Annotated in this window: 57 protein-coding genes, 1 tRNA gene and 1 other RNA gene (1 of these 59 running past the window's edge); 24 read left to right on the forward strand and 35 right to left on the reverse strand. The window is 49.4% G+C overall.

Annotation, left to right across the window (positions count from 1 at the left end; translation table 11 throughout):
* Positions 1–26: 26 nt before the first annotated feature.
* The 7 genes from SU32_RS12820 to SU32_RS12850 form a co-directional block, all read right to left on the reverse strand.
* Positions 27–974 (reverse strand): 2-hydroxyacid dehydrogenase, encoded by a 948-nt coding sequence (locus SU32_RS12820; protein ID WP_053999780.1) that lies wholly within the window; start codon positions 972–974, stop codon positions 27–29.
* Positions 974–2,629 (reverse strand): ABC transporter ATP-binding protein, encoded by a 1,656-nt coding sequence (locus SU32_RS12825; protein WP_053999781.1) that lies wholly within the window; start codon positions 2,627–2,629, stop codon positions 974–976. The genes SU32_RS12820 and SU32_RS12825 overlap by 1 nt, the downstream gene beginning before the upstream one ends.
* Positions 2,626–3,765: an ABC transporter permease gene (locus SU32_RS12830; RefSeq protein ID WP_053999782.1), complete on the reverse strand. Its 1,140-nt coding sequence runs from the start codon at positions 3,763–3,765 to the stop codon at positions 2,626–2,628. Before SU32_RS12830 ends, SU32_RS12825 begins: the two co-directional genes overlap by 4 nt.
* Complete coding sequence (locus tag SU32_RS12835; RefSeq protein WP_053999783.1) at positions 3,765–4,877, reverse strand: microcin C ABC transporter permease YejB; 1,113 nt, start codon at positions 4,875–4,877, stop codon at positions 3,765–3,767. The genes SU32_RS12830 and SU32_RS12835 overlap by 1 nt, the downstream gene beginning before the upstream one ends.
* 46 nt (positions 4,878–4,923) lie before the next feature.
* Positions 4,924–6,801: an extracellular solute-binding protein gene (locus SU32_RS12840; protein WP_053999784.1), complete on the reverse strand. Its 1,878-nt coding sequence runs from the start codon at positions 6,799–6,801 to the stop codon at positions 4,924–4,926.
* Complete coding sequence (locus tag SU32_RS12845) at positions 6,798–8,648, reverse strand: extracellular solute-binding protein (RefSeq protein ID WP_053999785.1); 1,851 nt, start codon at positions 8,646–8,648, stop codon at positions 6,798–6,800. The genes SU32_RS12840 and SU32_RS12845 overlap by 4 nt, the downstream gene beginning before the upstream one ends.
* A gap of 115 nt (positions 8,649–8,763) precedes the next feature.
* A complete protein-coding gene (locus SU32_RS12850) occupies positions 8,764–9,507 on the reverse strand; it encodes a c-type cytochrome (protein ID WP_211097769.1) in 744 nt (247 codons plus the stop codon).
* Positions 9,508–9,647: 140 nt separating this feature from the next.
* Between SU32_RS12850 and SU32_RS12855 the strand changes: the two genes are divergently transcribed.
* From SU32_RS12855 to SU32_RS12865, 3 genes are all read left to right on the forward strand, one after another.
* Complete coding sequence (locus SU32_RS12855) at positions 9,648–10,382, forward strand: 3-deoxy-manno-octulosonate cytidylyltransferase (RefSeq protein WP_053999787.1); 735 nt, start codon at positions 9,648–9,650, stop codon at positions 10,380–10,382.
* An 8-nt stretch (positions 10,383–10,390) separates the two neighbouring features.
* Positions 10,391–11,254, forward strand: a complete 864-nt coding sequence (locus SU32_RS12860) for a prephenate dehydratase (protein ID WP_053999788.1) — start codon at positions 10,391–10,393, stop codon at positions 11,252–11,254.
* Positions 11,255–11,377: 123 nt separating this feature from the next.
* Positions 11,378–12,067, forward strand: a complete 690-nt coding sequence (locus SU32_RS12865) for a L,D-transpeptidase (RefSeq protein ID WP_053999789.1) — start codon at positions 11,378–11,380, stop codon at positions 12,065–12,067.
* Between the two features lie 24 nt (positions 12,068–12,091).
* Here SU32_RS12865 and nudC read toward each other — a convergent pair whose 3' ends face one another.
* Both nudC and SU32_RS12875 read right to left on the reverse strand, forming a co-directional pair.
* Positions 12,092–13,048, reverse strand: a complete 957-nt coding sequence (gene nudC / locus SU32_RS12870) for an NAD(+) diphosphatase (protein WP_053999790.1) — start codon at positions 13,046–13,048, stop codon at positions 12,092–12,094.
* A gap of 25 nt (positions 13,049–13,073) precedes the next feature.
* Positions 13,074–13,490 (reverse strand): HIT domain-containing protein, encoded by a 417-nt coding sequence (locus SU32_RS12875; protein ID WP_053999791.1) that lies wholly within the window; start codon positions 13,488–13,490, stop codon positions 13,074–13,076.
* A gap of 192 nt (positions 13,491–13,682) precedes the next feature.
* Here SU32_RS12875 and ffs point away from each other — a divergent pair.
* From ffs to SU32_RS12890, 4 genes are all read left to right on the forward strand, one after another.
* Positions 13,683–13,779: signal recognition particle sRNA small type (ffs, locus tag SU32_RS17155), an RNA gene on the forward strand.
* Between the two features lie 71 nt (positions 13,780–13,850).
* Entirely contained in the window at positions 13,851–15,683 is a 1,833-nt protein-coding gene (locus SU32_RS12880) for a DNA polymerase III subunit gamma/tau (RefSeq protein WP_053999792.1), read from the forward strand.
* Positions 15,684–15,699: 16 nt separating this feature from the next.
* Positions 15,700–16,023 (forward strand): YbaB/EbfC family nucleoid-associated protein, encoded by a 324-nt coding sequence (locus tag SU32_RS12885; RefSeq protein WP_053999793.1) that lies wholly within the window; start codon positions 15,700–15,702, stop codon positions 16,021–16,023.
* Between the two features lie 2 nt (positions 16,024–16,025).
* Positions 16,026–16,763 carry an extensin-like domain-containing protein gene (locus SU32_RS12890; protein ID WP_053999794.1) on the forward strand — a complete coding sequence of 246 codons (738 nt, stop codon included), beginning with the start codon at positions 16,026–16,028 and terminating at the stop codon, positions 16,761–16,763.
* 1 nt (position 16,764) lies between these two features.
* On the opposite strand, the gene SU32_RS12895 is transcribed toward SU32_RS12890, so the two are convergent.
* A complete protein-coding gene (locus SU32_RS12895) occupies positions 16,765–17,688 on the reverse strand; it encodes a DMT family transporter (protein WP_053999795.1) in 924 nt (307 codons plus the stop codon).
* 117 nt (positions 17,689–17,805) lie between these two features.
* Here SU32_RS12895 and recR point away from each other — a divergent pair, with 117 nt between their 5' ends.
* Positions 17,806–18,414, forward strand: coding sequence for a recombination mediator RecR (gene recR, locus SU32_RS12900; RefSeq protein ID WP_053999796.1), 609 nt, complete (start codon positions 17,806–17,808; stop codon positions 18,412–18,414).
* Positions 18,415–18,494: 80 nt separating this feature from the next.
* Positions 18,495–19,718 carry a lytic murein transglycosylase gene (locus SU32_RS12905; protein ID WP_053999797.1) on the forward strand — a complete coding sequence of 408 codons (1,224 nt, stop codon included), beginning with the start codon at positions 18,495–18,497 and terminating at the stop codon, positions 19,716–19,718.
* 15 nt (positions 19,719–19,733) lie between these two features.
* Here the strand turns inward: SU32_RS12905 and SU32_RS12910 are convergent, their stop codons facing one another.
* Genes SU32_RS12910 through SU32_RS12920 form a run of 3 tightly spaced genes read right to left on the reverse strand, consistent with a single transcriptional unit; the run spans position 19,734 to position 22,925 of the window.
* Entirely contained in the window at positions 19,734–20,924 is a 1,191-nt protein-coding gene (locus tag SU32_RS12910; RefSeq protein WP_053999798.1) for an MFS transporter, read from the reverse strand.
* 22 nt (positions 20,925–20,946) lie between these two features.
* Positions 20,947–21,660 (reverse strand): VIT1/CCC1 transporter family protein, encoded by a 714-nt coding sequence (locus tag SU32_RS12915; protein WP_053999799.1) that lies wholly within the window; start codon positions 21,658–21,660, stop codon positions 20,947–20,949.
* Between the two features lie 38 nt (positions 21,661–21,698).
* A complete protein-coding gene (locus SU32_RS12920; protein WP_053999800.1) occupies positions 21,699–22,925 on the reverse strand; it encodes a DNA recombination protein RmuC in 1,227 nt (408 codons plus the stop codon).
* 102 nt (positions 22,926–23,027) lie between these two features.
* Here SU32_RS12920 and def point away from each other — a divergent pair, with 102 nt between their 5' ends.
* Genes def through truA form a run of 3 tightly spaced genes read left to right on the forward strand, consistent with a single transcriptional unit; the run spans position 23,028 to position 25,244 of the window.
* On the forward strand, positions 23,028–23,549 hold the full coding sequence (gene def / locus SU32_RS12925) for a peptide deformylase (protein ID WP_053999801.1): 522 nt from the start codon (positions 23,028–23,030) through the stop codon (positions 23,547–23,549).
* 18 nt (positions 23,550–23,567) lie between these two features.
* Positions 23,568–24,497, forward strand: coding sequence for a methionyl-tRNA formyltransferase (gene fmt / locus SU32_RS12930; protein ID WP_053999802.1), 930 nt, complete (start codon positions 23,568–23,570; stop codon positions 24,495–24,497).
* Entirely contained in the window at positions 24,498–25,244 is a 747-nt protein-coding gene (gene truA, locus SU32_RS12935) for a tRNA pseudouridine(38-40) synthase TruA (protein ID WP_053999803.1), read from the forward strand.
* Here truA and SU32_RS12940 read toward each other — a convergent pair.
* The 5 genes from SU32_RS12940 to dapD are packed head-to-tail and all read right to left on the reverse strand — an operon-like array spanning position 25,235 to position 28,877.
* Complete coding sequence (locus SU32_RS12940) at positions 25,235–25,849, reverse strand: hypothetical protein (protein WP_053999804.1); 615 nt, start codon at positions 25,847–25,849, stop codon at positions 25,235–25,237. The two genes, truA and SU32_RS12940, sit on opposite strands and share 10 nt — an antisense overlap.
* Positions 25,849–27,060, reverse strand: coding sequence for a succinyl-diaminopimelate desuccinylase (gene dapE / locus SU32_RS12945; RefSeq protein WP_053999805.1), 1,212 nt, complete (start codon positions 27,058–27,060; stop codon positions 25,849–25,851). Before dapE ends, SU32_RS12940 begins: the two co-directional genes overlap by 1 nt.
* Positions 27,061–27,105: 45 nt before the next feature.
* Positions 27,106–27,507 carry a DUF805 domain-containing protein gene (locus tag SU32_RS12950; protein ID WP_053999806.1) on the reverse strand — a complete coding sequence of 134 codons (402 nt, stop codon included), beginning with the start codon at positions 27,505–27,507 and terminating at the stop codon, positions 27,106–27,108.
* 15 nt (positions 27,508–27,522) lie between these two features.
* Entirely contained in the window at positions 27,523–28,017 is a 495-nt protein-coding gene (locus SU32_RS12955; RefSeq protein ID WP_053999807.1) for a DUF805 domain-containing protein, read from the reverse strand.
* Between the two features lie 5 nt (positions 28,018–28,022).
* On the reverse strand, positions 28,023–28,877 hold the full coding sequence (dapD, locus tag SU32_RS12960; RefSeq protein WP_053999849.1) for a 2,3,4,5-tetrahydropyridine-2,6-dicarboxylate N-succinyltransferase: 855 nt from the start codon (positions 28,875–28,877) through the stop codon (positions 28,023–28,025).
* A 155-nt stretch (positions 28,878–29,032) separates the two neighbouring features.
* Between dapD and SU32_RS12965 the strand changes: the two genes are divergently transcribed.
* The gene (locus tag SU32_RS12965) at positions 29,033–29,899 is read left to right on the forward strand and encodes an LOG family protein (RefSeq protein ID WP_144421134.1); all 867 of its coding nucleotides are present in this window, start codon (positions 29,033–29,035) and stop codon (positions 29,897–29,899) included.
* Between the two features lie 31 nt (positions 29,900–29,930).
* Positions 29,931–30,167: a hypothetical protein gene (locus SU32_RS12970; RefSeq protein WP_053999808.1), complete on the forward strand. Its 237-nt coding sequence runs from the start codon at positions 29,931–29,933 to the stop codon at positions 30,165–30,167.
* 56 nt (positions 30,168–30,223) lie between these two features.
* On the opposite strand, the gene SU32_RS12975 is transcribed toward SU32_RS12970, so the two are convergent.
* Complete coding sequence (locus tag SU32_RS12975) at positions 30,224–30,928, reverse strand: pyrimidine 5'-nucleotidase (protein WP_053999809.1); 705 nt, start codon at positions 30,926–30,928, stop codon at positions 30,224–30,226.
* Positions 30,929–31,004: 76 nt separating this feature from the next.
* Between SU32_RS12975 and SU32_RS12980 the strand changes: the two genes are divergently transcribed.
* Complete coding sequence (locus SU32_RS12980; protein WP_053999810.1) at positions 31,005–31,910, forward strand: DMT family transporter; 906 nt, start codon at positions 31,005–31,007, stop codon at positions 31,908–31,910.
* Between the two features lie 27 nt (positions 31,911–31,937).
* The gene (locus SU32_RS12985) at positions 31,938–32,291 is read left to right on the forward strand and encodes a YigZ family protein (RefSeq protein ID WP_053999811.1); all 354 of its coding nucleotides are present in this window, start codon (positions 31,938–31,940) and stop codon (positions 32,289–32,291) included.
* Positions 32,292–32,297: 6 nt separating this feature from the next.
* Here the strand turns inward: SU32_RS12985 and argB are convergent, their stop codons facing one another.
* From argB to rpmH, 6 genes are all read right to left on the reverse strand, one after another.
* Entirely contained in the window at positions 32,298–33,188 is an 891-nt protein-coding gene (gene argB, locus SU32_RS12990; protein ID WP_053999812.1) for an acetylglutamate kinase, read from the reverse strand.
* 61 nt (positions 33,189–33,249) lie between these two features.
* Positions 33,250–33,918, reverse strand: coding sequence for a ribosome biogenesis GTP-binding protein YihA/YsxC (yihA, locus tag SU32_RS12995; protein WP_082376740.1), 669 nt, complete (start codon positions 33,916–33,918; stop codon positions 33,250–33,252).
* A complete protein-coding gene (locus SU32_RS13000) occupies positions 33,915–34,565 on the reverse strand; it encodes a CatB-related O-acetyltransferase (protein ID WP_053999813.1) in 651 nt (216 codons plus the stop codon). Before SU32_RS13000 ends, yihA begins: the two co-directional genes overlap by 4 nt.
* A gap of 173 nt (positions 34,566–34,738) precedes the next feature.
* Positions 34,739–36,580, reverse strand: coding sequence for a membrane protein insertase YidC (gene yidC, locus SU32_RS13005; RefSeq protein WP_053999814.1), 1,842 nt, complete (start codon positions 36,578–36,580; stop codon positions 34,739–34,741).
* A 3-nt stretch (positions 36,581–36,583) separates the two neighbouring features.
* Positions 36,584–36,988, reverse strand: coding sequence for a ribonuclease P protein component (gene rnpA / locus SU32_RS13010; protein ID WP_053999815.1), 405 nt, complete (start codon positions 36,986–36,988; stop codon positions 36,584–36,586).
* 32 nt (positions 36,989–37,020) lie between these two features.
* The gene (gene rpmH, locus SU32_RS13015) at positions 37,021–37,161 is read right to left on the reverse strand and encodes a 50S ribosomal protein L34 (protein ID WP_018688788.1); all 141 of its coding nucleotides are present in this window, start codon (positions 37,159–37,161) and stop codon (positions 37,021–37,023) included.
* Between the two features lie 343 nt (positions 37,162–37,504).
* On the opposite strand from rpmH, the gene SU32_RS13020 reads away from it, so the two are divergent.
* From SU32_RS13020 to SU32_RS13035, 4 genes are all read left to right on the forward strand, one after another.
* The gene (locus tag SU32_RS13020) at positions 37,505–38,302 is read left to right on the forward strand and encodes a TVP38/TMEM64 family protein (protein WP_053999852.1); all 798 of its coding nucleotides are present in this window, start codon (positions 37,505–37,507) and stop codon (positions 38,300–38,302) included.
* 36 nt (positions 38,303–38,338) lie between these two features.
* Complete coding sequence (locus SU32_RS13025) at positions 38,339–39,766, forward strand: dihydrolipoyl dehydrogenase family protein (protein WP_053999816.1); 1,428 nt, start codon at positions 38,339–38,341, stop codon at positions 39,764–39,766.
* A gap of 38 nt (positions 39,767–39,804) precedes the next feature.
* Positions 39,805–41,286, forward strand: coding sequence for a sensor histidine kinase (locus SU32_RS13030; protein ID WP_211097770.1), 1,482 nt, complete (start codon positions 39,805–39,807; stop codon positions 41,284–41,286).
* A gap of 109 nt (positions 41,287–41,395) precedes the next feature.
* Positions 41,396–41,472 (forward strand) — tRNA-Arg (locus tag SU32_RS13035).
* Positions 41,473–41,665: 193 nt separating this feature from the next.
* Here SU32_RS13035 and SU32_RS13040 read toward each other — a convergent pair.
* The gene (locus SU32_RS13040; RefSeq protein ID WP_053999853.1) at positions 41,666–42,091 is read right to left on the reverse strand and encodes a VOC family protein; all 426 of its coding nucleotides are present in this window, start codon (positions 42,089–42,091) and stop codon (positions 41,666–41,668) included.
* Positions 42,092–42,159: 68 nt separating this feature from the next.
* On the opposite strand from SU32_RS13040, the gene SU32_RS13045 reads away from it, so the two are divergent.
* A complete protein-coding gene (locus tag SU32_RS13045; protein WP_053999817.1) occupies positions 42,160–42,753 on the forward strand; it encodes a TetR/AcrR family transcriptional regulator in 594 nt (197 codons plus the stop codon).
* Positions 42,754–42,840: 87 nt separating this feature from the next.
* On the opposite strand, the gene SU32_RS13050 is transcribed toward SU32_RS13045, so the two are convergent.
* The 5 genes from SU32_RS13050 to pyrC form a co-directional block, all read right to left on the reverse strand.
* Entirely contained in the window at positions 42,841–44,223 is a 1,383-nt protein-coding gene (locus tag SU32_RS13050; protein WP_053999818.1) for an aspartate aminotransferase family protein, read from the reverse strand.
* A 16-nt stretch (positions 44,224–44,239) separates the two neighbouring features.
* Complete coding sequence (locus SU32_RS13055) at positions 44,240–45,724, reverse strand: NAD-dependent succinate-semialdehyde dehydrogenase (protein ID WP_082376742.1); 1,485 nt, start codon at positions 45,722–45,724, stop codon at positions 44,240–44,242.
* 107 nt (positions 45,725–45,831) lie between these two features.
* Positions 45,832–46,314: an Lrp/AsnC family transcriptional regulator gene (locus tag SU32_RS13060; RefSeq protein ID WP_053999819.1), complete on the reverse strand. Its 483-nt coding sequence runs from the start codon at positions 46,312–46,314 to the stop codon at positions 45,832–45,834.
* A gap of 84 nt (positions 46,315–46,398) precedes the next feature.
* Positions 46,399–47,103 (reverse strand): orotate phosphoribosyltransferase, encoded by a 705-nt coding sequence (locus SU32_RS13065; protein ID WP_053999820.1) that lies wholly within the window; start codon positions 47,101–47,103, stop codon positions 46,399–46,401.
* A gap of 27 nt (positions 47,104–47,130) precedes the next feature.
* Positions 47,131–48,195 (reverse strand): dihydroorotase, encoded by a 1,065-nt coding sequence (pyrC, locus tag SU32_RS13070; RefSeq protein WP_053999821.1) that lies wholly within the window; start codon positions 48,193–48,195, stop codon positions 47,131–47,133.
* 264 nt (positions 48,196–48,459) lie between these two features.
* Between pyrC and SU32_RS13075 the strand changes: the two genes are divergently transcribed.
* From SU32_RS13075 to SU32_RS13090, 3 genes are all read left to right on the forward strand, one after another.
* The gene (locus tag SU32_RS13075; protein ID WP_053999822.1) at positions 48,460–49,203 is read left to right on the forward strand and encodes an SDR family oxidoreductase; all 744 of its coding nucleotides are present in this window, start codon (positions 48,460–48,462) and stop codon (positions 49,201–49,203) included.
* 426 nt (positions 49,204–49,629) lie between these two features.
* Complete coding sequence (locus tag SU32_RS13085) at positions 49,630–50,097, forward strand: SRPBCC family protein (protein WP_053999824.1); 468 nt, start codon at positions 49,630–49,632, stop codon at positions 50,095–50,097.
* A gap of 105 nt (positions 50,098–50,202) precedes the next feature.
* On the forward strand, positions 50,203–51,699 hold the full coding sequence (locus SU32_RS13090) for an inorganic phosphate transporter (RefSeq protein WP_053999825.1): 1,497 nt from the start codon (positions 50,203–50,205) through the stop codon (positions 51,697–51,699).
* Here the strand turns inward: SU32_RS13090 and SU32_RS13095 are convergent.
* The 4 genes from SU32_RS13095 to SU32_RS13110 all read right to left on the reverse strand — a co-directional run.
* Positions 51,671–52,126, reverse strand: a complete 456-nt coding sequence (locus tag SU32_RS13095; protein WP_053999826.1) for an NUDIX hydrolase — start codon at positions 52,124–52,126, stop codon at positions 51,671–51,673. The two genes, SU32_RS13090 and SU32_RS13095, sit on opposite strands and share 29 nt — an antisense overlap.
* Positions 52,127–52,187: 61 nt before the next feature.
* Entirely contained in the window at positions 52,188–53,984 is a 1,797-nt protein-coding gene (locus tag SU32_RS13100) for an IlvD/Edd family dehydratase (RefSeq protein WP_053999855.1), read from the reverse strand.
* 95 nt (positions 53,985–54,079) lie between these two features.
* Positions 54,080–55,714, reverse strand: coding sequence for a glucose-6-phosphate isomerase (gene pgi, locus SU32_RS13105; protein WP_053999827.1), 1,635 nt, complete (start codon positions 55,712–55,714; stop codon positions 54,080–54,082).
* A gap of 203 nt (positions 55,715–55,917) precedes the next feature.
* Positions 55,918–56,993, reverse strand: the 3' portion of a protein-coding gene (locus SU32_RS13110) for a long-chain-fatty-acid--CoA ligase (protein ID WP_053999828.1). Its footprint extends 601 nt past the window's final position; the window shows 1,076 of its 1,677 coding nt (coding positions 602–1,677); the start codon falls outside the window, past its right edge; the stop codon is at positions 55,918–55,920.

A 56,993-nucleotide genomic window follows, 5' to 3' on the forward strand; every position in this document is an offset into this window, starting at 1 on the left:
CCGGTTCCCACTTTTCCTGACATGCTCTAATATCTGGCACTGATATCGACGAGGTTTTCTAGCGCTTCCCCACGCTCATATGCTGAAATCTGTTTGAAGATATGCGGAATGATCGCCAAAGGATTTGATGCGGCTGCCGCATGCGGTGTGACCATCACACGGGGATGTGCCCAAAGAGGGCTGTCTTGTTGCAATGGTTCTTGCTCGAAGACATCCAGAGACGCTGCTGCAAGTGAACCATTATCCAGTGCTTCTAAAATATCCGCTTCGATTTGAAGACCGCCCCGGCCGGCATTGATCAAAACAGGGCCACCAAGAGGTCCATCGCTTTTTAACCGGGCAATCAATTGCGTATTAATAATACCGTGCGTTTCGTTCGTCAGAGGCAGCAGGCATACAAGAATGTCTGTTTTCGCTAACATCTCGCTCAAGCCATCGGGATCTGAAAAAGTGTCGATATGCGTGTTGTTCTTTGGTGTGCGGCTCCAACCCAAAACATTAAAGCCGATCATTTGAAGCTTTATTGCAGCATCCATACCCAAAGCGCCGATGCCCATAATGCCGACAGTAACGGCACTGGCTGCGGGCTGGGCTTTATCTTCTTGCCAAAGCGATTCTGCCTGCTGCTTTCTATAGCGCACTCCTTGCCGCAAATGGTCGAGTGCTTGCCAGATGATATATTCGCTCATTCGGCTTGTTAAATCGTCGGCAACGACCCTTACAATGGGAACCTTGGGCAGCGTATCATCTTTGAAAATATGGTCGACGCCGGCACCTGCTGAAAATATGATTTTCAGATTTGGCAGGGCATTCAATATGTTTGGTCGCTGTTTCCAGACAATGGCATATTCGATGTCATCGGCATCATTTGTGATCTCAGTCACAATCTTGAATTCAGGCGCAAGGCGCTCGATTTCTTTTTGCCAAAGCGCTTCATCAAGGCCGGTAACTGCAAGCAGGATTTTTCTAGCCATTAATCTGCCACCACGCCTTCAGGTGCTGTTTCAATATCAAATGCGGCAGCCATCAGTGCTTTTGTATAATCTGTTTTTGGGGCATCGAAAATCTGTTCTGAAGGACCATATTCGACCACTTTGCCATTGCGCATAACAACCACTTCATTGGCAAGCGCACGCACAACTTTCAGATCATGACTGATAAAGAGATAGGCAAGATTATGCTTTTTCTGCAGATCTCGTAGCAGATCGACAACCTGCGCCTGTACGCTCATATCCAATGCCGATGTTGGCTCGTCCAGCATAATAAACTTGGGTGTAAGGACCATTGCACGGGCAATAGCAATGCGTTGCCTCTGGCCGCCTGAAAACTCATGCGGGTATCTGAAACGCGTTTCCGGATTTAGGCCAACTTCTTGAAGGGCGGTGACCACCGCTTGATCACGCTCGGTGCGTGAAAGATGAGGGCTATGTATTTCCAGCCCCTCTGCAATGATCTCTGCGATTGACATGCGCGGGCTAAGCGAGCCGAAAGGGTCTTGGAAAACTACTTGCAAATCTTTGCGTACAGGCCGCATCTCGCGGAATGACCGTGCGGCGATATCATCGTTGTCGAACCTAATTTTTCCTTCCGAGGAGATCAGGCGGGACAATGCAAGTCCGAGCGTTGTTTTCCCTGAACCGGATTCGCCGACAATGCCGAGTGTTTGACCTGCGCGCACCGTGACATCAATACCGTCAACCGCTTTTACATGATCAACCGTTTTGCGCATGAAGCCTTTTTTAATCGGAAACCAGACTTTTACTGCATCACCTTTCATGATGATGGGCGATGATGTGTCGAGCTTGGGTGGATTGCCTTTCGGTTCTGCCGCGAGAAGATGTTTGGTGTATTCGTGCTGCGGATTGTTGAAGATTTCCTCTGTCGGACCGGTTTCAACAATCTTTCCGTTTGTCATGACACAGACGCGGTCCGCAATTTTGCGAACAATTGCCAAGTCGTGCGTGATAAACAGCATCGACATGTCAGACTTCTGTTTCAGGCTGTCCAGCAATTTGAGAATTTGCGCCTGAACGGTAACATCCAGTGCCGTTGTTGGTTCATCTGCGATAAGTAGTTTCGGCGTATTGGCTAATGCCATTGCGATCATAACGCGCTGACGTTGACCGCCGGACATCTGGTGCGGATAGGCGGTAAGCCGCTTTTCCGCATCGCGTATGCCTACCTGATCGAGCAGGCTTATTGTATGACTTCGAATTTTGGCATCCGGTACGCTTTGGTGTAGCCGCAGAATCTCACCAATCTGCTTTTCAATTGAATGCAGTGGGTTAAGGGATGTCATCGGCTCTTGGAAAATCATCGTGACATCATTGCCGCGCACACGGCGCAGCTCTGCGTCAGGTGCTTTCATTAAGTCCTGACCATCAAATATAATTTCGCCATGCGGATGGCTTGCTGCCGGATATTGCAGCAGTTTCAAGATGGAGTTTGCAGTAACCGATTTACCAGAACCGGATTCGCCGACCAGCGCAACAGTCTCACGCGCGGCGATATCGAATGAAACACCATCAACCGCGCGCGTTTTTGTGCTTCCTTGTGTAAAATCAACAGCCAGATTGCGAACCGAAAGAAGCGGCGCTGCTTGTGTATTATTGTCCTGTGCGCCTGTCATACAAAAGTCTTTCTTGGATCAAACGCATCGCGCGTTGCCTCTCCGATGAAAATCAACAAGGAAAGCATGATAGAAATCACAATAAAGCCGGAAAAGCCTAGCCACGGGGCCTGAAGGTTGTTTTTACCCTGCAGAATTAATTCGCCTAGTGAAGCCGAACCGGGCGGCAGGCCAAACCCGAGAAAGTCCAGCGATGTGAGGGTGGTAATCGAGCCATTCAATATAAATGGCAGGAACGTCAATGTTGCAACCATCGCATTGGGCAATAAATGGCGGAACATGATTGTGCGGTTGGACACGCCGAGCGCGCGCGCTGCATTAACATATTCAAAATTACGCGCACGCAGAAATTCTGCACGCACAATGCCTACAAACCCGACCCATGAAAACAGGAGCATGATGCCCAGCAATATCCAGAAACCCGGCGGTAGAACAGCCGCCATGATCAGGAGAATATAAAGTACGGGTATGGATGACCATATCTCGATGATGCGCTGCAAAATCAGATCGGTCCATCCGCCGAAATAACCTTGTACAGCACCCGCAGCAACACCGATGACCGCAGACAAAGCCGTCAAAATCAGTCCGAATAAAACCGAAATTCTAAAGCCGTAAAGTGTACGTGCAAACACATCGCGCGCCTGGTCATCTGTGCCAAGCCAGTTGAAGTTGCCAAATGTGCAATTGGGGTCATTCACGCCTTCTGCATAGCGCGCGCAAAGCTCTTCGCGCGTATCAAACATAAAGGCAGGTTTTGAAGGTGCGGTTGTCGGCACTTCCTTATTGACGGTTCTGTAGGAAAAGCGGACCGGTGGCCAAATCATCCAGCCATTGGACTCAATCTCTTCCTGAATGAAGGGATCGGTATAATCAGTTCGGGCAAGGAACCCGCCGAATTTTTCTTCAGGGTAATTGACGAAAACGGGCGTTAATATTTCGCCTTTGTAGGAGACCAGAATGGGTTGGTCGTTAGCAATGAATTCTGAAAATAGAGACAGAACAAATAGACCGAGGAAAATCCAAAGCGACCAATAACCGCGGCGATTGGCTTTGAAGTTCTGCCAGCGCCGCTGATTGATAGGCGAAAGAAACGGCCGTTTAATCTGCTTTTGTGATGTCATGGTGGTGTCAGCCATCAAACATCCCTCGATTCAAAGTCAATGCGTGGGTCCACCCAGGTGTACATCAGGTCAGATAGCAAACTGACAAGCAGCCCCAAAAGTGAGAAAATATAGAGTGTTCCAAACACGACCGGATAATCACGGTCAACAACCGATTTGAAGCCAAGCAGTCCAAGACCATCCAGTGAGAAAATTGTTTCGATCAGCAGCGAGCCTGTAAAAAACGCGGAGATGAAAGCCGCGGGAAATCCGGCAATAATGATCAGCATGGCATTTCTAAAAATATGCCCGTAAAGAACTTTGTTTTCGCCAAGCCCTTTTGCGCGCGCAGTTGTGACATATTGCTTTCTAATCTCATCAAGGAACGAGTTTTTAGTCAGCAGTGTTGTGGTTGCAAATGCTGATAAGACGAGCGCTGTTAACGGCAAAGCAAGATGCCAAAAATAGTCGAGTATTTTCTCATACCATGAAAGCTGCGCAAAATTATCTGATACCAGACCGCGCAATGGAAACAGATCATAAAATGAACCGCCGGCAAAAAGAACGATTAAGAGGATTGCAAACAGAAATCCGGGAATCGCGTAAGCAAGAATGATAATGCCGCTCGTCCATGTATCAAACGTTGAGCCATCCGAAATGGCTTTTTTTATGCCTAGAGGAATTGAGATCGCATAGGAAAGAAGCGTGATCCATAAGCCAAGAGATACAGAAACGGGCATCTTCTCTATGATCAGATCAATCACCGATATGTCGCGGAAATAACTGTCGCCAAAATCAAAGCGGGCGTAATTCCAGACCATGAGAGCGAAGCGCTCCAGAGGTGGTTTATCGAACCCGAATTGACGCTCCAAGTCGGCAATGAACTCCGGATCAAGCCCTTGGGCACCGCGATATTTGGAATTGCCGCCACCGCCGCTTTCAATGCTTGATCCGATATCGTCTCCGCCAAGGTCACTGCCGCCTCCGGTTATGCGGTCTGTTGCATCACCTCCTTGGCCGGTAAGTTGCGCGATCACCTGTTCAACCGGCCCGCCTGGCGCAAACTGCACAACAGTGAATGATATCGCCATGATGCCCAGAATAGTCGGGATCATTAAAAGTAAACGTCGCAGGATATAAGCGCCCATGCTTTAGAACTCCCTGATACTGGAAAGTGAGTTCATATTTGTGCTTTTAACCCTTGCCAAGCTTTTCGGCCTTTTCCTTGTCTATCCACCAAAGCGCTTCCACTGGCCAGAAATAATCAGGTTTAGGTTCTTTGAAACCAAATATGTCCCAATAGGCAACGCGGTGATTCGCTGAACTCCAATTTGGAATCCATTCGCGCGTCAGCCGCAAGACCCTATCGAGCACTCTCATGGCTGTTTCGTGTCTTTCCCGGCTATTTGCAGCCCCGATTTCATAAATTATCGCGTCGACAAGTGAATTTTGAAGCCCGGGCAGGTTTCTCGAGCCTTCGGTGTCTGCTGCTTTCGAGCCGAAAACAACTTCAAGCCCGCTGGCTGTCGGCGTCGGCGTCCAGCCGATGGCAAGTCCTGCCATGTCGAAATCAAAACTGCTTGTGCGTGCTTGATATTGCGCCGGATCGACAAGGCGAAGCGATGTGTTGATGCCAACAGCCCGCATGGTTTCGATAAAAGGTCCGTAGATGCGCTCAAAGACCGAGGCATAGATCAGAAATTCAAGATCGAGTGTTTCACCACTATCGTTTCGCAGATAGCCATTTTCACCCGGCTTCCATCCTGCTTCTGCAAGCAGTTTGGACGCGCCGCGCAGTTTATTCCGGTCGCGCCCTGAGCCGTCCGATTTTGGTTGTAGATATGCTTCTTCGTAAATTCCATCCGGCAGATCGTGTTCAGAGCCAAGCTGATCAAGCAGTTCTTTTTCGCTGGCATCCGGTTTCCCGTTTGCCTCATATTGTGATCCGCCAAACAATGAATGTGATCGTTCATAGGCACCATAGAAGATATTGTTATTGGTCCATTCAAAGTCAAAGCACTGGGCAATGGCATCGCGGACTCGTTTGTCTAGAAAACGCTCGCGCCGTAAATTGAGGCACCACGCCTGCATGCGGGCGCGCTTTTCAGAATCAAATAGAGCCTTGATGACGCGGCCATCTTTGATCGCAGGAAAGTTGTATTCTGTAGCCCAGCTTTTGGCTGTATATTCTTCTCTAAAAGTAATGTCGCCTTTCTTGAAAGCTTCAAATCCGGCTTGCCGCTCTTTGAAAAAATCTATGCGGATTGTCTGAAAATGATTGAGACCTTTTGCAGTGCCAAGATCCTTGGCCCAATAATTGTCGACGCGCTCATATTCGATAAAACTGCCGGGATTCATACGGCCGACTTTATAGGGGCCAGACGCCAATGGCGGGGTTAGCGTTGATTCATCAAAAGTGTTTTCTGTGTACCAGGCTTCAGAAATTATCGGAAAGCCGGCAATAGATAAAATATCCTGTGCGGCCTGCGAACCGTCAAATACCAATGTAACAGTCATCGGTCCGTCAATACGCGCCTCAATCAGTGATGCCAGCGGAAGTGAAAGCTCGGGATTACCTTGCTCTTTGAGCGTTCGATAAGAAAACGCCACATCATTTGCCGTAATCGGTGTTCCGTCATGCCAGCGCGCAATGTCGCGTATTTTAAAAGTGAAACTGTTGCGATCTTCAGAAATCACGACATATTCGGCCAAATGGCAGTAAACGGCGTCCGGCTCGTCATGGGCCGATGTGACCAGCGAATCAAAGCACATTTCCATGCGGGGCGGCGCATCACCCTTTCGGACAAAACTATTAAGTGTGTTAAAGGTTTGCGTATTCTGGTTGTGGTACCAATAAGTGGGCTGAAAATTAAACGTGCCACCGGTAGGAGCATCGGGGGATGCATAATCGAAATGCGTAAAGCCTTTCGGATATTTTAAGTCACCAAAAGCCGATAGGCCGTGTAGCGCTTCGCCGGATGGGTTCGCAGCAAGCGAAAGTTTTGTCAGCCCCATCGCGCCTGCCAGACCGGCGCCGGTCACGGCTAGAAAACGACGACGGTCAATAATCATTGAGCTTGCTCCTGTTTGATCCACCATGATGAAACATCAACACCAGAATAGCTTGGCTGCTTGTCAACAAATTCAAATTTGTCCCACCATGCGATCCATTCCTCCGGTGAATGCCACTGCGGTATGTAGTAGTAATTCCACAATAATACGCGGTCGAGCGCATGTGTCAGCGCAATAAGTTCTTCACGGTTTTCAGCAAAAATGATTTTGTTAACGAGCTCATCTACTACGGGATTTTTTATGCCCGACATGTTTCGTGAATCAGGGCGGTCTGCAGAGGCGGACGACCAAAAATCACGCTGCTCATTGCCCGGTGAAAGCGACTGCGCGAGCCGCACAGTGGTCATATCAAAGTTAAACTCTTCGAGCCGTGAAACATATTGGCTGGAATCGACAATGCGAATGCTGGCGTCGATGCCGAATTTACGCATATCTTGAGTGAATTGTCCTGCAATAATATTTGTTACAGGCGAACCACCTAAAATCTCGATGCTAAACGGTTCCCCGGTTTCAACATTCGTCCAAACACCATTACGCGGCTCCCATCCTGCTTCGCGCATAAGCTTTGCCGCAATGCGCTGGTTGTCCCTGTTTTTGGATCGGTCGCCGCCTACCGGATTTTCAAATGGTTCTGTAAACAGCTCTTCCGGTAATTCAGCCCGGAACTCTTCCAGAATTTCCAACTCGCGATTTTCAGGGATGCCGGAGGACTGCAATTCGCCGCCTTCGAAGAAGCTGTCGGTGCGTGTTCTCAGGCCAGAAAGCTGCAATCTGTTGATGGATTCAAAGTCAAAAAGATAAGAAAGTGCTTTGCGAACGCGCACATCTTGAAATTTGTCGCGGCGCATATTCATCGCAAAGCCCTGCATTGGCTGTGGGCTGGTTGTCGGAAATGCCCGCTTTTTTACTTCTCCGGCCTCAAATGCGGGGAAGGTGTATTCTCCCGCCCAACGCTGGGAACTGGTTTCAGAGCGAAAATCCTGAATACCACCTTTTTTGAAAGCTTCCCAAATAGGGGTGGAATCAAGAAAATAGGTGTAGTGATAGCGGTCGAAATTGTTCCGGCCCTTGTTAACGGGCAGGTTTGCGCCCCAGTAATCTTCAACCCGCTCCCAAGTAATTGAAGTACCAGGGTCAAATGATGCGATTTTATAGGCACCTGACCCTAAAGGTGGCTCCAGTGTCGGTTGTGAAATATCCCGTTGATTACCATCTTTGTCGGTGCCTTCCCACCAGTGTTGCGGCAAGACCGGCATGTCACCCAGAATATTGGGCAGTTCGCGATTGTTCTTTTCGTTAAAGGTGAATTTGATATCTGTCTCATTCAGGGCTTCTGCGGAAACAACGTTTTCATAATATTCGCGATATAGCTGATTGTATTGTTTCAAAATGCCGAATGTCCATACAACATCCTGAGGTGTGATCGGCTTTCCGTCATGCCATTTGGCTGCTTTGTTCAGACGGTAAATCGCAAAAGAGTCGTCTTCTGGATAGGTAAAGGCTTCTGCCACAAGCGGATGACTGGTTGATGGCTCATCTATAGATTGATCCCGCAAAGTGTCATAAAGCAGCCCCCCGCCAAAACCGCTTGGCGCAAAACCGGCTGCGGGGTTGCCCTTGATTATGTAGGGATTGAAGCTGTCATAAGTCCCCAACGCAGGAAGATTGATTGTCCCGCCTTTCGGGGCATCGGGATTTGCGTGATCGTAATGTGAAAAATTATCGGCATATTTGCTGGTGGTGATAAGAGAATCTGTCGTCACCCATCCGCTCGCTTCCTGTGCAAATGAAGATGATATTGGCATCGACAAGGCAAACAGTAAAACCGGTACAACACAACGCTTCATCGGTAATTCTCCCACTAGAACTCTCTAAAAGAGATTAGGCGCAAATGTGCCGATTCAAAGTAGAAAAACAAAAAAGCCCGGGAAAACCGGGCTTTTTAATCACAATTTCAGAAGATTATTCTGTTTTCTCTGCTTCTCCCTCAGCAGGTGCGGTTTCTTCGGGAGTAGCTTCTGTTGAAGTTTCCGCTGCAGGCTCGGTTGTTTCTGCCACAGGTTCGGTCTCTGTGGTTGGCTCGGCTTCTGCGGCTGGCTCGGCAGCCTCACCTTCGGGAGACGCTTCACCCTCTGCGGCGGCTTCTTCTTCTGCAGCTTCAGGAGATGGCAGGTCGAGCGGGCTTGAGCTTTGCTGGTTCATATAGGCAAGCAAGTCTGCGCGGTCCTGATCTTTTTTCAAACCGGCAAAACCCATTGCTGTGCCTTTAACCCAGTCTTTCGGCTTGTAGATGAAGCCGTTCATCTCTTCAAACGTCCACTGTTTGCCTTCACCATATGTTGCCAGGGCAGATGAATATTTAAAGCCTTCTACGCCAGCAATATCGCGTCCAAATACGCCATAAAGATGAGGGCCGATTTTGTCCGCACCGCCTTCTTCAATTGTGTGACATGCAGCGCACTTTTTAAAACCGGCTTCACCTGCGGCAAGATCGGCATTTGCAAGTAGCGCTGAAATGTCAGGTACACCGGCATCTTCTTCGCCACCTGCGGCAGGCGCACTGCCTTCTGCGGCTTCAATCGCGTAACCAAACTCTTCCGGTGTTTCGGAATGGAAAAGAGCATCACTAAGGATGCTAAGCGTCATAACCATAACTGCGGCTGCCAAAAACGCGCCTGCGTACATTGTTGTTTTCATGGATTCCATGGGTTTCGTCACCGTATATTTGAATTTGCCACAAGGCGGTTCTTTAATTTGGCCGGAAACTATGTCTTTTACGTCCGCCATGCAACACCTATAAGACGTCTTACATTGAGACTTTTTGCCACTTCTGAATATGGATGCCCATGAAACCGATCATAATCATACCTGCGCGCATGGCTTCGACCCGTTTGCCGGGCAAACCAATGGCGGATATTGCCGGAAAACCGATGATAGTTCAGGTCGCGGATCGTGCGCGGGAATCTGATTGCGGTGACGTATTGATTGCGACGGATTCACGTGAGGTTCTTCAGGCCGCCTCTGATTACGGATACAAAGCTGTGATAACGAGCGAGAAACATCAGTCCGGTTCTGACCGGATATTTGAGGCACTTACGAATCTCGGCGGTGATTTCGACGTAATTATCAATGTTCAGGGTGACCTGCCTACAATATCAAAGGCTGACATTCGGGCGGTGCTCGCACCGCTTAACGACGAACAATGCGATATTGCAACTTTGGGCGTTGAAATTACAGACACTCACGAGAAAACGAATCCTAATGTGGTCAAGATCGTTGGTTCTCCAATCGGGGAGAGTTTGCTTCGCGCATTATATTTCACGCGGGCAACAGCGCCTTATGGAGACGGACCGCTATACCACCACATAGGTCTTTATGCGTATCGGCGTGCCGCGCTTGAACGGTTTGTATCATTGAAGCCGTCAACACTTGAAAAACGTGAAAGCTTGGAGCAGTTGCGTGCGCTTGAAGATGGAATGATGATACATGCCGCCATCATTGACACGGTTCCGCTTGGCATAGATACACCGCCTGATCTAGAAAGAGCGCGCGCTATTCTTACGCAGGAAATTAGGAAATAAGAAGCATAATGACCGACCATAATAATATCATCTCGTTTCAGGGCGAAGCGGGCGCGAATTCCGATACGGCATCACGCAACATGTTTCCTGATATGACGCCGTTGCCATGTGCTACGTTTGAAGATGCTTTTAATGCTGTCGATAGTGGCGAGGCCTCGCTTGCCATGATTCCGATTGAAAACACGCTCGCGGGGCGTGTTGCTGACATTCATCACCTTCTGCCGCAATCAGGACTTCACATAATTGGTGAATATTTCCTGCCGATTCATTTCCACCTGATGGCTTTGCCAGGCACTGACATAGGCCAGATAAAGTCAGTGCACACCCATATTCACGGAATAGGGCAATGCAGAAATATTGTGCGTGAATATGGATGGAAGGCAGTTGTTGCCGGAGACACTGCCGGTGCAGCGAAAATGATTGCTGAAAAAGGCGACCCGTCCATGGCAGCACTGTCGCCTTATCTGGCTGCCGAGCTCTATGGTCTCGATATTTTGAAGCAGAACGTCGAGGATACGGATAATAATGTGACGCGGTTTGTTGTTCTTTCCAAGACACCGCATGAATATAAGCGCAAAACTCTCGATGAGTTGGTGATGACGACTTTCGTCTTCCGTGTTCGCAACATACCTGCGGCCCTATACAAAGCGATGGGCGGGTTTGCGACAAATGGTATCAACATGACCAAGCTTGAGAGCTACCAACTCGGTGGTCAGTTTACCGCAACGCAGTTCTATGCCGACATTGAAGGGCACCCTGATGATCCTAATGTTCAATTGGCTTTTGAAGAGTTAGGCTTCTTTACAGATCAGTTTGATGTGCTTGGCGTTTATCCTGCTGCTCAGTTCCGCATCGATCAGAACAGTCAGTAAATCACATATTCGTGACCGGTGTCGGGTTTGCTTTTGTCTGTGATTGCAGCCATATCGCAAAGCTTAAACACGCTCACATTCAGAGTGAATTACGACACCCTTATGCCTCCCACGGGGAATAAAATGAAAAACAACACAATGACGCGTCGCGGGTTTGTGACGGGTTCAGTAGGACTTATGGGGCTTGCAGCTGCTGGCTGTACCTCAGTAAACAGGCCGGCCTTCACAACGCTGCCAACAGCACCGGCCAAACCGGCTATTCCGCAGGAATACGCCTTGGCTTACGGCCCAAAGCCTAATGAGCAATTCCCGATCCCTGCTGTTGATTTGACCAAAGTGCCCGAGCGGTTTTGGCGCCGTGAGGTGGATTACACATCACCGCATCCGGTCGGCACAGTGATTGTTGATACATCATCATACTTTTTATACCACGTGATGCCGAATGGCCGGGCAATGCGTTATGGTGTGGGCTTGGGGCGTCAGGGCTTTACATGGTCAGGTCGCGGCATAATTCAGTGGAAACGTGCTTGGCCAAAATGGACGCCGCCGGCAGAAATGATCGGACGCCAGCCTGAGCTTGAGAAATATAGTGCTGCAAACGGGGGTATGCAGCCGGGTATCGATAACCCGCTTGGTGCGCGGGCGCTTTATATATTCCAAGGCGGAAAAGACACGCTTTACCGTTTGCATGGCTCTCCGGAGTATTGGACCATCGGCAAAGCCGTTTCCAGTGGCTGCGTTCGCTTGATGAATCAGGATGTTATTCATCTTTATGATCGGGTCAAAAACGGCTCAACGCTCATCGTCGCTTAAGAGATTTATAACAGTTGGTGCGCTTTATGGTGCATCAACTGCATTTAGCCAGTGAAGCACAAGATTGCTGGCGATAGCGCCTTTAGGCGGCATGATAAGACCTTCAGGGTGCATGCCGTTTACCATTTGCCGAACCTCTGCGCGTGAAAACCATCGGGCATCTTCCAATTCATCATCAATGACAATGGTCTGAGATGCCGCCACGCCAAAACAGCCAATCATCATTGTGTAGGGAAATGGCCAAGGCTGGCTTGCATGATATGATACACGCCCGACATCAATATTGGTTTCTTCTTTAGTTTCTCTGCGCATGGCCATTTCGATTGTTTCGCCTGGCTCCACAAAACCTGCCAAACATGAATAGACACCTTCTGCAAAATGGGGACTGCGGCCCAACAGACATTTTTCATTGTCTTTGGAAACCGTCAGCATGATCACAACGGGATCGGTTCGCGGGAAATGATCCGCGCCGCATTGAGGGCAGCTACGCTTATAGCCGCCATCGCGCATGAGGCTCGCGGTACCGCACCCTGAACAAAACGCATGGCTTTTGTGCCAGCTTAAAAGCGCACCGCCTTGCGCCAATATGCCAAGTTCTGCTTCATCAAGAAGCCCTTGAATGTAAACAGACCGGAAATCAATGGCTTCAAAGGCTTCACTTAGGGTCTCTTCTGTAAAGCCAGACGATGCAATCAACCATGGCACACCTTTTTCGTCCCAGCCAAGCAGTACAATCTTATCAGTTTCGACTTCAGCGGCCTCCAGCTCTTTTGGTTTGAAAATCGCGTTCAGGCTGGCATCGCTTTTTTTGAAGACGACCTTGCCATACGCAATAATCAGCACCTTGGCTTCCGGTTCATCGAGCGCTTCAGCGACACATGTTTCTGTGCGCCGCTCGGAAAACCGATTCAACGGGTTTCCTGAAAACGCACAATTTGCAGAATGTTCAGGGTAAGGCGCGTCAAATAGTGAAAAAGTCATAGTGGTCCGGTTTGCTTGGCTTGAATTAGCTTGCCTGTTGTAGCGCAGACGAGAAGCGTTCAATAAAAGTTCTCATCGTCTTTTCATCATATGGCACAGACTTGCCTGCTCCCCAAACAGGCCCTGGCCAGGCTATATCGCCTTCATTGCGGCCAATAATATGGATGTGGAGTTGTGGAACCATATTTCCAAGTGCGCCGATATTAATTTTCTTACATCCGGTAATGTCTTTAAGTATCTCTGATACTTGAGCAATTTCGAAGGTTAAAACGGTTTGGTCAAGAGGCGTCAGTTCATGCACTTCCGTGATGTCAAAACGGCGAGGCACCATAATAAGCCAAGGAAAGCGCGAATCATCCATCAATAAAAGCCGGCAAAGCCCGCTATCGCCGATAGCAATTGTGTCAGCACTCAATCTTGAATCCAGTTTGAAATCTGCCATTTTATTCTCCTGTCACCAAGTGTGCGGCTTTTGTATCGAGAGCAGAAGTACCCGCGCTATTTTTAATGTAGCACTATTTACGCGTTTTACGGACGATAATTGGCGAAAATCATTTCGGCGTAGTGCGGCGAAACCAATCAAAACCACGATTGATACTTGCAATTTCGTTTTGAAAGTCCGATATGAGCCTTGGAAGGTTGGCTGTGGACGTGTCACTCGCCAACCGGGTCAGGTCCGGAAGGAAGCAGCCCTAACGAATTCGACGCGGGTCACCTGTCCAGCCTTCCACCTTCCAAATTTCTTGCAGATTACTAAATTCAAGACTCGTCACTTGAGCGCATTTCGCGTTACAAAGCTGTCATGAATGATACACCTGAAAAAGCGACGCCATACCGCGTTCTTGCCCGGAAATACCGTCCCAGTGATTTCACGGGGCTGATCGGCCAAGAGCCGATGGTGCGTACACTTACCAATGCTTTTCAAACGGGCCGGATTGCACAAGCCTGGATGCTGACTGGCGTTCGTGGTGTAGGAAAGACGACAACAGCGCGTATTCTTGCGCGGGCGCTTAATTACAAAACTGATCTTATTGATCAGCCAAGCGTTGACCTTTCTACGCCGGGAGAAGATTGTCAGGCTATTATGGAAGGGCGCCATGTCGATATCATCGAAATGGATGCTGCCTCCCACACGGGCATCGATGATATCAAACAGATTATTGACGGTGTGCGTTATGCGCCGGTGTCTGCGCGTTATAAAGTCTATATCATCGACGAGATTCATATGCTGTCGGACAAAGCGTTCAACGCGCTTTTAAAGACACTGGAAGAACCGCCGCCACATGCAAAGTTCATCTTTGCGACAACTGAAATCCGCAAAGTACCAATTACAGTTCTGTCGCGTTGTCAGCGCTTTGATTTACGCAGGGTCGAAACAGCTGAAATGGTTGCGCACCTTTCTTCAATTATCGAGCAGGAAGGTGTTGAAGCAGACGAAGCGTCGCTGGCCATGGTTGCGCGGGCGTCCGAAGGATCCGTGCGTGATGCACTTTCTATTCTTGATCAGGCCATAGCGCATAGTTCAGGTAAAGTTGATGCAGGCACCGTGCGCTCGATGCTGGGCCTGGCTGATCGCACCCGCATCGTTGATCTGTTTGAGCACCTCATGGCTGGCCGCGTGACGGAAGCCTTGGCCGAATTCCGTTCTCAATATGATGTAGGCGCTGATCCGGCAGTCATACTGACAGATCTGGCAGAATTCACGCATCTGGTAACGCGCTTGCGCTTTGTACCGGGAGCGGCTGCCAATGATCCATCCTTGTCGCCGGATGAAAAAGAGCGCGGATTGGCTTTTTCTGAAAAGATAGCGGTCAGCGTACTGGCGCGTACTTGGCAGATGCTTTTGAAAGGCATACCGGAGACGCAAAGCGCGCCGCGCCCCGTTGCTGCAGCTGAAATGGTTCTCATTCGGCTGGCCCATGCCTCAACAATGCCAACGCTGGATGATGCGCTAAAAAAGCTTGATGGCGCGCCCAGCCAGAGCGCGCCGCAACCAAATGCTATGGCCGGATCAAATACATCGTCAGGCGGCAGTTCCATGGCGCACGCCGTCGGACAAAACAGCGCGCCATCCAACATGGATGGCGTAACAGCCGGTCAGACTTCCGCTTCGCCGGTTCGCATGGTGGCCAATAATCCGCAGCCGGAACAAAAACAGCAAACAGAACCGGCGTCTCATGCCATTCCCGTGAACTCGCTGGAAGACATTGATGCGTTGGCGGAAAAAAATCGCGATCCTTTAATGAAGGTGAATATCCGCAAATGCGTTCGCCTTGTTTCGATTGCGCCGGGCAATTTATCAATCACACTGACAGAGGATGCACCTAAGTCACTTGCAGGCGATCTTGGTCGTAAACTGACAGAATGGACAGGCACACGATGGATCGTTTCTGTCAGCCGAGAAGAAGAAGGCGGTAAGACGCTGGAAGAGGTTTCGGACAGTAAGCGCAATGCGATGCTGGTTGATGCCTCACGTGATCCGGAGATAGCAGGCATCCTTGCCGCATTTCCCGGCGCAAAAATTATTGATGTACGCCTTGGCGCTGACGCATTGGATGACGATATAATACTCGACGACGGCGGATCATTTGAAGACGACGTTCCGATTGATCCCGACGATATTGCTGATTTTTAAATAAAGGAATTTTCAAATGAAAGATTTGATGGGCCTGATGAGCAAGGCCAAAGAAATGCAACAGAAAATGGCTGACATGCAGAGCGAAATGGAAACATTAACTGCAGACGGCACTGCTGGCGGCGGTGTTGTTACTGTCGCTATGTCGGGCAAAGGACAGTTGACCGCAATCAAAATTGATCCTTCCGTTTTCGCGGATCATGATGCTGAAATCTTGGAAGATCTGATCATTGCAGCCCATAGCGACGCCAAGGGCAAAATTGAAGCCATTATGGCTGAAAAGACGCAGGAAATGACTGCCGGATTGCCTATCCCGCCGGGCATGAAATTACCGTTCTGATATTGATCGTTTCTAGATTTCGGGCTCTGGGGCTCGCGACGCTGTTGCTGGTTGAAGGTTCGGTTGCATTGGCGCAGGACCTGCCAATTCCGAGCGCCCGTCCGCAAGACAAAGATATTGTGCAGGACGATGCGGGCGCTGCTTCGCAGCCAAATAAGGCTGAAGCCAGTATAAAGCCATTGCGCGATTTTGCTTGCGAAAGGCGTTTGGCTGATCAGGGCGTGAAATTCCGTGTGTTACCTGCTGAAGACGGCGAGGGGGCCTGCGGTGTTGCCTATCCGATTGATGTTGATGAACTGCCCGGAAATGTAGCTGTAAAACCGGACACTGCCCTGAATTGCAGCGTGGTGGAAGCGCTTGCCGGCTGGGTGGATAAGTCGGTTATTCCGGCAATAAGCGCATGGGATAAGGAAAAAACTTTTTCAACGGTTCGTCACGCTTCAACTTATGTTTGCCGCGGAAGAAACAATCAAAAAAACGCTAAATTGTCTGAACATGCAAAAGGCAACGCCATTGATATTGCAAGTTTTGAATTCACGGATGGTAGCAGCATAAAAATCGAACCGCGTGACCGCAAAGGCTCAGATGAGGAAGCCTTTCAAAAGGCGGTTCGCTTTGGTGCCTGTCTGCATTTCACAACGGTTTTAGGGCCGGGCAGCGATGCCTATCATGACGATCATCTGCATTTGGATGTAGCTGAACGGCGCGGAGGGTATCGTCTATGCGCTTTCCCTGACTAAGTCAGGCGATGGCACGGCGTTTGAAAACACGGCCGTCGACGCATACCAGTCCCGCAATAATCAGCGCGAGGCCCGCTAAATGTCTTGGCAACAATATCTCGCCCAAGAAAACGATACCGAGAAAGATCGCACTGACCGGCACTAAAAATGTCACGAGTGAAAGATTTGTCGCACCGGCTCCGTCCAAGATTTTGAAAAACAGAATATAGGCAAAAGCGGTTGAGATCAGCCCAAGTGCCAAAAGTGCAAATATGCTTTGTAGTGATGGTGCTGCAAGTGTCCAAGGTTGATCAAATAGCAGCATGAGCGGAAACATGATGACGGTGGATGCTGTAACCTGGCCCGTTGCAACGGCATAGGGACTAACAGCCATTCGTTTGAAGCGTCGCCCGAAAACACCGGCAAAACCATAGGAAATTGCCGCGCCGATACAGGCAAATTGCGCAAGGGCCGTTATCATTCCGTCAGCGATTGCACCGCCGCCGATCATTACTGCAACGCCGATAAAGCCTATGATGACGCCGGTGATACGTGACGGGCTTAATTTTTCATCTGCTGTCAGCGCATGGGCAATCATCACAGTAAATAATGGCGTTGTCGCATTCAGAATTGAGGCAACACCCGATGCAATCTGCGTTTGTCCCCACACAATCAGCGAGAAGGGAATGACATTATTGATCAGCCCCATAGCAAAGAAAGCGGCCCATATAGTGCCGTTCCAAGGCATTTTTCGGCCGGTTACAATCATGAAAAAATGCAAAGCCAGCGCTGCGATAAGCACACGAAAAAAGACGATCGTCTTTGGCGGAAGGTCTTGAACAATCACGCCGGTAAAGAAGAACGAACCGCCGAAAATAACCGACAGGCCGATAAGCATGAACCATTCAACGGTGGTCATGGATGTATTGATGGCTGGTTTGGACATAGGCTCTCACTTTGCTGCCAAAGCAATAGTTGCAATTGTCTAAGCGAGCCACCCGAAATATGCACACAAAAATTCATATCTCTTTCAAAGTTCTGTTTCGCGCTTTAAATCTAATGCATGTCAACAAAACGAATCGCCGGTGCGGAAATTGAGAAACTGATCCAGTTGCTGGCAAAAGTGCCAGGGCTTGGACCGCGTTCGGCTCGGCGCGCGGCTCTGCATATGATCAAGAAAAAAGATCAGCTCTTAACACCGCTTGCGGGCGCAATGGCCGATGCGGCTGAAAAAGTCCAGATTTGTAGCGTATGCGCCAATGTTGACACGCAAAATCCCTGCTCAATCTGCACGGACCCGCGCCGTGACAGTACAACGATTATCGTTGTCGAAGATGTTGCTGATCTTTGGGCTTTGGAGCGCGCGTCTGAAATGAGCGTGAGTTATCACATTCTTGGCGGCACGCTTTCTCCGCTTGATGGCGTCGGGCCGGATGACTTAAATATAAAAACACTTGTGGATCGCGTGGTTGGCGGAGAGGTCAAGGAGTTGATTCTGGCTGTTAATGCAACGGTCGAAGGGCAAACAACAGCGCATTATATTACGTCCCAGCTTGAAGATTTGAATGTAAAGATTACACGCTTAGCGCATGGTGTGCCCGTGGGCGGCGAACTTGACTATCTTGATGAGGGAACTTTATCTGCGGCACTTAGAAGCCGCACAAATTTTTAGGCAGTTCATCGCCTTGCCTTGATCGCACCTGAATCCATTGCCTAAGCTGCCAATTGTGATTCTTGAGAGAGGGTATTTAAATGCTGCGCTTGACGACTGTTTTGTTGACATTGCTTGTACCGACATTCGCTTTTGCTCAAGGTGGCTTGGATGCACAATACCGCACCTTTCTTGAAACGAAAATGTGGCCGAAAGCCAAGGCTGCCGGTGTATCGCGCACTACGTTCGACAATGCTCTGGCCGGTAAAAAACTCAATCAAAAAATCCCCGGACTTGTAACACCGGGAACAAGCGGCACCCCTAAGAAAATAAGACAGGCCGAGTTCTCGCAACCTTCCAATTATTTCAATGAGCGTAATCTGGGGTCAATTGTTGCCACCGGCAGAAACCTGCTGAAGCAAAACGCGACGGTCATTAAGTCGATCGAGCGAAAATACGGTGTTCCGGGGCGTTTTTTAATTGCCATTTGGGGAAGAGAATCCGGATTTGGCCGCGTTGCCATTCCGCATGATGCATTCGAGGTTCTGAGTACAAAGGCATTTATGTCCACCCGTCCTGAACTTTTTCAGGGAGAGCTGATCGCGGGTCTGCAAATGGTGGAACGTGGCTTGGCGTCGCCCTCTCAAATGAAATCATCCTGGGCCGGTGCTTTAGGCCAACCACAGTTCTTGCCTTCTTCCTATTTGAAATATGCCGTTGATATGGATGGAAACGGCAAGCCGGATATCTGGAATTCGACGGTCGATACACTCGGTTCAATCGGCGCGTATCTTAATAAGTTTGGATGGCAGGAAGGCAGGGACTGGGGCTTTGAAGTCATACTCCCGAACAATATTTCCTGCGCTCAGGAAGGCCCGGATAATCGCAAAACATTCGCGGAATGGGCACGGCTTGGCGTGAAACGTGTTAACGGAAAGCCGTTTCCAAAGATTGAAATGAACAAGCTTGGTTCGATATTGATGCCGGCGGGCCGCTCTGGCCCTGCCTTTATTGTCACGCCAAATTTTTATGTTTTCAAGGAATATAACGAGAGCGATCTTTATGCGCTTTTTGTCGGCCATGCAGGCGATCGTATTCAATATGGCGGCTCACCATTTAAAGCAGGTTGGCGCAAAACGGATTCCATGTTGCGTTCTGACATTGCATCGATGCAGCGCAACCTTGAAAAAATGGGAATGGATGTTGGCGGTGCCGACGGCCTGCCGGGGTTCAAGACACGACGTTCGATTGGTGACTGGGAATCAGCGCATCAGCGTCAGCCGACATGCTTTCCCAGTAACGAGCTTATTCGAGCAATCAAATAGGCGGGACAGATAAGTTTAGACAGATGTTTCCGCAAATCTATTGGCCCGCAGCAGTACAATCAGGCCGCATGAGCCGGAAATAATAAGACATATGGAGAGCGCCAAGGGCGTTCCATCGTGAAGCTGGGACATGAGAGCAGCGAGCGCAAAGGCTATCAAGCTGGAAAGCGAGCTAATGACACTTGCACCAAGACCAGCAACGCGGCCCAGATAAACCATTGCCATCGCGTTGATGTTTCCGAAAACAGTGCCAATGCAGGCAAACGTAATCGCCATGGCGCTGACGAAAACAATAAATGGCGGCTGCGTGCCTAATGCTTGTGTCAGCGTGAAAAGAGCAACGCCGGATAAGCCAAGACCTGTTAGCGCAACACCCACCAGAAAAGTCATTGGCTTGCGTATGACGAGATAGCTGTTGAGAAGTGAGGATAGCCCGACGCACAGCGAAAATGCGGCGACCCAATAAACAAAACTGTCTGCGCGTTGGTATGTTGTCGCAAAGATAGATTGTGCCACGGACAGGAATGTAAGCTGCGCGCCGAAAACCAGCCCTGCGATAGTGGTGTATGATAAGACACGCACGTTCTTCAAAATGAGTTTGATGTTTTTGAAAATTTCACGGAGCAGAAGGGGATTACGTGCAGCGCGTGGCCATGTTTCCTTATGACGCAACAACAGCCAGCAACCAGCTAAAATGGCTAATATGACATAGAAGTAGAATATAGAGCGCCAGCCAAAAGCGTTGCCCAGCCATTGACCTAATATGGGCGCAAGCATCGTCAGGCCAATAAGCAGAAAGAACACCATGGACATGATGCGTGCCATTTGCGCCCCTTGAAACTGATCGCGGATTAAAGCGCGGGTTGCAATTTTGGGGCCGGACACGCCAATGCCTTGAATGGCACGGCCAATAAGTAGCCAAGTTAGGCTGCTGGCTGTCAGTGCGATAATTGTGCCGATGAGAAAAACACCAAGTCCAATCATAAGTGCCGGTTTGCGTCCAAGCGCATCGGCCAGAGGGCCAAAGAGAATCTCACCAAAAATCATACCGAATATGACAACGGAAATAACAAAATATACCTGATTGCTATCCGGACTTGAATATGCCTGAGCAATCTGCGGAAGCAATGGCAGCAGCATATCAAGAGAAAGCGCTGTGATTGAAATCAGAAGGGCATAGAGTGCGACACGTTCAACCTTTGTCATTCAAATCCGCTTTCGGTTTTGTTCAATCAAGTGTGACACCAAATGCCCAGCCAACACAGGCTGTAATCGCCATTGCAATCGTACCCCAAATCAAAACGCGAATTGCTGCTGGAACAATTGGCGCGCCGCCAAGCTTTGCTCCCAATGCGCCCAGCATGATGAGAGCGGCAATCGTTGTGATAAGAACGGTCATTATGATCGCGTCTGAAGGGGCGAAAAAAGCAGCTAACAGCGGTAATGCAGCAGCCATGGAGAAGGTGAAAGCCGAGGCGAAGGCCGCCTGTAGCGGGTTTGCGGACTGGTGCTCTGAAAGGCCGAGTTCGTCACGAATGTGAGCCCGTAAGGGATCATCTTCTGTTAATTCATGGGCGACCTGCTCGGCGGTTTCACGTTTTAAACCGCGTAGCTCATAAATCGCGGCAAGTTCATCAAACTCTTCTTTGTGGTTTTCCTTTAATGCTGCGGCCTCGCGTTTAATGTCCGCCTTTTCGATGTCGGCTTGCGAGGATACGGACACATATTCACCCGATGCCATCGACATTGCGCCGGCCACCAATCCTGCAAGTCCTGCGATCAGAATAGACGTTTGATCTGAGCTTGCTGCAGCTACACCAACGATGAGCGAGGATATGGAAACAATGCCGTCATTGGCGCCAAGAACCGCTGCGCGAAGCCACCCACTGCGCGAAATGTAATGAGGATCATCGGGATGGGCTGATGGAAAATCCGGAGACATAGCGGTTACTTAGTCCAAGTAGTGACGAAGAGTGTAAATTAATCGTCGCCTTCAATCACACGCAGGCGCAGTTGCCCAGTTTTACTTTGAGCGGATTTCTCATCGCTCTTGTCATCTAAAGAGGCCGATTTGAATTCCAGACCTTCTATCCGTTGACCGCGCTTTGTCAGCTTGCCCGTCGATACCAGAATGTCGTCAATGTCTTTGTTCGCCTGCCCAAAATGAGTTTGCAATTTACGCACACGGTCATCAAGACGGCCCAAATCTTCCATCAGGCGCATGACTTCGGTTTGAATTAAATGGGCTTGCTCGCGCATACGCGCATCTTTCAAAAGTGCCTGAATAACTTGAATGGAAAGCATCAGGAGTGACGGTGAAACAATCACAATACGTGCCTTATGTGCTTTTTGGACGATTGCCTCGTGATGCTCGTGAATATCAGCGAATATGCTTTCAGATGGCACGAACAGGAATGCCGTGTCCTGTGTCTCTCCGGCAATCAGATATTTGCTTGATATCGCTTTAATATGCACATCCATCGCGTTACGAAACTGGCGTGAATGATGGTCAATGGTTGCACTGTCCTCCGCATTGCGGATGGCGTTCCAACTTTCTAAAGGAAATTTAGCGTCGATAACCAGATCAGGTGCATCATTTGGCATTCGAACGGTGCAATCAGGGCGGTTGCCGTTTGAAAGCGTTGCCTGAAATTCATAAGCGCCCAGCGGCAGACCATCAGCAATAATCGTCTCCATACGGCTTTGGCCAAATGCACCGCGTGTCTGCTTGTTGGAAAGAATTGATTGAAGTTCAACCACATTGCCCGCAAGCTGGCTGATATTATCTTGCGCCTTGTCGATAACGGCCAGTCTTTCCTGCAGCTTGCTTAAATTCTCATGCGTGGATTTTTGCTGTTCGCTCATCGATGCGCCGATGCGTGATGTCATGGATTCAAGCCGCGCGTTGATAGACTCATTGAGTTCGCTCTGGCGGGAGCCGAAAACCTCGGCAATAGTCGAAAGACGCCCCTGCATTTCTGCCTGGCTTTTCAAGATGTCTGCGACACGTGCTTCTGCCTCTTCCGCGCGAAGACGGGATGCTTCTGTTTCACCTTGGCGGATTTTTGACGCTTGGCGGATCGCAAAAATCAGGAACAGCATTAACACAGCCAGAAGGCAGGTGGCGGTAACGGCTATCAGCCCGTATGCCACCGGCATATTGCCTATCATGAAGGCTGTCTGTTCAAATATATCTGTAATTTCCATGTTCCCAGCTTATGTGATTCGCACGACATGGTAATCTCTATAGACGAACAGGTGGTTCACTCGTTATTGACGTTTCAAGCGCGAAACTTTAACTGGAAGTCCATGTCCATATTACCGCTTGTTATTATACCTGATCCTATATTGCGCCAGAAGTCCAAATTGGTGGAGCGCGTCGATGACGATGTGCGCAAATTTGCCGACGATATGCTGGAAACAATGTATGATGCGCCGGGCGTTGGCCTTGCTGCTATTCAGGTTGGAGAAGCGCGCCGGATGCTTGTCGTCGATGTCAGCGATAAAGATGATGAACCCAAGCCGCAGGTTTTTATCAATCCGACAATCGTCAAATCATCGGATACGCCGAATGTTTATGAAGAAGGCTGTCTTTCTATCCCGGATGTATATGCGGAAGTTGAGCGTCCTGCCGAAGTGACAGTTGAGTATATCAACCTTGCGGGTGAGAAGCAGTTGGTTGAGGCCGATGGCATTCTGGCAACTGTTTTACAGCATGAGATAGATCATCTGGATGGTATGTTGTTTATCGATCATTTATCCAAACTGAAGCGTGAAATGGTAATCCGCAAGTTTAAAAAACTGTCCAAACAGCGCGAAGCGAAACTCTAAAAAGCGGAAGTGCGCGTTATGCGAATTATCTTTATGGGTACGCCGGACTTTTCTGTTCCGACGCTGATGGCTTTGATTGAGCATGGCCATGAAATTGTCGCCTGCTATTCACAGCCGCCGCGCCCCGCTGGCCGCCGTGGACTTGAGCTAAAAAAAACACCCGTTCATGAAGCGGCTGAAAAGCTTGGCATCGAAGTGCGGACACCGACCTCATTAAAGAGTGACGAGCAGGCGCAGGCATTTGCAGATCTGGATGCCGATGTGGCCGTTGTTGTTGCTTACGGGCTGCTTTTGCCGGAAGCTATTTTGTCCGGCACCAAGCACGGCTGTTATAACGGCCATGCCTCGCTGTTGCCGCGCTGGCGCGGTGCCGCGCCTATCCAGCGTGCGATTATGGCTGGCGACAGCCATACAGGCATGATGATTATGAAAATGGATAAAGGGCTTGATACCGGTGATATTGCCATGGGCGAGCGTGTTGCCATTGGTGAGAATGTCACCGCCGGTGAACTGCATGATACGCTTTCTATTTTGGGCGCTGATCTCATGGCGCGGGCGATGGCAGCGCTTGAGCGCGATAGTTTGCAATTGCAAGAACAGCCAAAAGAAGGCGTAGAATACGCTGCCAAGATCGACAAAACAGAAGCACGCGTTGATTTTTCACTCGACGCGAAAACGACCCATAATCGCATACGCGGATTGGCGCCATTTCCAGGCGCTTGGTGTGAAATGAATATTGGCGGCAAATGGGAACGTGTGAAGCTCTTGCGTAGCTTGGTCGATCAAGCGGCAACTTTCAACAAGGCTGAAATGTCACCGGACGATCGCGGTCTTGTCGTCGGCTGTTCATCTGGGGCGGTTGTGATAACGCGCCTGCAAAAAGCCGGGTCAAAAGCAATGTCAGCCGAAGAGTTTTTGCGCGGCGCTCCGGTTGAAGGCGTGCGTTAAATGCCGCGTTATAAACTCACCGTTGAATATGATGGCACGCCTTATGTAGGCTGGCAGCGCCAGAAAAACGGGCGCGGTGTTCAAACGGCAATCGAAGAAGCGATTGCACGGTTCTGTCAGGAAGATATTACAATGCAGGTTGCGGGGCGCACGGATGCAGGTGTTCACGGCCTTGGTCAGGTTTGCCATGCTGATCTGACGAAAGACTGGCCGGAAAAAACAGTGCGGGATGCTATCAATTCCTATTTGCTGCAGAACGGTGAGCCGGTTTCCATTATGTCGGCTGAAAAAGTGACTGAGGAATTTCACGCACGGTTCTCAGCAAAAGCAAGGCATTACCGCTACCGGATTATCAATCAGGAAACACCCGTTGCCCTTGCACGCAATCGCGGGTGGTGGGTACGGCGCCACCTTGATGAAAAGGCGATGCATGATGCCGCGCAAAATCTGCTCGGTACGCATGATTTTACAACCTTCAGAGCAGCGCAGTGTCAGGCGCAATCGCCGGTCAAGACGCTGGATAAACTGGATGTCGCGCGGCAAGGAAGTGACATTTTCTTTGAGGTTTATGCGCGTAGCTTTTTACACAATCAGGTGCGTTCCATGGTCGGCGCGCTAAAACTGGTTGGCGAAAGTAAATGGTCGTCCGATGATTTGGTCGCGGCGCTTGAGGCTAAAGACCACCAACGCTGCGGAGCGCTAGCACCATCATGCGGTCTTTATCTTACACAGGTTGATTACGATTGAGACAAGGTTGGAATGTGAAGGCCAAGCAAGCTCTCGACATTATACACCAGCGTATAGACCACAATGATCTCGGCGATAATAAACGCTACAGCAAATCCGGCTGAAGCGTTAAGGCCGACCTTGACCACTTGGGTCAGAAAGATAATGGACGCAATCAGAACTGCGAACATCAGAAAGCCTATAACGATCGAGATGGCTTCTGTTTTTGGTAATAAAAACGAGATGAATATTACCGCTGCAAACACATAGTAAAGGACTAAATACGACCAATTCAACGCTATAACCAGATGCGAATAGCGGGACTTGCGGTTAAGCAGGTGTAGAATGAACGGATAGAACGCGAACGGCAATACCCAGGACACAAGATCAAGCGGTATTCTGCGCATAAAGATTTGCCACATCTGCAAATCAGACCCGTGCGAGAGAAGTTCCTGAGCACTTTCCACCCACATGAAAAAGAGTGCGGGCAGTGAAAGTAAAATGGCATTGAACGACCGCCAGAAGCCATCTGTTGAAATATCCATTTCATCAAGCGCACTTGCGTCACCGCGCATGATGCGAAGCACGCGTTCAATATGATAAAAGGCGTAATCCAGACTGACCATTATTTAGCCTTGTCAGCAGCGGCGGCAAACCAGTCACCTATAAACTGCTCATATATGCGCGTTAAGGTCTCCAGATCATCAAGCGCTACGCATTCGTCGACTTTATGCATTGTCTGACCTACCAGCCCGAACTCGATTACCGGGCAATAATCTTTGATAAAGCGTGCATCAGATGTGCCGCCGGTTGTTGATTGTTCAGGGAAACGGCCGGTAACGGCTTCAACGCTTTTACCCAATGTGTCGATGAGCGCGTCATCGCGCGTCAGGAAAACATGGCTCGGCTGCTCACGCCATTCGATTTCGAAAACGCTGTCATTGGATTTTGTCGGGCGCAGTTTTCTGTCCTTAGCGGCTTTGTCCAGACGACGATTAATTTCGGCTTTGAGCGTCTCAACACTCCAAGTGTCGTTAAACCGTATATTAAAGACAGCACTTGCCTTGGCCGGTATGACATTGACCGCACCGCCAACAATATCCAGAATGTTGACTTCAAGATTACTTGGCTGAAAATTATCCGTGCCTTCATCAAAGGCCGGATGAAGAAGTGCATCAAGCATGGCAACGAGGCTACGGGTCGGATTGTCTGCCAGATGCGGATAGGCAGTATGCCCCTGAATACCGTTGACAACCAAAGTGCCTGACAGTGAGCCGCGACGGCCGATTTTCATCATATCGCCCATGGCATCGGGATTCGTTGGCTCTCCTAATATACAGCCGTCCCACGTTTCGCCTTTCGATGCAGCCCATTCGAGAAGCTTTTTTGACCCGTTGATTGCCGGGCCTTCTTCATCGCCGGTAATCAAAAAAGAAATTGAGCCTGAAGGTTTTCCGTTTTCTTCAATATATCGAGCAAGTGCGGCCACAAAACACGCAATCCCTCCTTTCATGTCGACAGCACCGCGGCCATACATCATGCCGTCTTTTATAGCTGCACTGAAGGGCGGGTGGGTCCATGCGGCTTCATCGCCAACCGGCACAACATCTGTGTGGCCGGCAAACATTAGATGCGGGCCATTGCCTGAGAGACGCGCATAGAGATTTTCAACGTTAGGTGTGTCTTGATCGCTAAACACGGGACGTTCAACCGAAAAACCCATCGGTGAAAGCATATCGGTCAATGCGGATAAAGCGCCGCCCTCGTCAGGCGTAACGGACGGGCATTGAATAAGCGTTGCAAGAACGGCGGCTGGATCGGTCGTGTTTTGGGTCATGCGATGGATGTAAAGGCGCGGGGAATGTGCGTCAATCGCAAGATTTCAATTGCGCGGAAATGGCACTGGTCCATGCTTGTTTGTTTCCTGTCTGGACGGTGCGACAGCAAGGAACAACCATGCAAAAAAGGCGATTCCCGGAATGAGCAGCGTCACACCCAATATGGGCGGTAAACTCAAGTCGTGAAGGCGTTTAATCGCCAAAGCCAATAGAGAAAAAGCCATAACGACCCATGAGGCCATCAAAAGCAAACCAAACAGGGCCGCACTTGCATGATTGCTATCATCTGAATTGCCGTCACCAAATAGGGAAACAGTGAAGCTCAGCAAAGCCAGTTGTACCAGGATCAGGAATAACGCTGCCAGCAGGAACGACTTGCGTCCGATACGACCACGAAAACTGAAAAGCAGCCATTTAACGGAAAGTGGATGATCGCTGTTGTTCATGGCGGAGCCCAAATTCTATGTAGTCAATACTTCATTATCGAACACGGTAGCTTTTTTTGCCCCCGGCCCCAAGAATAAACTGACCTGTCCCATAAGTATCAATAATGCGGCCAGACCAATTGATACCCACCGGATCATATCTTCACTGGACCAGCTTGTTTGCGCTATTATCGCTTTCACATCTTCGGCAAATGTTTCAGGATTAATAAGCGGAGCCTCGCCCAACGCTTGTTGTGCACCGAACAGAATTCCGGTGGGCAGGACATAGTATAAAAGAAATCCAATTAAGGGATGACGGCCGCGATCTTTAAAGCGTCTTGTTGTTCCTGCTAAATAGATGATCGCAGGAACAACGGAAATTGTCGTCGTAATAATACTGGCGAATTTCCAATCTCCCATTCTTTGTTGAACAGCGAAAACGGCAACTGCGGCGAGTATCACGCAGATGATGTTGATCGCGTATTGAATACGCTTCATGCGCCCAACAAAAGAAAAGAGAAGGTCACCCATTTTGATCAGTCCCTTAAAAGTTCATTGATGCCTGTTTTGGAACGAGTTTTCTCATCCACAGTCTTAACGATCACAGCACAGTAAAGGCTTGGGCCCGGCTCACCGTTCGGCATGTCTTTGCCTGGCATTGTGCCGGCGACGACAACTGAATATGGCGGCACTTCACCATAGGAAATTCCACCGGTAGCCCGGTTCACGATCTTGGTTGACTGGCCAATATAAACACCCATGCCAAGCACAGAGCCTTCGCGTATGATACAGCCTTCGACAACTTCGGAGCGTGCGCCGATAAAACAATTATCTTCAATGATTGTCGGGCCGGCTTGAAGCGGTTCCAACACGCCGCCGATACCAACACCGCCTGAAAGGTGAACATTCTTGCCGATTTGCGCACACGAGCCAACCGTTGCCCAACCATCGACCATTGAACCCTCGTCAACATAGGCGCCAAGGTTCACAAAAGACGGCATAAGAACAACGTTTTTGCCCACAAAAGAGCCGCGGCGAACGATAGAGCCGGGAACGGCGCGGAAGCCTGCCGCACGGAACTGGTTGTCGCCCCATCCTTCAAACTTGGACGGCACTTTATCCCACCATGTTGATTGACCATTGCCACCCATAATGACTTCCATGTCATTTAAGCGAAAGGAAAGAAGCACAGCTTTTTTTAGCCACTGATGCACATTCCAGTTGCCATCTTCGCCGCGTGATGCAACGCGGGCTTGTCCGCTATCCAGCAGGTTCATCGCTTTGTTGACGGCATCGCGAATGTCACCTTGTGTGTTTACATTGACTTCGTCGCGCGCATCAAATGCGGCTTCAATGGTTTTTTCCAAGGCGCTGTGTTCTGAATCGGACATTGTAACTTCCATTTTACTTTTCACGTGCATGTGAGCTGTTAAGGTTTTAAAGGGCAAGCTGAGCAAGCCTTAAAAAACAAGATGGGCGATTGGTATTCAATGCGTCGTTGAAAATCAACGAAAACGAGCACTGGATATTCGAAACAGGGGTAATAATGGTGATTAAGCGCAAAGATAATGTCTGGGATCCGATTACGGGCTCACATGTGGACCGTCTTCGGGCAAAAGAAGTGCCGGATACGCCGCAGACGCGTTCTCCTGCTTATCGCCTTGCGTTTGATGATGCAGAGTTTTTGTGCCGTGAAGAGTTGCGTCCGGTCCGCCTTCAGTTGGAATTGTTGAAACCCGAAATGGTTCTGGAAGAGGCAGGCATCAAATCGACAGTGGTTATGTTCGGCGGAGCACGTATTCCGGAGCCAGGCGGTGCTGCATGGGCTGCCAAAAACGAAATCCAGAAAAAAAATCTGGAAGCAAATGCGGAATATTACGACGAGGCACGCAGTTTCGCGCGCCTTTGTTCTGAGCATTCAGCAACGACAGATTACAGTGAAATGGTTGTCGTTACCGGCGGCGGGCCGGGCGTTATGGAAGCGGGGAACCGCGGTGCACATGACGTTGGTGCACCGTCTATCGGTTTGAATATTGTGTTGCCGCACGAACAGGCACCCAACGAATATGTGACGCCTGAACTCAGCCTTAATTTCCATTATTTTGCGATTCGCAAAATGCACTTCCTTTTACGTGCAAAAGCAATAACCGTCTTTCCTGGCGGGTTCGGCACAATGGACGAAATGTTTGAAGCGCTGACATTGATCCAAACCGGCCGAATGGAAAAAGTACCTTTTATTCTTTTTGGCAAGTCGTTCTGGGATAGCGCGATCAATCTGCAGTTCCTGGCCGAGCAGGGAACTATTTCTCCCGATGACCCGGATCTTTTTCATGTTGTCGATACGGCTGAAGAGGCATGGAGCATAATTGCAAAATATTACGAACTTGAGAGCGAAGTGGAACCTTCAACTTAGTTGGCCGTTTCTGTTTTTAAAGGAGTGAATTATGTCATCCGAAAAGATTAGTCAGCAACAGTCAGAAGTATCAGAAACGTATGACGAGCTCATACCTTCGCATCAAAAACGTGATGTTCGGGCAGAAAGACGCCGTTCCGAGGAAGGTAATGATACCAAGCGCAATCTCGTTGATAAGTCGCCCGAGAAGCATAAAGCCAACAAAGTCAAAGGCCATGGATTGGTTGATATCAGTGAACGTTCTAAACGGGCACGTAGCAGCGGATAATCCTCCGTCAGCCAATTTCGACCAGAATAGCACCCCGCTTTTCTGGTCGGCCTCACCTACCGCGTGATTGCGGTCAGAAACTGTGTGAGATCGTCCGTTGAATAATCAACGTAATCTGTGGCGCCATCATGCTCCCAATGCTCAGAGAATGTTGGCTCGAAATTATTGGGAACAATGAGAATGGTTTTCATGCCCATCTCTTTCGGCACTTCTAGGTTCCTTGCAAGATCTTCAAACATCGCCGCTTTTTGCGTATCCACGCGGTGAAGAGCTTTGAATTTATCATAAGTTTCGCGCGCCGGCTTTGGCACGAGATTAGCTGCAACCACATCAAATATTTCATCAAAATGATCAAGTATTCCAAGCTGCCTTGCCGTATTTTCAGCATGTTTGGTATCACCATTGGTGAAAATCAACTTGCGGCCCGGCAGTGCTTTTATGGCTTCTCCAAGGGCAGGGTTTGGATCAAGCCATGAATAATCTATGTCATGGACATAATTGAGAAACTCATCGGCTGAAACTTGGTAATTTGCCATAAGGCCGCGCAGGGTGGTGCCATATTCAAGATAATATTTTTTTTGCAGTGCGCGCGCTTCATCCTTCGGCAGTTGCAGGATGTTTGAAACATACTCTGTCATCTTCACATCGATCTGTGAAAACAGATTCGTGTGGTGCGGGTAGAGCGTATTATCAAGATCAAAAACCCACTCGGTAATGTGGGCAAAATCTTCAGGGCTTGCGGTTTTCGTTGTCTTTATCATTCCTCCTATATGGCACGGTAATGGCAAAATGCCATGCGCCTATTGCCAAATTTTTATGTGCCATCAATAAGCAGCCATGGAAATTTGGATTCTCATTACCATCGCCGCTGCCTTTGTGCAGAATATCCGGTCCGGCTTGCAAAAACATCTGCGTGAGCAAATGGGTACAGCCGGCGCAACTTTTGTACGCTTTGGTTTCGGTGTCCCCTTCGCCATGGCTTTTCTGGGCTTTGCGTTGCTTGCGACAGACAGTGAGTTACCAGTCATTGAAAGTGACTTTTGGGGCTGGATCATTGTTGCTGCTTTGGCGCAAATTGGGGCACAAGCTTTGCTCATCATGCTTTTCACGATGAGAAACTTTGCCGTCGGTTCAGCTTACATTCGTGTGGAGCCGGTGCTCGCGGCAATATTTGGCTTTGTATTGCTATTTGAAACGCCGACATTGCCGCTGGTCACTGCTGTTTTTGTTTCAGTTGTCGGCGTTATGATGATCACAATGGCCCATGCCCATGTTGGCATTTGGTCGCTTGCCTCTGCTGTCACCAAGCGAGAAGCGCAAGTCGGATTGGCGTCTGCGGCGATGTTTGGGCTCGCAGCGGTCTCGTTTCGGGGAGCTTCCCTTTCACTTGGCGGTCCTAATTTTCTTGTTCAGGGAGGCGTGACACTTTGCATCGCGATTACACTTCAAGCGGCGATCATGGCTTCATGGATTGCGATCAAAGACCCTGCTGATTTCAAACGAATTGCAATTAAGTGGAAAACCAGCCTCATGGTTGGTTTTGTAGGAGCACTGGCGTCCTTTGGCTGGTTTACTGCCATGACGCTTGAACAGGCTGCTGCGGTAAAAGCTGTTGCGCAGATAGAAATGCTGTTCGCATTTGCGACATCTTATTTTGTGTTTAAAGAACGCATGAACAAGCGTGAAATTATCGGGTGTTTGCTGATCGTGTGCGGCGTACTCGTGCTTGCGCTGATGAGTTAACCGGCAAATGCTCTAGTTAGGGCTATTTTGAAAATACTAGAAAATATCATTACAGATCGCGGTTCTAAATATGCAGTTTCTGGCGGAAAATGCCGGTCTGCTGATGAGGCAAAGGATTTTATCGCTCAGTTAAAGCGAAACAAGAAATTCGCGAAAGCAACGCATAATAGCTGGGGGCTGATTTGCGATGACGGGCCTGTGAAAAATGATGATGGTGAAAGCGGTGCAGGCATGGTTATTTTACGCATGCTGGAGCGTGAGGAAGTGCATAACCACATCATTGTCGTGACCCGTTGGTATGGCGGAAAGCACCTCGGCGGAGACCGCTTCCGGCATGTGCAGGATGCTGTACGTCAATATCTAATGGCTAAATCCGAGTAAGAAACTTTACGGCACAATGAGCGTACCGGCGCCATGCTCGGTAAATAGCTCTAAAAGAACGGCATGGGGAACTTTGCCGTTTAATATCACCACACCCTCAACACCTTCTTTAATGGCGTGGATACAGTTCTCAATCTTCGGGATCATGCCGCCGGTTGCCGTACCATCCTTGATGAGGGTTTCAGCTTCGCTGACGGTAAGCTCTTTTATCAGCTTGCCCTGTTTGTCTAGAACACCAGGAACATCGGTCAGGAACAGGAGCCGTTTGGCGTGTGCTGAACCGGCTATAGCCCCGGCAAAAGTATCGGCGTTGATATTATATGTGTTGCCGTCGCGGCCGGGCGCTACAGGTGCAATGACAGGGATCATTTCTGACTTGGCAAGCAGGTTGAGCAATGTGTGGTCAATTTCGGATGGTTCGCCAACAAAGCCAAGATCGAGCACGCGTTCAATATTGCTGTCAGGATCGACGATTGTTTTCTTGGCTTTTTCGGCAAAAACCATATTGCCGTCTTTGCCGCAAAGGCCAATCGCCCATTCGCCGGCCTCGTTGATCAATTGCACGATCTCTTTGTTGATTGAACCGGCGAGCACCATCTCAACAATTTCGACAGTGGCCTGATCCGTAACGCGCAAGCCTCCTTCAAATTTCGACTCTATGCCCATCTTGTCGAGCATTTTGCCAATTTGAGGTCCGCCGCCATGAACCACAACGGGATTAACGCCGGATTGTTTGAGCAGTGCGATGTCCTGTGCGAAGGCTTTTCCAAGCGTGGCATCGCCCATGGCATGACCGCCATATTTGACCACAATCGTCCGGTTCTCATAGCGCTGCATGAATGGCAATGCTTTTGCCAGAACGGCTGCTTCGAATTCCGGTGCGCTGAGTTCAGTCATGAGAAATATCCGATAATGTTTCGGGAAATTGCATAGCGGTGTTCGTCCTACCCGTCCAGCGCTATGGATTGATTGCTTTGGCTATGGCTTCACGCAGATCATCCAGACCACGGGATTTCTCCGACGAAGTTGCTATGACTTCCGGGTAGGCCGCGGGACTCTTCTTGATCTTGTCGAGCGTTTCATCAATCATCCGCGGAATTGCCGGCGCTTTAATCTTGTCTGTCTTGGTCAGGACCAGTTGGTAAGACATCGCTGCCTTATCCATGAGCTTCATCGCATCAAGATCGTTTTGCTTGACGCCATGGCGCGCATCAATGAGCAGGAATATTCGTTTGAGCGTGACCCGCCCGCGCATATATTCAAACACCAGTTCGGTCCATCTTTCGACCATTTCAATTGGTGCTTTCGCATAACCGTAACCGGGCATATCAACAATTGCCAATGGCGGCAGGTTATCCATTGCGCCGGAAAAACCTTCCGGAACAAAAAAGTTTAACTCTTGTGTACGCCCCGGCGTATTGGATGTACGCGCCAAGCCGTTTTTACCTGTTAAGGCATTGATGAGTGAGGATTTGCCAACATTGGAACGGCCCGCAAACGCGATCTCGGGCGGGCCGAGCGGCGGTAAAAACTCCATGGACGGAACACCTTTAACGAAAGCCCAGTTTCCGTGGGCTTTCAAGGCGGCATCAACCGCTTGGCGGGATAGTTCGGTTTCGTTGGTCATGCTTCTCTTTTCGCCGCTTTGAGTAAAAGATCAAGGTCGCCGCCGCGAATTGCATCAAGATTCTGGGAGATTTGGGCCGCAGGCCAGTCCCACCACGCAATATCGACCAGTGTCTCAATGGTTTTGTCATCAAATCTTTGTTTGATGATTTTTGCCGGATTGCCGCCTGCGATGCTATAGGGCGCGATATCGCGCGTAACGACAGATTTGGATGCAATAATCGCTCCATCGCCAATCTTGACGCCAGGCATGATTGTGCAGTCCATACCGATCCAGACATCATTGCCGATGACAGTGCCGCCCCGGCTTGCTTCGGTCCAGACTTTCGGGTCAAAGCCTTGCTCCCAACCGTTACCAAAAATATTGAACGGATAGGTTGAAAAGCCATTCATCGCGTGGTTGGCACCATTCATGATGAACTGAGTTCCGGTGGCAATCGCACAAAATTTGCCGATGATCAGCTTGTCGCCGTAAAAATCATGATGGTGCAGCACATTGTTTTCTTCAAAGCGCTCTGCGCCGGTCGGGTCATCATAATAGGTATAATCGCCGATACAGATATTGGGTTTGGTGATGAAGTTTTTCAGGAATACTGCGCGTGGATATCCGTCGAGCGGATACAGTGTATCTGGGCTAGGGCCGTGCATAATAAAGCTCCATTTGAAATTGAGATGTCAAATTGCCCGCTTGTCGCGGGAGAGAGCTTAATTGTTCACTGCACTTACTCCTGTTTCTCCGGCTGTATAAAATGAATCGGCGCCAAAAACAAGAAAGGCCGCCCAATAGGGCAGCCTTTCAAGAAAGTTTGGTGTGTCAGAAGCTAGGTTGCGCTGCCGCTACCTTTGCCAAACATTGCTTTGATATTATCAACAAGAGCAATTTCAGCACCGTTCTTCTTCATGATGTAGCCCTGCTGAATAATTGAAAGCAGGTTGTTCCAGGCCCAGTAAATCACTAGTCCGGCCGGGAAGGTTGAGAGCATGAACGTGAAGACAACCGGCATCCAGCGGAAAATCATCTGCTGCGTGGGGTCCGGTGGTGCAGGGTTCATCTGCATTTGAATGAACATCGTAATGCCCATGAGAAGCGGCCATACACCCAAGAGCACGAAGGCCGGCAGAACTTCTGCTGCGCCCCATGGAATGAGCCCGAACAACTCCCAAATGCTTGATGGGTCTGGCGCTGACAAATCCTGTATCCATCCGAAGAATGGCGCGTGACGCATCTCGATGGTGATATAGATCACTTTATAGAGCGCAAAGAACACAGGAATCTGGATCAGCATCGGCCAGCAACCGGCAACCGGATTGATCTTTTCTTTCTTGTACAGCTCCATCATCGCTTTTTGCATTTTTTCGCGATCGTCACCGTATTTCTCTTTGATTTCCTGCATCTTTGGCTGGACAACTTTCATACGCGCCATTGACTTGTATGACTTGCTGGCAAGCGGGAAAAATACAGCTTTTACGATGACCGTTGTTAGAAGAATCGCGACACCAAAGTTGCCGATCAATTCATACAGCGGGTTCATGATGTAGGTGAAAAGCGGCTTCGTGATGAAGTGGAACCAGCCCCAGTCAATCATCAGCTCAAACTGACGGATACCTTGGTCGGCTTCGTAGCCATCAATAATGCTTGTCTTTTTCGCACCGGCAAAAAGCTGCGACTTAACAGTCGTTGTCGCACCGGGCGCAACAGAAATTGCATCGGTTAGATAGTCTGACTGATATCGCGGCGTGCCTTGTGTGAAATAAGAATAGCGCGGCTGGAACGATGTCTGTGCACCGCCGCCGCCAGGAATAAGAGCTGTTGCCCAATATTTATCAGTGATGCCAAGCCAGCCATCTTGCGACTTATCCGGTGTGATTGTCCCTTCATCTTCCATTTCTGCGAAAGTCGTCTCCAGCAAACCTTGTTCACCGGTGACGCCAACCATACCTTCATGAAGGATAAAGATCGGTGCGGTTTCAGGTTTGAAGTAGCGTGTTGTGCGGCCGTAATTCTGTATGGAAACAGCTTCCGCACCTGTGTTTTCAACAGCATCAGTAATCGTGAACAGATATTGATCGTCGATCTCAATCGTGCGGTTAAATGTCAATCCGTTAGGCGCGTCGTAAGTCAGTGTTACCGGTGAGGAAGGCGTCAATGTAGCATTTGCCGGCGCGGACCACTGTGTGTTCGGGCCAGGTGCCCCTTCAAAGCCAGCATAGCCAAACTCGGCAATATAGGCACGTTCAGCACCGGCAGGTGTCAAGACGTCAACGATTGGGGAGCTTTTGTCTACCGTGACGTGGTAGTTTTTAAGCGACAAATCATCAAAGCGTGCGCCTTTAAGATTGATCGAGCCTTTGAGCAGGTCTGTATCAATAGCGATGCGCTCGCTGCTGGCCAAAACGCTAGCGCGATCCGTAGTCACTGCACCGGCAGTATCCGAACCAGCTTGCGGTATATCACCGTTGGATGCAGCATTGCCGGAAGGATTTGCAACAGGAATATCGCCTGATGGACTGGTGGAAGGGGACGTTTGCGGATTGGCGGCTTGCTGCGCAATCTCGGCTTGGCGCTGATCCTCAATGCGCGGATTGACATAGAAAATCTGCCAAAGCGACAGAATGCCAACCGACAGTGCGATGGTCAAAAAGAGATTGCGGTTATTATCCATGGTTTACACGTCCGGTTTCGCATTGTGGGCGGCTGGTCGAACATCAAGCCGCTTGTGGGATTTTCGTATGAGGTCAGCAATATCTGACTGCAATGTGACAAATGGCACCGTTAAAGCGTTCGGCTTTGCAATGAACACATAGTTATTGCCGTCGCGCATTTTTAGGTTTTTTGCGCTTTGAATTGCAGCGCGCATACGCCGTTTGATGCGGTTACGTTTTACCGCATTACCGTTTTTCTTGGTTACGGTGAACCCGATGCGCGGATGATCGCGGTTTTCACCCACAATCTGTGCTTCGCACCGCAAAGCTTTGGCGGTGGCGCGAACGCCATTGCGCGCGCTGAGAAACTCAGCACGCTTTCGCATCATGTGAGGAAGATTTTTCTTTGCTTTTCCGGATTGTGCCATGCCCTAAAGCTGCTCAAAGCCGGTAAGACAAATTAAGCAGAAAGCTTTTTACGGCCTTTAGCGCGGCGACGCGCCAAAACATTGCGGCCGGCAGCAGTTGCCATACGCGAACGGAAACCATGACGGCGTGCGCGAACAAGGCGTGAAGGCTGAAAAGTACGTTTCGTTGACATGTCTATCTCACCGCACTTGAGCGATGACCTCTAATCTTGTTACTTGGAAGGACCAGATCGACCGGTAGAGGCGCAATACTTGCTGCCGCCGGACCCTTAAGCCCAATCGTTGGTGGCTTATGATCGACCAAGACCCGAATGTCAATGCAATCTGACGGATTTGCATTCAATTCCTTGACGGTGACGGGCCGCAGAACCTTCTCACATTTCCGTGAGGGGAAACGCTGATTCAATCAATAACACTCGCTTCACGGGTTTGTTGGTTGTTGTTGAACACAAAAATCAGCATTTCAGAGAAAAGATAAATGGCAGCACGACGCAAGTGCGTTGCAGGAATTATGAAATGACTGATACAGCAATGAGTATGACCCAAAAAACAGACGATATACAAAGTGTAGAATCGCCCCAGGCAAAAACAGCCGTCTGGAAACGCTATTTGCCTGTTGCCATTATCTTGGGTGGGCTGGGTATCGGTTACGCCTACGGCCTGAATGATTACTTTAGTCTAAGCTTTCTGGCAGAACAAAGAGAAGCTTTAAGCGCCTATGTGGAAGCCAATTTTGCGATTTCATTATTGTCATTCGGCGCACTCTATGCCGTTGCAACGGCGTTTTCATTCCCGGCGGCTTCAATCCTGACCATATTTGGCGGCTTTTTGTTTGGCTGGCTTGTTGGCGGTATTGTTGTGGCTGTTTCGGCAACACTTGGCGCGACAGCCCTTTTTCTAGCAGCTAAAACGGCTTTTGGTGATTTCCTGAAAGAGAAAGTGGGTGGCAGAGTCAAAAATCTTGCTGAAGGTTTTGAAAATGATGCTTTCAGCTATCTCCTTGTTTTGCGTATCGCGCCAGTATTCCCGTTCTTCATTATGAATATCGCGCCGGCGCTATTCAATGTTAGCTTGCGCACATATGTGGCTGCGACCTTCTTGGGTATTCTGCCTGGCGTTTTTGCCTATGCTTATTTGGGGCAAGGGGTGGAAAGTGTTCTGATCGCCGCACAGGAATCCGGTCAGGAGGCAAGTGTTGCCGATCTTGTTACAACGGAAATTACGCTTGCATTTGCAGCCCTAGCCATTGTTGCTGTTATTCCGACTATCGTCAAAAAATTACGCCGCCGTAACTCACAAAACGAAATAGACTAAGCCGCATAGCGGTCATGAGATATCAAGGGGACAAAAATGACTGAATTACTTCAACCGGATATCTGCGTTATTGGCGGCGGCTCCGGCGGTTTGACTGTGGCAGCGGCAGCGGCGGCTTTTGGGGTCTCGGTCGTGCTGATTGAAAGCGGAAAAATGGGTGGCGACTGCCTGAATTATGGTTGCGTACCATCGAAAGCCATGATCGCAGCCGGTAAAACCGCAAACGCAATGCGCCATGCCAACAAATTTGGAATCAAATCGGTTGAGCCGGAAGTAAACTTCAAAAAAGTACATGACCATATTCACAGCGTAATAGGTGCAATCGCGCCCAACGATTCTGTCGAGCGTTTCACTGCGCTTGGCGTGAAGGTTATCGAAGCGCACGGAAAGTTCGTCGATAAAGATACTGTTGTCGCAGGTGATTATGAAGTCAAAGCCCGACGGTTCGTCGTCGCGACCGGATCATCAGCATTCGTGCCACCTATTCCCGGTCTTGATACGGTCGAATATCTGACCAATGAAACGCTTTTTGAGCAAACGCGGCGACCGGCTCATTTAATTGTTATCGGCGGCGGACCGATCGGTATGGAAATGGCGCAGGCGCATCGCCGTCTGGGAAGCGAAGTGACGGTCATTGAAGGCTTGAAGGCGCTGGGTAAAGACGATCCAGAGCTTGCCGGGGTTGTGTTGCGAAATGTGCGTGAGGAAGGCGTGCAAATCATGGAAGGCGCCAAGGTTGTCGAGGTTGCACAAAAAACCAAAACGACGATCAAGGTTACAGTCGAAACCGATGATGGAAACGAAGAAGTTGTTGGGTCACATATATTGGTGGCAACGGGCCGTGCTGCGAATGTTGATGGCCTTGATCTTGATAAAGCCGGTATCGATTATGAACGTAGCGGCATCAAAGTTTCAAACGCACTTAGAACATCCAATAAGCGTGTCTATGCGATTGGCGATGTGGCCGGCGGCCTGCAGTTTACGCATGTAGCTGGATACCATGCCGGTCTTGTTATTCAGTCTATTTTGTTCCGTTGGCCCGGCAAAGAGAACCGCGATATTATCCCTTGGGCAACCTATACGGACCCAGAGCTAGCCCATGTGGGATTGAGTGAAGAGGCGGCGCGAAAACAAAGCAATGACATTACAATATTGCGCTGGCCTTATGCTGAAAATGACAGAGCACAAGCAGAGCGCAAGACCGAAGGGCTTGTTAAAGTCATAACCAGTAAAAAAGGTAAAATTCTGGGCGCTTCCATCGCGGGGCAGGGCGCAGGAGAGATGATCAATATCTTTTCTCTGGCTATCTCGCAAAAGATGAAGGTTCAGGATTTGCGCGGCTACATCGCGCCTTATCCGACGATGACGGAAATTTCAAAGCGGGCAGCGACATCTTTCTCTGCACCAATGACGCGTAAGCCATTTGTACGCCGCATAATTGGCTTCTTGCGCATGTTTGGCTAGGCTTGAATTGCGATAGTGCACACAAAGAAAGTATCTCGATGTCTGCTGATGTAGCCGATACAAGCAAAATCAAAGTAAGTGCTACCCGAAGCCTTTCATCCAAACTTTTGGGGCTTACAATTGTATTTGTTTTGATTGCAGAAGTTTTGATGTTTGTGCCTTCTGTCGCCAATTTCCGGATTGAGTGGCTTAAGGAGCGGTTGAATACGGCTGGCGCTGCAAGCGTGTTGATCTCGACCGAAACAAGTGCAGATTTATCGCGGGCTGCTCAAGACGAAGTCTTGATGGCAACCGGCGCGAAAGCAATTGCTTTGCGCACCGACGGCACTGCCCGCCTTGTTGTCGTTGCTGAAATGCCGCCGCAAGTGGACGACATGGTCAATGTCGACAATTTTTCGCCTTTTGATGCGATTGCCGATGCTTTTGACACGATGATTTTTGGCGGCGATAAAGCGCTGCGGGTTGTTGGTAAAATCGGTGACTCCGAGCAAATAATCGAAATGGTATTGAATGACGACAAGCTGCGGGATGCCATGCTTATCTATGCGCGTAATGTCGCGATCATTTCGTTGCTGATATCAGTATTCACGGCACTCTTGGTTTTTCTGGCGATCAATCGGATCATGATCAGACCGGCACGCGCAATCACGCGGTCTATGCTAAAATTCGCGGCAGATCCGTCTGCACCGGATGCGGTGACAGAGTTTGAGGACCGTAATGATGAAATGGGAATTGCCGCGCGTGAGCTTATCACCATGCAGCGCCAGTTACAGAACACATTGCGCAGTCAGAAACGTTTGGCGGATCTTGGTCTGGCCGTTTCCAAAATAAACCATGATATGCGTAACATTTTGGCTTCCGCTCAGCTTATGTCGGACATGTTGGCCGATAGTGACGACCCAGCAGTGAAGCGCTTTGGGCCAAAGATTATCCGTACGCTTGACCGTGCGGTCAATTATACCAACGATGTGCTGTCTTACGGAAAGGCACAGGAACAATCTCCGCAACGCCGCCGTATTGCACTTGCATCTGTTGTTGAAGATGTGCGTGACCACTTGGGAATCGCGGTTGATGAAGATGTAGCGTTTTCGTCGACTGTTGGCGGTGATTTTGAAATTGATGCCGATCCAGAGCAACTGTTCCGTATTTTGCACAATCTATGCCGTAACGCAGTTCAGGCGATGCGAGATGATCAAATGCCGTCATCGATCAAGCGCCTTGATATTTCCGCTACGAAGAACGAAACAAATATCACCATCAATGTTGAAGATACCGGCCCTGGATTGCCTCAAAAGGCCTTGGACAATCTCTTTTCCGCATTTAAAGGTTCTGCCCGTCACAATGGTACCGGTCTGGGGCTTGCCATCGCGCATGAACTGATTACCGCGCATGGCGGTTCGATTAATCTTCGCGAAGGGCGCACAGTCGGCACACATTTCGAAATTCATCTGCCTGTCGGCAAAGGTGGTATGATGCCCAAGAAGGAGCCTCAGATGCCAGCGGACTCTGTAGAAAACTAACTTGCAAGATAAAATTGGCGTTAGATGGAAAAACTGCAATTGAACACTTGCATTTTTGTTTTCGAAGGACTACCAACCGCCAAGTCGCAATGCAGAGCATATGCGCAAAGCACCCGTAGCTCAGCTGGATAGAGCACTTGACTACGAATCAAGGGGTCGGGAGTTCGAATCTTCCCGGGTGCGCCATCTCTTTCCTCTATAAGAATATCATTTCATCTGAGATAACTCAGCATGTCCGCAGGCCCATCTTCAGTGGCCTCTTCCGTACACAGCTTTCATTTTGAATATAGATGGTCTGGCTAGCGCAATGGCCCCAATGTTGGCGGGCCTCAAAATATTAAAAAGGGCAGATACTGAGAATACCTGCCCAAAAGCTTGTTTATTGCGGCAGTGCTTCTCTTTCAAATTGCGCAATAAATTCAGCGCTTGGCGGAATCGGTTTTATGACGTCAATCAATACACCTGCCGGATCGCGTGTAATAAAGTGTCTTTGACCGAAAGGCTCATCGCGCAATTCAAGAAGGATCGGCAAGTCCTTGCTTTTTAACTCTTCATAAATTGAGTCGACATCTTCCACTTCAAAATTCAGTAAAATGCCGGAAGCCCGACCGCGCGCCGCTTCAGGAATAGTCGCGTGATCTCCCTGAAGGATTGCCAGATTGACACTTTCATAAGTGTTAGACTGAAGGTGAACATACCAGTCACTGTCAAAAAGTGACCGAAAATTGAAATGGGTTTGATAGAACGTACTGATTTCAGGGACATTTTCCACCATTAGAACGGGATAATATTGTGTCAGTTTCATCGCTTGCATTCCTCAATAAAAACATACACACTGTATGTGAATAATTAAATAACATACAGGCTGCATGTATGCAAGAGAGACGTAAAAATATCGACCGTACTCAGGAAACGCGTAGCGCTTTGATCGGCGTTGCCCGAACGCTCTTCTTTGAAAAGGGTTATGCTGCAACGGGAACGCCAGAAGTGGTTGAAATGGCGGGTGTAACGCGCGGGGCGCTTTACCATCATTTCAAAGATAAAAGAGCTTTGTTTAAAGCGGTTGCGGAGGTGGAAGCGTCAAATATTGCTCAGGAGATCGAAGCTAGTTCAATCGATGCGGCAAATTCTGCGGATGCATTGCTGGATGGCGCAAGAGCTTATTTTCAGGCTATGCGGAAGCCGGGCCGAATTCGCTTGCTCTTAATTGAAGGGCCTGCGGTTCTTGGACCTGAAGAGATGCGCCAGATAGATTTGGATACTGGCGGACGCGAACTGCGGATCGGGCTTAAAGAGGCGATGGGAGCCGGCGTGACTGCCGAAGAGGTGGATATATATGCAGATCTAGTATCGGCAATGTTTGATCGGGCTGCGCTGGCATGCAACGGACAGCCGGATAGCAAAGCTTATGAGAGCGTTCTTTCTTCTCTGCTCTCAAGCTTAACGAACACGCGCTCCCAGCCATAGATTTGAAAGAATATTGAGTCGGCCTTTTCTTTCAGGCAAAAATGTGAAGCCAGTTCTGGCTTCACATCAAGTGTAGTTTATTGAGGCCTATTGACCCAAGACTTCAACAACAGATTCTTTTGTTGCTTCAACCACCTTGTCAGCTTCATCGCGTGACAGTGAGAACGGTGGCGCAAAACCGATAATATCACCCTGAGGCATCGCGCGCGCAATAACACCGCGCTCCAGCATCTTGGCAACAACCCGCGGCGCTACTTTTTCGGAAGCATCGAAGAACTTTCGGCTATCGCGATCTTTTACGAGTTCGACAGCGCAGAGCATTCCTTCACCGCGAGTTTCTCCGACATTGACATGTTCGCTTAAGGCGGTGGTCATGGTCTCATTCAGATATTTACCGACAGTTGCAGCGTTTGAAACAAGCTCAAGCTTATCAAGTAGTTTCAGGTTGGCTACACCGGCGGCAGCGCCTATCGGATGCGCGGAATAGGTCCAGCCATGTCCGATAGCACCGTTTTCATCCGTGCCGCGTTCGAGGACTTCCCACATCTTGTCGGAGATGATTGAGCCGGAAAGCGGTGCATAAGCAGAGGTCAAACCTTTGGCAATGGTGATAATGTCCGGTTTCATACCATAATGGTCTGATCCCATCATCGAGCCAAGGCGGCCAAATCCGGTAACAACTTCATCGGCGATCAAAAGAATATCGTATTTGTTCAAAACCTTTTGGATCGCGTCCCAATATCCGGCCGGTGGTGGCACAATGCCGCCGGTGCCAAGAACCGGCTCTCCAATGAAAGCTGCAATTGTATCTGCGCCTTCCCGCTCAATCATTGCTTCAAGCTCGGCGGCACAATGGGCAGTAAACTGTTCTTCGCTCATCGATAGATCATCGCGGCGATAGTAGTAAGGTGCCTCTGTGTGAAGAATCTGGTCGAGCGGCAAATCAAACTTTTTATGAAAGAGTTCCAGCCCTGTGAGCGAGCCTGTTACAAGGCCGGAACCGTGATAACCGCGCCAACGCGATATAATTTTCTTTTTCTCAGGGCGGCCAAGAATGTTGTTGTAATACCAAACCAGTTTGACATTGGTTTCGTTGGCATCCGAGCCGCCAAGCCCGTAATAAACATGGTTCATACCGTCTGGCGCGCGGTCCGTAATCATTTTCGATAGCGTGATCGAAGCTTCAGTGCCGTGGCCGACATAGGAATGGTAATAGGCAAGCTCACGGGCTTGCTCGGCAATGGCCTCGGCAATCTCTGTGCGGCCATATCCGACATTAACGCAATATAGACCGGCAAATGCGTCAAGCGAGCTGCGCCCTTCGCGGTCTGTAATGTGAACGCCATTTGCACCCGTAATGATACGGTTGCCCATTTCGCGGCGGGCAAACTGGCCTAGATGCGTAGACGGGTGGAAGAAATGATCATGATCCCACTGTGTTAGCTGATCGTTTGTAAGTTGTTTATTCATCTCTTTTTCCTTTGTTCTAAGCCCAGTCACGGCAGACATATTTTATTTCAGTAAAGGCTTCCAAGCCAAAACGCGACCCTTCGCGTCCAAGTCCGGATTGTTTCATTCCGCCAAACGGAATTGGTGCACCGGTTACCTTCGTTCTGTTGACGGCAACCATGCCAAAGCGAAGCGACCGGCTGGCGCGGTAAATGCGGCGCGGATCTTGCGTATGAAGGTAGGCAACAAGGCCGTATTCAGTATCGTTAGCGCGCTTAATTGCTTCTTCTTCATTGTCAAATGATGAAATGGCTGCCACAGGACCGAACGTTTCTTCGTGCATGATTTTCGCATCTGCTGGCACATCGGCAAGCACAGTAGGTTCAAAGAACAGACCGCCCAGCGAATGTATGTTGCCACCGCAGAGCAGCCGCGCACCGCGGGCAATTGCGTCTTCAATATGCTCCTTTTGCTTGGCGACCGCTTTTTCATTCATCAAGGGACCGATGTCAGGATCATCGATCCCGGCGCCAATTGTCAGTTCCTTTGTACGTGCAGTAAAAGCCTCACAGAATTCTTCGTAAACCGAACGCTCAATCAGGAACCGGTTGGCGCCCAGGCAATCTTGCCCCGATGTTGCAAATTTGGCCTTTATCGCCTCGTCCACGGCGCGGTCCATGTCGGCGTCTGCAAAAACAAGGAATGGGGCATGTCCGCCCAGTTCCAATATCAACCGTTTAATGGTGTCCGCGCTTTGATGATAAAGCAGCCGTCCGACTTCCGTTGAACCGGTAAACGAGACCGCTCTAACGCGTGCATCCTCCATCCACGCCCCGACGATCTCCGGTGCTTGCCCGGTGATCACATTAAACACGCCATCCGGCATGCCTGCACGTTGTGCCAGTTCAGCCAGTGCAAGCGCAGAGTAAGGTGTTTCGATGGACGGATGGGCTACAACGGTGCAACCAGCGGCAAGCGCCGCACCGGCTTTGCGCGTTAGCATAGCGGACGGAAAATTCCACGGCGTAATAAGGGCGGCAACACCCACTGGTTCGCGCCATATCTCTACTTCAGCATCGGGCAGATGCGATGTAACATTTTCAATGTTCGGACGGCGCGCTTCTTCCGCATAGAATTCAAGAAAAGCTGCGGCATAATCAATTTCGCCGCGGGATTCGGAAATAGGCTTGCCCTGTTCGGCCGTCATAATCAGCGCCAGGTCTTCACGGTGTTCCAGCATGAGTTCGAACCAACCGCGCAAAATGGCCATGCGCTCTTGCGGTAATTTACTTGCCCAGTCTGGCCATACGTCATGGGCAGCTTTTAATGCGGACTTTGCGTCATTTGGCGAAAGACAGGCAATCTGGCCGATTGCATCTCCGGTCGCGGGATTTGTCACGGCGATTTTTTTGCCATTTTGTCCCTCTGTCCATTGGCCGCCCAAGTAAGCTTGTTCCTGAAGCAGACTTGGGTCGCTCAAGTTAGAAAAGATAGATTGGGTGCTGTTGATAGTTTTGGACACATCAGCCTCATTTGCAAAAAAGTGGAGTGTCTCAAGCTACCATAGAGGCAGGCGAAAATTGTTCGGAGATTTATGGCATTGCTCCGAAAATATGCCGGAAGAAGGCGTTATTTCTGAAGAAGTATCTCAAATGGCGGCGGTGCGTCTTTCACTGGTTTCGTGACGATGTAGCTAAAATAGCGTTTAACACCGGCCCTTTGCTCCAGTACATTGTCGATTAATAATTGATAAGTCTCTATATCGCGGGTGACAACCTGCATCAGATAGTCATATCCGCCACCAAGAGCCCAGCATCCCGTGATTTCATCGTGCTTTGCAATCTCACGTTCGAATTGGTCGAAATCCTGCGCGCGGTGTTCTCCAAGCTCAATCATCACAAATACAGTGACTGTCGGACCAAGAGCCTTCAAAGAAAACTCTGCGCGATATCCGGTAATTACACCTGCTTCCTCAAGACGCTGTATGCGTTCCCAACAGGATGTTGTGCCAAGACCGGTGCGGCGCGCGAGCTCGCTTTTGCTCAAGCGGCCATTTTTGACAAGCGCGGCTAAAATACTCAGATCAATTTTGTCGAGGCGATGGGATTTCATCGGATTATTGTTTCGAGTAAGCCAGCCTGCTTGTCAATTATTGCCGCTTTATTGTTTGCACAACAGCAAGCGCGTACTGCTTTATTATTTGTCCACCGATGAAATTTTTGTCACGCCGCCATTGGCCCCTGACCAGCTAAGCGGGTCGTCCAGAAAGCTTTCGACCTGAGTAAGGGTTTCTTTGTCGAAATAACTTTGCTTTTGGCATACGGCCAAGACATCGCGCCATGTTGCAAGATAATGCAGATTAAGGCCAATCGATTGAAGATTCTGAGTCGCCTCAGGAAAGATGTCATAATAGAAAACAACAATCGTATCAGAAATTTCACCGCCGGCATTGCGGATAGCTTCGCAAAACTTGATCTTGCTGCCGCCGTCGGTTGTCAAATCTTCGACGAGCAGGACACGTTTGCCTTCAACTGAATTACCTTCAATTTGTGCGTCGCGGCCAAACCCTTTTGGTTTTTTGCGAACATAATGCATCGGCAAGCCAAGGCGCTCAGAAATCCATGCTGCAAATGGAATGCCCGCGGTTTCGCCGCCAGCCACACTTTCGATTGTTTCAAAGCCGATGTCACGCAAAATTACCCCGGCGGCAAAGTCCATCAATGTGCTGCGAATACGCGGGTAGGAAATTAGTTTGCGGCAATCAATATAGACGGGACTCGCCAGTCCGGATGTCAGCATGTACGGCTTGTCAGTGCGGAAATGAACAGCGCCAATCTCCAGTAGCATCTTTGCAGTCATCTCGGCGATCAGTTCGCGATCAGGGAAATTACTTGTGTTCATTATCTTGCCTTTTATCGGTGTGACAGCTCAAGCAGCGTTGGCGTCAATCTCTTGATGCTTCCAAAATAGGGGAAAGCCAGGGTCAAATACAGTTACTTTGTCGTTGTGAACGTCTATTTTATTCGGATAGACAATTGGTGTTTCAGACTTGGTAAAACGTATGTACTTTTCGTTGGGCTCCAAACCATAGAAGGCAGGACCGTTCAAGCTTGCAAACGCCTCCAGATTATCCAATTTGCCGTCCTGCTCAAAAACATGGGCGAGGCAGCTCAATGTGTTAATCGACGTGTAAATGCCGGCACAACCGCATGCGGACTCTTTTGCACCATCAGGATGCGGGGCAGAATCCGTGCCAAGGAAAAACTTCGCGTTACCGGAGGTTGCCGCCTCGCGCAGAGCAAGGCGATGTTCTTCACGCTTCGCGACCGGCAAGCAATAATAATGCGGCTTGATGCCGCCCACCAAATAGGCATTCCGGTTAATGATCAGATGATGGGTGGTAATTGTCGCACCGATATTATCGCCGCCTGATGAAACATAATCAACACCGTCGCGCGTGGTCACATGTTCCATGACAACTTTAAGATCGGGGACTTTACTGCGAATAGGATCCAGAACCCGCTCGATAAAGACAGCTTCACGGTCAAATATATCGATATCGGGATCGGTCACTTCGCCGTGCACAAGAAGCGGCAAGCCGATTTCTGCCATCTTCTCTAAAATCGGAAGAATTGTTTCAAAGTTACGCACGCCGCTGTCGGAATTGGTGGTCGCGCCTGCCGGATAGAGTTTCAAAGCTCTGATAAGACCGGATGCGGCACCGGCAACAACATCATTTAAGTCTGTTGTTTCCGTTAGGTATAAAGTCATCAAAGGTACAAAGTCATGACCGGCGGGCTTGGCGGCATTGATGCGTTCTTTGTACTCATTGGCCTGTGACGTTGTGACGACCGGCGGCACAAGATTGGGCATGATGATAGCCCGTGCAAAGTTTTCGCTTGAGTGGGCAATTACGGCTTTAAGCATATCGCCATCACGCAGGTGAATGTGCCAGTCGTCCGGCTTTCTGATGGTGAATTCAGATTGGCTCATTGCTGCTGCTCCGTCACGATATTCCAGATTGTCTTTTGCGCGACTATACGGAAATTACATCGCTATTTTTAAATTTGGTAAGCGTGGAATAGCTGCATATGGAAAAAGCGCAAGGCCAAGCAGTTGTTGTCAGCGCTAAATCCAACGGTTTCACACCTTGCGATAAGACCGATTGCTACATAATCATTTGTCCCAAGGTGATAGTCATTAGTGTGTACATGTTGCCGAAGCAGACGAATAAAGGCACATGAAGAGGAGAATGTTTTGTCAAAAGTAGCGCTGGTTACCGGTGGAGGGTCAGGCATTGGGCTGGCATGTGCAAAAACACTCGCTCAAAATGGCTATGCAGTCATCATTACCGGCCGTGACCAACAGAGGCTGACAAAGGTAGCTAATGAAATTGGCAAGGAGCATTGTGCGGCAATAGCGTGCGATATAACACAGCCTGATCAAGTGGACGCGCTATTCGGCGCTATTGAAGACAAACATTGCCGTCTTGATGTGTTGTTTAACAATGCAGGCGGCAACGTATCTGCGGCCCCTATCGGTGATATACCCGTTGATGAATGGCTGAAAGTTATCAATGTCAATTTGAACGGCGCATTTTTATGTGCCCGTGGCGCGTTTAACCTCATGCGCAGGCAAAGCCCGCAAGGCGGGCGCATCATCAATAACGGTTCGATTTCTGCATCCGTCCCGCGTCCGGGATCTGCGCCTTACACTTCATCCAAACATGCGATTACAGGTTTGACGCGGTCCATCTCGCTGGATGGACGCCCTTATAATATTGCCTGCGGTCAAATTGATATCGGCAATGCGGCGTCCGATATGACCGCTGCAATGGTAGAGGGTGTGCCGCAGGCGGATTTATCAATTAAACCAGAGCCGGTAATGGATGTGGCTCATGTTGCCAATTCAGTTTTACACATGGCCAATCTGCCGCTTGAGGCGAATGTCCAGTTTATGACTGTGATGGCAACGACTATGCCATTTATTGGTCGAGGTTAAGTTTTTCGAACTTTGCAGGCTGTGAAGCAAGTGTGGTCAAAGCGCTGCCAGTCCTTTTGTAATTACGAAGACAGTCAGGCAGATCAGAATAACAGCACACATCATCTTAATGTGTGCTCGCATCTTTCTTTGTGAGGCTAATCTCGCTTTAGCGGCGTGTTCGGTTTGAGCATTTTGTAGTCGCCGCCTGATTTCTTGAAGCGCGGCGTTGTCGTCTTTATTCACATTCATCCCCTTGTGTTGAGGGCATGTACGGAGCCAAAGGCAATAAAGTTTCGTGTAATATGCTTTGTGCTGAACGATGGTAAATGAAGGATTAAAGTAAGGCTGTCTCCTTTGGCGCCTAATATGAGTCGATATCAATAAGAGATTTGGTGTCGCACTGTTTTTTAGGTAAGGTTGTCGAGAGTATCAGGGAGGCGAGCGATGGCTTTAGAAATGTCAGGGAGTGAAGAAATTGCGGCGGACATTCAAACGGTTTGGGCCGCGCTTAACGATCCGGATATATTGAAAACCTGTATTCCGGGATGCAAGGAGTTGGAAAAAGAGGATGAAACCCATTTAAATGCTGTCGTCAGTTTAAAGATCGGACCAGTGAAAGCCAATTTCAAAGGCGCGGTTGAACTGCAAAACCTCAATCCACCGCACGGCTACACAATTGTCGGGGAAGGGCAGGGCGGCATAGCCGGGTTTGCCAAAGGCGGAGCCGATGTAAGTTTGGTTGAAACAGCACCTGATTTAACAACTTTAAATTATACAGCAAAAGCGGATGTCGGTGGAAAAATGGCGCAACTTGGCAGCCGGTTAATAGACTCGACAGCCAAAAAGCTTGCATCTGCGTTTTTCGCCAATATAAACGCTCATGTTTCAAGTGGCGGCGAAGACGCTGTCTAGACAAGTATCCACTGCCTATATTGCATCAGCTAAAGCCTTCATTTCAAAATTGAGCTAACAGGGCCTTTTGCCGTGTATATTTGTGTTTAAATTCGGAGTACAAGTTTGACCGCACCCGATAAAAATCCTGGAAATCGTTATGTAAATGACCTGCGCCGTATCGAATATGGTCAGTCGCAATTTTTCAATTTACGCAGCATTGTCGTCCCGCTTGGTTTGTCGGTGATTTTTCTTGCCGTTGTCGGGCTATTGGTCGGTCGTTCTTACTCCAGTTTCGGTAATGAAACGCTCATCGTTGTAATCGCTGCCATCGTTGGTGGCTATATGGCGCTTAATATCGGTGCCAATGATGTTGCGAATAATATGGGACCGGCCGTTGGCGGTAAGGTTCTAACTGTTCTGGGCGCGGTTTTCATTGCTGCTATTTGTGAGACAGCCGGCGCTTTGCTGGCAGGCGGTGATGTTGTTTCGACAGTGTCAAAGGGCATCATCTCGCCTGAAAGCGATCAAATCTCTGTTCAGGACTTTCGCTCACTCATGCTTGCAGCACTATTTGCGGCAGGGCTGTGGATTAACTTGGCAACTTGGTTGAGCGCACCGGTATCAACCACACATTCCATCGTCGGGGGCGTGCTTGGCGCGGGGGTTGCTGCGTCCGGTTTTGGCCTTGTCGATTGGAATACGATGGGGCTTATCGCTGCAAGCTGGGTAATTTCGCCTGTATTTGGCGCAGCGGTGGCGGCCGCGTTGCTTTACCTGATTAAGATTAAAATTCTAAACGTTGAAGACAGAATTCCGGCAGCCAAAAAATGGGTGCCGATTTTGATCGCTGTCATGGCCTCTGCCTTTACGGCCTATATGGCAACAAAAGGGCTTAAGAAGATATGGAGCCCCTCTTCGGTAGAAATAGTCATTGCTTCGCTGCTAGCTTTTGGTGTCGCGTATTTTCTGGCACGACCCCATATCGAGCGGAAGATTGTAGGTCGGCAAAATACCAAAAAGGACATGTATGGTCTTTTTGATGTTCCCTTAATCATCGGTGTTGCTCTCCTTTCATTTGCCCATGGCGCTAATGATGTTGCCAACGCTGTCGGGCCGCTGGCTGCAATTGTATCCACACTTTCAAGCGGAAATGAAATCGCAAGTCAGGTTGCAATTCCGATCTGGGTTATGGTTGTAGGTGCTTTTGGTATCGCGATAGGTCTCGTGCTGTTTGGCCCGAAACTGATCTCAGTCGTTGGTGAGAAAATTACACGTCTTAATTCACCGCGTGCATATTGCGTAGCGCTTTCATCTGCTGTGACAGTGTTGATTGCGAGTAACTTAGGACTTCCCGTAAGCTCAACTCACATTGCTATTGGCGCTGTCTTTGGTGTTGGCTTTCTAAGAGAATATGTTGAGAACCCTAACAAGCGCAAATTGCGTCCCGGTCACAAGCTCAACGCGACCGCAGATGATGCGTTTGATGCTGTTGCCGCGCACAGAAAACGTCGTCTGGTGCGCCGCAATTTTGCACTTTCCATCGCGGCTGCCTGGGTGATCACAGTTCCGGCTTCAGCGTTCCTTTCTGCCTTTATTTATTGGCTTCTACAGCTTGTTTAATTCTGGGAGAAAGCCGTTTGAATTGCTTTATGACTTCAAGATAGTCATCATGATAGGCAACACGCGGCGCATCATCAAGCAGAGCCCAATGCCGTTCCCGGCTGTCCATTTCCGGGAACTCATCAACCTGCTTGCGCACAAACATTGGGTAATAAGTTACCGGAACACGGTCGGTTGTCCCATCGACGGTTGATTTTTCAATCATGACAGTCATTGGAAAATCGGTCAGTATCTTTCCCTTGATGCCTGCCTCTTCAAATGCTTCGCGGATTGAGGCTTCGCTATCCGACTCGCCCTTTTTTGAGCGGCCTTTAGGCAATATCCAACGGCCCCGGGTTTGAGACGTCACAAAAAGCACGGCGATTAAATCGCCGCGCATGGAAAAGGGAATAATCCCGACCCGATGGTCCTTTTTCTTATCACTCATGATATTACTTCTAAGTACTTCTCTGTGAAATACAAAGGTGCTTATTGCCACAATCCACTAATTAGTGGCTGTCACGGGGAAGTCCGAGGTTTTGTGCAATCGCCTGATATTTGGGCGCATTCTTCAGCACCATGCCTTCATCAAACTGATCGACAATGCCGCGCTGAATCTCCTGCCACGGTGTCTGAGACTCAGGATACGGGTAGCCGCCTTTTGCAATAAGCGCCTCTTTTCGTGCGTTTAATTCCGCATCATCAATCAAAATATTGACTTCGGCCTTATTGAGATCAACCCGTAGACGATCACCCGTTTGTAAAAGTGCAATCGCGCCCATTGCAGCAGCTTCAGGCGCGCCATTGAGGATCGACGGTGAACCGGATGTACCTGATTGACGCCCGTCACCGATGCAGGGCAGTGACGTAATCCCTTTTTTAATAAGATGGGCTGGCGGCTGCATATTAACAACTTCTGCACCACCGGGATAACCGATCGGCCCTGCGCCCCGCATGACGAGGATTGTATTTTCGTCAATGCCCTCTTTAGGATCATCAATACGGTGATGATAATCTTCAGGCCCGTCAAAAACGACAATTTTGCCTTCAAACGCATCAGGGCTATCCGGATTGGATAGATATCGTTGACGGAACTCTTCTGAAATAACGCTGGTTTTCATGATGGCAGAATTAAACAAGTTACCTGTCAGATTTATGAAACCTGCATTTTCCAACATTGGCTTTGCAACGGTTTTAATAACATCTTCATTTGCGTTTTTAACGTTCGCGCAATTGTCACCCATCGTTTTGCCGTTGGCTGTTAAAGCTGTCGGGTGCGGCAGAAGATTTTCTTTCATGAGCTCCATGACAACTGCGGGAACGCCGCCGGCGCGCGAGTAGTCTTCACCTAGATATTTGCCCGCAGGCATCAAATTAACCAGAAGAGGAATTTTATGGCCAAGCTTCTGCCAGTCGTCATTGGTGAGAGGCACACCAAGATGCCTTGCAATCGCGTTCAAATGAATAGGTGCGTTGGTCGAGCCGCCAATGGCCGAATTGATAACGATTGCGTTTTCAAAGGCCTCGCGCGTCATAATATCGGATGGTTTGAGGTCTTCTCGCACCATTTCGACAATACGCTTGCCAGTCTCATAAGACATCTGCCCGCGTTCACGGTAAGGCGCCGGTATTGCGGCAGAACCCGGCAATTGCATGCCCAATGCCTCGGCAAGCGAGTTCATTGTCGTTGCTGTGCCCATCGTGTTGCAATAACCGACCGAAGGCGCAGAGGCAGCGGCCGCCTCCATAAATTCTTCATAGTCGATTTCGCCAGTCGAAAGCTTCTCGCGCATTTTCCAGATAACCGTACCTGAACCTGCACGCTCACCTTTCCACCAGCCGTTGAGCATCGGGCCGACAGAAAGAGCTATGGCGGGAATATTGACCGTCGCTGCGGCCATGAGCATTGCAGGCGTAGTCTTGTCGCAGCCGATAGTCAGCACAACACCATCAATCGGGTAGCCGTAAAGTACTTCAACGCACGACAGATAGGACAGGTTGCGGTCCAGCGCTGCTGTAGGGCGTTTGCCAGTTTCCTGAATAGGATGGACAGGAAACTCAATGGGAATACCGCCCATAGCGACGATGCCATCGCGCACACGTTTTGCAAGCTCGATGTGGTGACGGTTACATGGAGACAAGTCTGAACCGGTTTGTGCAATGCCAATAATCGGCTTGCCGGATTGCAACTCTTCGCGCGTTAGACCAAAATTCAAGTATCGTTCCAGATACAATGCGGTCATGCCGGGATTGTCGGGGTTGTTAAACCAGTCCTGGCTGCGTAGACGTTTTGGCGCTTTGCTCATCATACCCTCTGAATTTGTGTATGGTTAAATGCCTAAGCCATCGATAATTGTGCTTCAAGCCGTTACTTTTCTTTGGCTGTAGGTCAGGTGCAATCTCAACCAGAGTAGCTACGTATATAATTGACGAGCGCCGCTGTAGAACTGTCAAGCTTGCCGGTGCCTTCACCTGTTTGCACAACCGGCAAAAGCGCTGTGGCAAGTTCTTTGCCAAGCTCTACACCCCATTGATCAAACGCGTTGATGCCATAAAGCTGGGCTTCAACGAAAACGCGGTGTTCATAAAGCGCAATCAGGCGGCCAAGCGCGAACGGGGTTAGCTTTTCATAAACAAGAGTTATGGAAGGCCGGTTGCCGGAAAAAACTTTGTGCGGCGCTAAACGGTCAGCTTCGGCTTTTCCCATCCCTTTATCTGTCAGTTGCTTATGAGCCTCTTCCAGACTGCGGCCTTTCATCAAAGCTTCAGACTGCGCGAAACAATTTGCAAGCAAGAGTTCATGATGCACATCCATGCCTTTCTCATGCGCGGTGGCTGCAACAATAAACTCGACCGGTATGATATCTGTGCCCTGATGCAGGAGCTGAAAGAAGGCATGTTGGCCGTTTGTGCCAGGTTCACCCCAGACGATTGGTCCTGACGGTCCGCTTGTGCTTTGTGAATCCAAAGTTGTGCTCTTGCCATTGGACTCCATGTCCAACTGCTGCAGATAAGCGGGCAAACGCGAAAGGCGTTGATCGTAGGGAATGACCGCACGGGTGGAATAGTCACACACTGCGCGATGATAATATCCAATCAATCCAAGCATCATCGGCAAATTATCGCGTGTTGGTGCTTCTTTAAAATGCTTGTCCATCGCATGGGCGCCGTCAAGAAATTTGCCAAAACGCTTGGCGCCAATCGCCATCATTATTGGAAGGCCGATTGCGCCCCAGAGCGAGTAACGCCCGCCAACCCAATCCCAAAATCCGAAAATACGGTCCGCTTCAATGCCAAATTCGGCAACCTTATCAAGCGCGGTGGAAACAGCGCAGAAATGGCTTGGGACAGCCTCTTCGCCCAGTGCATCGACAACAGCTTGACGCGCGGTTTGCGCATTGGTCATTGTTTCGATGGTTGTAAATGTTTTTGAGGCGACAATGAAAAGCGTTGTTTCCAGTTGCACATTTTTCAGCGTGTCTGCGATGTGGGCACCGTCAATATTGGAAACAAAATGGCAGCGCGGACCGTCATGATAGGGAGCCAGTGCAAGTACTGCCATGGCAGGGCCGAGATCAGAGCCGCCAATACCGATATTGACAATGTCAGTGAAGTTTTTGCCATTTGCCGTTTTGATCTCGCCGGAACGCACACCTTCACAGAAGCTACCCATCTGGTCGAGTACCGCATTGACGCCGTGCATGACGTCTTCACCGTCCTCGGTTACCGGAAGGTTCGTGCGGTTGCGCAGCGCGGTGTGGAGAACCGCGCGGTCTTCGGTGGTGTTAATATGCTCGCCGCTGAACATCGCATCACGCTTGGCCGCCACATCTTTCTCAAGAGCGAGATCTTCAAGCAAATTCAGTGTTTGATCATTGACCGCACATTTTGACCAATCAAACAGCAAGTCGTCAAATCTTGCAGAATTTTTCTCAAACCGTTTCGGGTCATTTGAAAAGGCTGCGCGCATATCTTTCGGCGCGTCACTTTCAAAGTGAGATTTCAGGGTAGCGAGTGCATTGGATTTGCTTGTCATCATCGGCTCCGTGTGTTGCCGTTGGCTTTAGCAAATTAATATGACAGCGTGAAGTTAAATCGATTAAAATTTACTTCCAAAAGCAAACCCGTAGCTTCGGCTTGCAGATTATAAAAACTTCTTGCTCTAACAGAGCTGGTCACAGATGCGCTAAACAAGCGCATCTGCATTGATAAATAACCGGCAAGAAAGCCTTCCCGATATTAGCGAAGTTCCCGGCGCAAAATTTTACCGACATTGGTCTTCGGCAGATCGTCACGGAACTCGACAATTTTGGGACGTTTGTAGTTGGTCAGCTTGTCTGCACAATGTTTTTTCACATCGTCTTCGGTGAGGTTTGGATCTTTTTTGACCACAAACAATTTTACGACTTCGCCAGAGTGGTCGTCAGCAACACCAACCGCTGCCGCTTCTAGAATGCCTTCATGCATCACTGCGACTTCTTCAACTTCATTTGGATACACATTAAAGCCGGAGACAAGGATCATATCCTTTTTGCGGTCAACGATATGTGTTTCACCCGCCTCGTCCATGTAGCCCATGTCACCGGAAAGAAAGAAGTTGTCTTTCGTCATAACCTTTGCGGTTTCATCAGGCCGGTTCCAGTAACCGGCCATAACCTGCGGTCCGCGAATACAGATTTCACCAACTTCGCCGATCGGCAAATCCTTGCCGTTCTCATCGCGAATGGCGATATCTGTTGATGGCATTGGCAGGCCGATAGTGCCTTTAAATTCAGTAGCATCCATGCGCATGCCTGTAGCAACAGGCGACGTTTCTGAAAGGCCATAGCCTTGCGTGATCAAGCAACCGGTCAATTCCTGCCAACGTTTCGCCACGGGAACCTGCACAGCCATGCCGCCGCCAAATGTCATGCGCAGCTTGGAGAAATCCAGCTTTCTGAAGTTCTCGTTGTTCATCAAGGCTGTAAACAGCGTATTGAGGCCGGGGAAGAAGTGGAATTCGACTTTTTCTAGCTCTTTCACAAAGGCAGGAATGTCCCGCGGGTTTGTGATGAGTATATTATGGCCGCCTTCTTTAATGCCGACAAACGCGTTCACGGTCAGCGCGAAGATATGATAGAGCGGCAGGGCGCAAACAAAGTTGATTGTATCCGGCTTTCCTTTGTCGCGGTAACCGACATCAAGCCACATTTTTGATTGCATAATATTTGACAGAATATTGCTATGTGTAAGCGTCGCGCCTTTGGAGACACCTGTTGTGCCGCCCGTATATTGTAGGAAAGCAATATCGGAAAGTTCCTGCGGTACAGGTTTCG

It is taken from the genome of Ahrensia marina (genome assembly GCF_001293565.1).
Classification (GTDB): Bacteria; Pseudomonadota; Alphaproteobacteria; order Rhizobiales; family Rhizobiaceae; genus Ahrensia; species Ahrensia marina.

Bases quoted from the DNA above. Each gene is read 5' to 3' on its own strand.
- SU32_RS12820 (WP_053999780.1), bottom strand. From the start codon at position 974: ATGGCTAGAAAAATCCTGCTTGCAGTTACCGGCCTTGATGAAGCGCTT.
- SU32_RS12825 (WP_053999781.1), bottom strand. From the start codon at position 2,629: ATGACAGGCGCACAGGACAATAATACACAAGCAGCGCCGCTTCTTTCG.
- SU32_RS12830 (WP_053999782.1), bottom strand. From the start codon at position 3,765: ATGGCTGACACCACCATGACATCACAAAAGCAGATTAAACGGCCGTTT.
- SU32_RS12835 (WP_053999783.1), bottom strand. From the start codon at position 4,877: ATGGGCGCTTATATCCTGCGACGTTTACTTTTAATGATCCCGACTATT.
- SU32_RS12840 (WP_053999784.1), bottom strand. From the start codon at position 6,801: ATGATTATTGACCGTCGTCGTTTTCTAGCCGTGACCGGCGCCGGTCTG.
- SU32_RS12845 (WP_053999785.1), bottom strand. From the start codon at position 8,648: ATGAAGCGTTGTGTTGTACCGGTTTTACTGTTTGCCTTGTCGATGCCA.
- SU32_RS12850 (WP_211097769.1), bottom strand. From the start codon at position 9,507: ATGGAATCCATGAAAACAACAATGTACGCAGGCGCGTTTTTGGCAGCC.
- SU32_RS12855 (WP_053999787.1), top strand. From the start codon at position 9,648: ATGAAACCGATCATAATCATACCTGCGCGCATGGCTTCGACCCGTTTG.
- SU32_RS12860 (WP_053999788.1), top strand. From the start codon at position 10,391: ATGACCGACCATAATAATATCATCTCGTTTCAGGGCGAAGCGGGCGCG.
- SU32_RS12865 (WP_053999789.1), top strand. From the start codon at position 11,378: ATGAAAAACAACACAATGACGCGTCGCGGGTTTGTGACGGGTTCAGTA.
- nudC (WP_053999790.1), bottom strand. From the start codon at position 13,048: ATGACTTTTTCACTATTTGACGCGCCTTACCCTGAACATTCTGCAAAT.
- SU32_RS12875 (WP_053999791.1), bottom strand. From the start codon at position 13,490: ATGGCAGATTTCAAACTGGATTCAAGATTGAGTGCTGACACAATTGCT.
- SU32_RS12880 (WP_053999792.1), top strand. From the start codon at position 13,851: ATGAATGATACACCTGAAAAAGCGACGCCATACCGCGTTCTTGCCCGG.
- SU32_RS12885 (WP_053999793.1), top strand. From the start codon at position 15,700: ATGAAAGATTTGATGGGCCTGATGAGCAAGGCCAAAGAAATGCAACAG.
- SU32_RS12895 (WP_053999795.1), bottom strand. From the start codon at position 17,688: ATGTCCAAACCAGCCATCAATACATCCATGACCACCGTTGAATGGTTC.
- recR (WP_053999796.1), top strand. From the start codon at position 17,806: ATGTCAACAAAACGAATCGCCGGTGCGGAAATTGAGAAACTGATCCAG.
- SU32_RS12905 (WP_053999797.1), top strand. From the start codon at position 18,495: ATGCTGCGCTTGACGACTGTTTTGTTGACATTGCTTGTACCGACATTC.
- SU32_RS12910 (WP_053999798.1), bottom strand. From the start codon at position 20,924: ATGACAAAGGTTGAACGTGTCGCACTCTATGCCCTTCTGATTTCAATC.
- SU32_RS12915 (WP_053999799.1), bottom strand. From the start codon at position 21,660: ATGTCTCCGGATTTTCCATCAGCCCATCCCGATGATCCTCATTACATT.
- SU32_RS12920 (WP_053999800.1), bottom strand. From the start codon at position 22,925: ATGGAAATTACAGATATATTTGAACAGACAGCCTTCATGATAGGCAAT.
- def (WP_053999801.1), top strand. From the start codon at position 23,028: ATGTCCATATTACCGCTTGTTATTATACCTGATCCTATATTGCGCCAG.
- fmt (WP_053999802.1), top strand. From the start codon at position 23,568: ATGCGAATTATCTTTATGGGTACGCCGGACTTTTCTGTTCCGACGCTG.
- truA (WP_053999803.1), top strand. From the start codon at position 24,498: ATGCCGCGTTATAAACTCACCGTTGAATATGATGGCACGCCTTATGTA.
- SU32_RS12940 (WP_053999804.1), bottom strand. From the start codon at position 25,849: ATGGTCAGTCTGGATTACGCCTTTTATCATATTGAACGCGTGCTTCGC.
- dapE (WP_053999805.1), bottom strand. From the start codon at position 27,060: ATGACCCAAAACACGACCGATCCAGCCGCCGTTCTTGCAACGCTTATT.
- SU32_RS12950 (WP_053999806.1), bottom strand. From the start codon at position 27,507: ATGAACAACAGCGATCATCCACTTTCCGTTAAATGGCTGCTTTTCAGT.
- SU32_RS12955 (WP_053999807.1), bottom strand. From the start codon at position 28,017: ATGGGTGACCTTCTCTTTTCTTTTGTTGGGCGCATGAAGCGTATTCAA.
- dapD (WP_053999849.1), bottom strand. From the start codon at position 28,877: ATGTCCGATTCAGAACACAGCGCCTTGGAAAAAACCATTGAAGCCGCA.
- SU32_RS12965 (WP_144421134.1), top strand. From the start codon at position 29,033: ATGGTGATTAAGCGCAAAGATAATGTCTGGGATCCGATTACGGGCTCA.
- SU32_RS12970 (WP_053999808.1), top strand. From the start codon at position 29,931: ATGTCATCCGAAAAGATTAGTCAGCAACAGTCAGAAGTATCAGAAACG.
- SU32_RS12975 (WP_053999809.1), bottom strand. From the start codon at position 30,928: ATGATAAAGACAACGAAAACCGCAAGCCCTGAAGATTTTGCCCACATT.
- SU32_RS12980 (WP_053999810.1), top strand. From the start codon at position 31,005: ATGGAAATTTGGATTCTCATTACCATCGCCGCTGCCTTTGTGCAGAAT.
- argB (WP_053999812.1), bottom strand. From the start codon at position 33,188: ATGACTGAACTCAGCGCACCGGAATTCGAAGCAGCCGTTCTGGCAAAA.
- yihA (WP_082376740.1), bottom strand. From the start codon at position 33,918: ATGACCAACGAAACCGAACTATCCCGCCAAGCGGTTGATGCCGCCTTG.
- SU32_RS13000 (WP_053999813.1), bottom strand. From the start codon at position 34,565: ATGCACGGCCCTAGCCCAGATACACTGTATCCGCTCGACGGATATCCA.
- yidC (WP_053999814.1), bottom strand. From the start codon at position 36,580: ATGGATAATAACCGCAATCTCTTTTTGACCATCGCACTGTCGGTTGGC.
- rnpA (WP_053999815.1), bottom strand. From the start codon at position 36,988: ATGGCACAATCCGGAAAAGCAAAGAAAAATCTTCCTCACATGATGCGA.
- rpmH (WP_018688788.1), bottom strand. From the start codon at position 37,161: ATGTCAACGAAACGTACTTTTCAGCCTTCACGCCTTGTTCGCGCACGC.
- SU32_RS13020 (WP_053999852.1), top strand. From the start codon at position 37,505: ATGACTGATACAGCAATGAGTATGACCCAAAAAACAGACGATATACAA.
- SU32_RS13025 (WP_053999816.1), top strand. From the start codon at position 38,339: ATGACTGAATTACTTCAACCGGATATCTGCGTTATTGGCGGCGGCTCC.
- SU32_RS13030 (WP_211097770.1), top strand. From the start codon at position 39,805: ATGTCTGCTGATGTAGCCGATACAAGCAAAATCAAAGTAAGTGCTACC.
- SU32_RS13040 (WP_053999853.1), bottom strand. From the start codon at position 42,091: ATGAAACTGACACAATATTATCCCGTTCTAATGGTGGAAAATGTCCCT.
- SU32_RS13045 (WP_053999817.1), top strand. From the start codon at position 42,160: ATGCAAGAGAGACGTAAAAATATCGACCGTACTCAGGAAACGCGTAGC.
- SU32_RS13050 (WP_053999818.1), bottom strand. From the start codon at position 44,223: ATGAATAAACAACTTACAAACGATCAGCTAACACAGTGGGATCATGAT.
- SU32_RS13060 (WP_053999819.1), bottom strand. From the start codon at position 46,314: ATGAAATCCCATCGCCTCGACAAAATTGATCTGAGTATTTTAGCCGCG.
- SU32_RS13065 (WP_053999820.1), bottom strand. From the start codon at position 47,103: ATGAACACAAGTAATTTCCCTGATCGCGAACTGATCGCCGAGATGACT.
- pyrC (WP_053999821.1), bottom strand. From the start codon at position 48,195: ATGAGCCAATCTGAATTCACCATCAGAAAGCCGGACGACTGGCACATT.
- SU32_RS13085 (WP_053999824.1), top strand. From the start codon at position 49,630: ATGGCTTTAGAAATGTCAGGGAGTGAAGAAATTGCGGCGGACATTCAA.
- SU32_RS13095 (WP_053999826.1), bottom strand. From the start codon at position 52,126: ATGAGTGATAAGAAAAAGGACCATCGGGTCGGGATTATTCCCTTTTCC.
- SU32_RS13100 (WP_053999855.1), bottom strand. From the start codon at position 53,984: ATGAGCAAAGCGCCAAAACGTCTACGCAGCCAGGACTGGTTTAACAAC.
- pgi (WP_053999827.1), bottom strand. From the start codon at position 55,714: ATGACAAGCAAATCCAATGCACTCGCTACCCTGAAATCTCACTTTGAA.